Annotated in this window: 57 protein-coding genes and 1 tRNA gene; 29 read left to right on the plus strand and 29 right to left on the minus strand. The window is 61.9% G+C overall.

The window, feature by feature from the left end; all coding sequences use genetic code 11:
- Nucleotides 1–122: 122 nt before the first annotated feature.
- The gene (gene mddA, locus J1G35_RS24795) at nucleotides 123–887 is read right to left on the minus strand and encodes a methanethiol S-methyltransferase (RefSeq protein WP_223016269.1); all 765 of its coding nucleotides are present in this window, start codon (nucleotides 885–887) and stop codon (nucleotides 123–125) included.
- A 300-nt stretch (nucleotides 888–1,187) separates the two neighbouring features.
- Here mddA and J1G35_RS24800 point away from each other — a divergent pair.
- Nucleotides 1,188–1,262, plus strand: a tRNA-Leu gene (locus J1G35_RS24800).
- Between the two features lie 52 nt (nucleotides 1,263–1,314).
- Nucleotides 1,315–3,588 (plus strand): hypothetical protein, encoded by a 2,274-nt coding sequence (locus J1G35_RS24805; protein ID WP_223016270.1) that lies wholly within the window; start codon nucleotides 1,315–1,317, stop codon nucleotides 3,586–3,588.
- A gap of 186 nt (nucleotides 3,589–3,774) precedes the next feature.
- On the opposite strand, the gene J1G35_RS24810 is transcribed toward J1G35_RS24805, so the two are convergent.
- Both J1G35_RS24810 and J1G35_RS24815 read right to left on the minus strand, forming a co-directional pair.
- Nucleotides 3,775–5,019, minus strand: a complete 1,245-nt coding sequence (locus J1G35_RS24810; protein ID WP_223016271.1) for a saccharopine dehydrogenase family protein — start codon at nucleotides 5,017–5,019, stop codon at nucleotides 3,775–3,777.
- A gap of 28 nt (nucleotides 5,020–5,047) precedes the next feature.
- Entirely contained in the window at nucleotides 5,048–6,145 is a 1,098-nt protein-coding gene (locus J1G35_RS24815) for a carboxynorspermidine decarboxylase (protein ID WP_027607243.1), read from the minus strand.
- 266 nt (nucleotides 6,146–6,411) lie between these two features.
- Between J1G35_RS24815 and J1G35_RS24820 the strand changes: the two genes are divergently transcribed.
- From J1G35_RS24820 to J1G35_RS24850, 7 genes are all read left to right on the plus strand, one after another.
- Nucleotides 6,412–7,431: a LacI family DNA-binding transcriptional regulator gene (locus J1G35_RS24820; protein ID WP_223016272.1), complete on the plus strand. Its 1,020-nt coding sequence runs from the start codon at nucleotides 6,412–6,414 to the stop codon at nucleotides 7,429–7,431.
- The gene (locus J1G35_RS24825; protein ID WP_027607241.1) at nucleotides 7,415–8,419 is read left to right on the plus strand and encodes an ABC transporter substrate-binding protein; all 1,005 of its coding nucleotides are present in this window, start codon (nucleotides 7,415–7,417) and stop codon (nucleotides 8,417–8,419) included. The genes J1G35_RS24820 and J1G35_RS24825 overlap by 17 nt, the downstream gene beginning before the upstream one ends.
- A complete protein-coding gene (locus tag J1G35_RS24830) occupies nucleotides 8,420–9,238 on the plus strand; it encodes an ABC transporter permease (protein ID WP_053134326.1) in 819 nt (272 codons plus the stop codon).
- Nucleotides 9,235–10,029: an ABC transporter permease subunit gene (locus J1G35_RS24835; protein ID WP_223016273.1), complete on the plus strand. Its 795-nt coding sequence runs from the start codon at nucleotides 9,235–9,237 to the stop codon at nucleotides 10,027–10,029. The genes J1G35_RS24830 and J1G35_RS24835 overlap by 4 nt, the downstream gene beginning before the upstream one ends.
- A complete protein-coding gene (locus J1G35_RS24840; protein ID WP_223016274.1) occupies nucleotides 10,026–11,057 on the plus strand; it encodes an ABC transporter ATP-binding protein in 1,032 nt (343 codons plus the stop codon). Before J1G35_RS24835 ends, J1G35_RS24840 begins: the two co-directional genes overlap by 4 nt.
- A gap of 10 nt (nucleotides 11,058–11,067) precedes the next feature.
- Nucleotides 11,068–11,901 carry a phosphodiesterase gene (locus tag J1G35_RS24845; protein ID WP_223016275.1) on the plus strand — a complete coding sequence of 278 codons (834 nt, stop codon included), beginning with the start codon at nucleotides 11,068–11,070 and terminating at the stop codon, nucleotides 11,899–11,901.
- Nucleotides 11,902–12,072: 171 nt separating this feature from the next.
- Complete coding sequence (locus J1G35_RS24850; RefSeq protein WP_223016276.1) at nucleotides 12,073–13,392, plus strand: OprD family porin; 1,320 nt, start codon at nucleotides 12,073–12,075, stop codon at nucleotides 13,390–13,392.
- A 132-nt stretch (nucleotides 13,393–13,524) separates the two neighbouring features.
- Here J1G35_RS24850 and J1G35_RS24855 read toward each other — a convergent pair whose 3' ends face one another.
- Nucleotides 13,525–15,168, minus strand: coding sequence for a GGDEF domain-containing protein (locus tag J1G35_RS24855; RefSeq protein WP_223016277.1), 1,644 nt, complete (start codon nucleotides 15,166–15,168; stop codon nucleotides 13,525–13,527).
- Between the two features lie 193 nt (nucleotides 15,169–15,361).
- Here J1G35_RS24855 and metE point away from each other — a divergent pair, with 193 nt between their 5' ends.
- On the plus strand, nucleotides 15,362–17,650 hold the full coding sequence (gene metE, locus J1G35_RS24860; protein ID WP_223016278.1) for a 5-methyltetrahydropteroyltriglutamate--homocysteine S-methyltransferase: 2,289 nt from the start codon (nucleotides 15,362–15,364) through the stop codon (nucleotides 17,648–17,650).
- A 55-nt stretch (nucleotides 17,651–17,705) separates the two neighbouring features.
- Here the strand turns inward: metE and J1G35_RS24865 are convergent, their stop codons facing one another.
- Nucleotides 17,706–18,860 carry a DUF1624 domain-containing protein gene (locus J1G35_RS24865; RefSeq protein ID WP_223016279.1) on the minus strand — a complete coding sequence of 385 codons (1,155 nt, stop codon included), beginning with the start codon at nucleotides 18,858–18,860 and terminating at the stop codon, nucleotides 17,706–17,708.
- A 179-nt stretch (nucleotides 18,861–19,039) separates the two neighbouring features.
- On the opposite strand from J1G35_RS24865, the gene J1G35_RS24870 reads away from it, so the two are divergent.
- The 5 genes from J1G35_RS24870 to J1G35_RS24890 all read left to right on the plus strand — a co-directional run bounded on the left by J1G35_RS24870 (nucleotide 19,040) and on the right by J1G35_RS24890 (nucleotide 23,393).
- Nucleotides 19,040–19,576: a DUF924 family protein gene (locus tag J1G35_RS24870; protein WP_223016280.1), complete on the plus strand. Its 537-nt coding sequence runs from the start codon at nucleotides 19,040–19,042 to the stop codon at nucleotides 19,574–19,576.
- Between the two features lie 95 nt (nucleotides 19,577–19,671).
- Nucleotides 19,672–20,304, plus strand: a complete 633-nt coding sequence (yfcF, locus tag J1G35_RS24875; protein ID WP_223016281.1) for a glutathione transferase — start codon at nucleotides 19,672–19,674, stop codon at nucleotides 20,302–20,304.
- A gap of 111 nt (nucleotides 20,305–20,415) precedes the next feature.
- Nucleotides 20,416–21,147, plus strand: a complete 732-nt coding sequence (locus J1G35_RS24880; protein WP_223016282.1) for a GntR family transcriptional regulator — start codon at nucleotides 20,416–20,418, stop codon at nucleotides 21,145–21,147.
- 97 nt (nucleotides 21,148–21,244) lie between these two features.
- Complete coding sequence (locus tag J1G35_RS24885) at nucleotides 21,245–22,525, plus strand: MFS transporter (RefSeq protein WP_141155320.1); 1,281 nt, start codon at nucleotides 21,245–21,247, stop codon at nucleotides 22,523–22,525.
- Between the two features lie 28 nt (nucleotides 22,526–22,553).
- Nucleotides 22,554–23,393: an amidohydrolase family protein gene (locus J1G35_RS24890; protein WP_223016283.1), complete on the plus strand. Its 840-nt coding sequence runs from the start codon at nucleotides 22,554–22,556 to the stop codon at nucleotides 23,391–23,393.
- On the opposite strand, the gene J1G35_RS24895 is transcribed toward J1G35_RS24890, so the two are convergent.
- Nucleotides 23,370–23,633: a hypothetical protein gene (locus tag J1G35_RS24895; RefSeq protein WP_223016284.1), complete on the minus strand. Its 264-nt coding sequence runs from the start codon at nucleotides 23,631–23,633 to the stop codon at nucleotides 23,370–23,372. The two genes, J1G35_RS24890 and J1G35_RS24895, sit on opposite strands and share 24 nt — an antisense overlap.
- Nucleotides 23,634–23,764: 131 nt before the next feature.
- On the opposite strand from J1G35_RS24895, the gene J1G35_RS24900 reads away from it, so the two are divergent.
- The gene (locus J1G35_RS24900; RefSeq protein WP_053134298.1) at nucleotides 23,765–24,409 is read left to right on the plus strand and encodes a hypothetical protein; all 645 of its coding nucleotides are present in this window, start codon (nucleotides 23,765–23,767) and stop codon (nucleotides 24,407–24,409) included.
- 34 nt (nucleotides 24,410–24,443) lie between these two features.
- Nucleotides 24,444–24,776, plus strand: a complete 333-nt coding sequence (locus tag J1G35_RS24905; RefSeq protein ID WP_053134295.1) for a hypothetical protein — start codon at nucleotides 24,444–24,446, stop codon at nucleotides 24,774–24,776.
- A gap of 49 nt (nucleotides 24,777–24,825) precedes the next feature.
- On the opposite strand, the gene J1G35_RS24910 is transcribed toward J1G35_RS24905, so the two are convergent.
- Both J1G35_RS24910 and J1G35_RS24915 read right to left on the minus strand, forming a co-directional pair.
- Nucleotides 24,826–25,572, minus strand: coding sequence for a creatininase family protein (locus tag J1G35_RS24910; RefSeq protein ID WP_053134292.1), 747 nt, complete (start codon nucleotides 25,570–25,572; stop codon nucleotides 24,826–24,828).
- A 30-nt stretch (nucleotides 25,573–25,602) separates the two neighbouring features.
- Entirely contained in the window at nucleotides 25,603–26,316 is a 714-nt protein-coding gene (locus J1G35_RS24915) for a murein L,D-transpeptidase catalytic domain family protein (protein ID WP_053134289.1), read from the minus strand.
- A 39-nt stretch (nucleotides 26,317–26,355) separates the two neighbouring features.
- Between J1G35_RS24915 and J1G35_RS24920 the strand changes: the two genes are divergently transcribed.
- Entirely contained in the window at nucleotides 26,356–27,957 is a 1,602-nt protein-coding gene (locus J1G35_RS24920; protein WP_053134286.1) for a L,D-transpeptidase family protein, read from the plus strand.
- Nucleotides 27,958–27,980: 23 nt separating this feature from the next.
- Here the strand turns inward: J1G35_RS24920 and J1G35_RS24925 are convergent, their stop codons facing one another.
- The 3 genes from J1G35_RS24925 to J1G35_RS24935 all read right to left on the minus strand — a co-directional run bounded on the left by J1G35_RS24925 (nucleotide 27,981) and on the right by J1G35_RS24935 (nucleotide 30,351).
- A complete protein-coding gene (locus J1G35_RS24925) occupies nucleotides 27,981–28,883 on the minus strand; it encodes a hypothetical protein (protein ID WP_223016285.1) in 903 nt (300 codons plus the stop codon).
- 60 nt (nucleotides 28,884–28,943) lie between these two features.
- Nucleotides 28,944–29,705, minus strand: coding sequence for an HNH endonuclease (locus J1G35_RS31250; protein WP_223016286.1), 762 nt, complete (start codon nucleotides 29,703–29,705; stop codon nucleotides 28,944–28,946).
- Between the two features lie 109 nt (nucleotides 29,706–29,814).
- Nucleotides 29,815–30,351 (minus strand): AAA family ATPase, encoded by a 537-nt coding sequence (locus J1G35_RS24935; RefSeq protein ID WP_223016287.1) that lies wholly within the window; start codon nucleotides 30,349–30,351, stop codon nucleotides 29,815–29,817.
- Between the two features lie 74 nt (nucleotides 30,352–30,425).
- Between J1G35_RS24935 and dapF the strand changes: the two genes are divergently transcribed.
- Nucleotides 30,426–31,229 carry a diaminopimelate epimerase gene (gene dapF / locus J1G35_RS24940; protein ID WP_053134271.1) on the plus strand — a complete coding sequence of 268 codons (804 nt, stop codon included), beginning with the start codon at nucleotides 30,426–30,428 and terminating at the stop codon, nucleotides 31,227–31,229.
- Here the strand turns inward: dapF and J1G35_RS24945 are convergent.
- Both J1G35_RS24945 and J1G35_RS24950 read right to left on the minus strand, forming a co-directional pair.
- Nucleotides 31,217–32,359 carry a PAS domain-containing sensor histidine kinase gene (locus tag J1G35_RS24945; RefSeq protein ID WP_053134268.1) on the minus strand — a complete coding sequence of 381 codons (1,143 nt, stop codon included), beginning with the start codon at nucleotides 32,357–32,359 and terminating at the stop codon, nucleotides 31,217–31,219. The two genes, dapF and J1G35_RS24945, sit on opposite strands and share 13 nt — an antisense overlap.
- Nucleotides 32,349–33,164 carry an alpha/beta hydrolase gene (locus J1G35_RS24950; RefSeq protein WP_223016288.1) on the minus strand — a complete coding sequence of 272 codons (816 nt, stop codon included), beginning with the start codon at nucleotides 33,162–33,164 and terminating at the stop codon, nucleotides 32,349–32,351. Before J1G35_RS24950 ends, J1G35_RS24945 begins: the two co-directional genes overlap by 11 nt.
- A gap of 122 nt (nucleotides 33,165–33,286) precedes the next feature.
- Here J1G35_RS24950 and J1G35_RS24955 point away from each other — a divergent pair, with 122 nt between their 5' ends.
- On the plus strand, nucleotides 33,287–34,495 hold the full coding sequence (locus J1G35_RS24955; RefSeq protein WP_053134262.1) for a YgcG family protein: 1,209 nt from the start codon (nucleotides 33,287–33,289) through the stop codon (nucleotides 34,493–34,495).
- A gap of 178 nt (nucleotides 34,496–34,673) precedes the next feature.
- On the opposite strand, the gene J1G35_RS24960 is transcribed toward J1G35_RS24955, so the two are convergent.
- The 3 genes from J1G35_RS24960 to J1G35_RS24970 all read right to left on the minus strand — a co-directional run bounded on the left by J1G35_RS24960 (nucleotide 34,674) and on the right by J1G35_RS24970 (nucleotide 36,572).
- Nucleotides 34,674–35,099, minus strand: a complete 426-nt coding sequence (locus J1G35_RS24960) for a GNAT family N-acetyltransferase (protein ID WP_223016289.1) — start codon at nucleotides 35,097–35,099, stop codon at nucleotides 34,674–34,676.
- A gap of 18 nt (nucleotides 35,100–35,117) precedes the next feature.
- Nucleotides 35,118–35,609, minus strand: a complete 492-nt coding sequence (locus tag J1G35_RS24965; RefSeq protein WP_223016290.1) for a GNAT family N-acetyltransferase — start codon at nucleotides 35,607–35,609, stop codon at nucleotides 35,118–35,120.
- Between the two features lie 477 nt (nucleotides 35,610–36,086).
- Nucleotides 36,087–36,572 carry an HIT family protein gene (locus J1G35_RS24970; protein WP_223016291.1) on the minus strand — a complete coding sequence of 162 codons (486 nt, stop codon included), beginning with the start codon at nucleotides 36,570–36,572 and terminating at the stop codon, nucleotides 36,087–36,089.
- Between the two features lie 140 nt (nucleotides 36,573–36,712).
- Here J1G35_RS24970 and J1G35_RS24975 point away from each other — a divergent pair, with 140 nt between their 5' ends.
- A complete protein-coding gene (locus J1G35_RS24975; protein WP_223016292.1) occupies nucleotides 36,713–37,042 on the plus strand; it encodes a DHCW motif cupin fold protein in 330 nt (109 codons plus the stop codon).
- A 193-nt stretch (nucleotides 37,043–37,235) separates the two neighbouring features.
- On the opposite strand, the gene J1G35_RS24980 is transcribed toward J1G35_RS24975, so the two are convergent.
- Together J1G35_RS24980 and J1G35_RS24985 are read right to left on the minus strand one after the other, a co-directional pair.
- Nucleotides 37,236–37,703: a copper chaperone PCu(A)C gene (locus J1G35_RS24980; protein ID WP_053134245.1), complete on the minus strand. Its 468-nt coding sequence runs from the start codon at nucleotides 37,701–37,703 to the stop codon at nucleotides 37,236–37,238.
- Nucleotides 37,703–38,308, minus strand: coding sequence for an SCO family protein (locus J1G35_RS24985; protein ID WP_024074981.1), 606 nt, complete (start codon nucleotides 38,306–38,308; stop codon nucleotides 37,703–37,705). The genes J1G35_RS24980 and J1G35_RS24985 overlap by 1 nt, the downstream gene beginning before the upstream one ends.
- Nucleotides 38,309–38,489: 181 nt before the next feature.
- Here J1G35_RS24985 and J1G35_RS24990 point away from each other — a divergent pair, with 181 nt between their 5' ends.
- The 5 genes from J1G35_RS24990 to hemN all read left to right on the plus strand — a co-directional run bounded on the left by J1G35_RS24990 (nucleotide 38,490) and on the right by hemN (nucleotide 42,780).
- Nucleotides 38,490–38,873 carry a DUF2946 domain-containing protein gene (locus tag J1G35_RS24990; protein ID WP_053134239.1) on the plus strand — a complete coding sequence of 128 codons (384 nt, stop codon included), beginning with the start codon at nucleotides 38,490–38,492 and terminating at the stop codon, nucleotides 38,871–38,873.
- A gap of 62 nt (nucleotides 38,874–38,935) precedes the next feature.
- Complete coding sequence (locus J1G35_RS24995; protein WP_223016293.1) at nucleotides 38,936–39,481, plus strand: putative natural product biosynthesis protein; 546 nt, start codon at nucleotides 38,936–38,938, stop codon at nucleotides 39,479–39,481.
- An 86-nt stretch (nucleotides 39,482–39,567) separates the two neighbouring features.
- Nucleotides 39,568–40,011 carry a hypothetical protein gene (locus J1G35_RS25000; RefSeq protein ID WP_223016294.1) on the plus strand — a complete coding sequence of 148 codons (444 nt, stop codon included), beginning with the start codon at nucleotides 39,568–39,570 and terminating at the stop codon, nucleotides 40,009–40,011.
- 77 nt (nucleotides 40,012–40,088) lie between these two features.
- Nucleotides 40,089–41,408 (plus strand): coproporphyrinogen III oxidase, encoded by a 1,320-nt coding sequence (locus J1G35_RS25005; protein WP_223016295.1) that lies wholly within the window; start codon nucleotides 40,089–40,091, stop codon nucleotides 41,406–41,408.
- Nucleotides 41,395–42,780: an oxygen-independent coproporphyrinogen III oxidase gene (gene hemN / locus J1G35_RS25010; protein ID WP_223016296.1), complete on the plus strand. Its 1,386-nt coding sequence runs from the start codon at nucleotides 41,395–41,397 to the stop codon at nucleotides 42,778–42,780. Before J1G35_RS25005 ends, hemN begins: the two co-directional genes overlap by 14 nt.
- A 496-nt stretch (nucleotides 42,781–43,276) precedes the next feature.
- Here hemN and J1G35_RS25015 read toward each other — a convergent pair whose 3' ends face one another.
- Genes J1G35_RS25015 through nirS form a run of 11 tightly spaced genes read right to left on the minus strand, consistent with a single transcriptional unit; the run spans nucleotide 43,277 to nucleotide 52,096 of the window.
- The gene (locus J1G35_RS25015) at nucleotides 43,277–44,731 is read right to left on the minus strand and encodes a cytochrome D1 domain-containing protein (RefSeq protein ID WP_223016297.1); all 1,455 of its coding nucleotides are present in this window, start codon (nucleotides 44,729–44,731) and stop codon (nucleotides 43,277–43,279) included.
- Nucleotides 44,728–45,567 carry a uroporphyrinogen-III C-methyltransferase gene (gene cobA, locus J1G35_RS25020; RefSeq protein ID WP_223016298.1) on the minus strand — a complete coding sequence of 280 codons (840 nt, stop codon included), beginning with the start codon at nucleotides 45,565–45,567 and terminating at the stop codon, nucleotides 44,728–44,730. The genes J1G35_RS25015 and cobA overlap by 4 nt, the downstream gene beginning before the upstream one ends.
- A gap of 44 nt (nucleotides 45,568–45,611) precedes the next feature.
- Nucleotides 45,612–46,793, minus strand: a complete 1,182-nt coding sequence (gene nirJ, locus J1G35_RS25025; RefSeq protein ID WP_223016299.1) for a heme d1 biosynthesis radical SAM protein NirJ — start codon at nucleotides 46,791–46,793, stop codon at nucleotides 45,612–45,614.
- 3 nt (nucleotides 46,794–46,796) lie between these two features.
- Nucleotides 46,797–47,306 carry an Lrp/AsnC family transcriptional regulator gene (locus J1G35_RS25030; RefSeq protein WP_053134215.1) on the minus strand — a complete coding sequence of 170 codons (510 nt, stop codon included), beginning with the start codon at nucleotides 47,304–47,306 and terminating at the stop codon, nucleotides 46,797–46,799.
- The gene (locus tag J1G35_RS25035; RefSeq protein WP_223016300.1) at nucleotides 47,281–47,724 is read right to left on the minus strand and encodes an Lrp/AsnC family transcriptional regulator; all 444 of its coding nucleotides are present in this window, start codon (nucleotides 47,722–47,724) and stop codon (nucleotides 47,281–47,283) included. Before J1G35_RS25035 ends, J1G35_RS25030 begins: the two co-directional genes overlap by 26 nt.
- Nucleotides 47,717–48,232 carry an Lrp/AsnC family transcriptional regulator gene (locus J1G35_RS25040; RefSeq protein ID WP_053134209.1) on the minus strand — a complete coding sequence of 172 codons (516 nt, stop codon included), beginning with the start codon at nucleotides 48,230–48,232 and terminating at the stop codon, nucleotides 47,717–47,719. Before J1G35_RS25040 ends, J1G35_RS25035 begins: the two co-directional genes overlap by 8 nt.
- Nucleotides 48,229–48,687 carry an Lrp/AsnC family transcriptional regulator gene (locus J1G35_RS25045; protein WP_053134206.1) on the minus strand — a complete coding sequence of 153 codons (459 nt, stop codon included), beginning with the start codon at nucleotides 48,685–48,687 and terminating at the stop codon, nucleotides 48,229–48,231. Before J1G35_RS25045 ends, J1G35_RS25040 begins: the two co-directional genes overlap by 4 nt.
- Nucleotide 48,688: 1 nt before the next feature.
- Nucleotides 48,689–49,858, minus strand: coding sequence for a cytochrome D1 domain-containing protein (locus J1G35_RS25050; RefSeq protein WP_223016301.1), 1,170 nt, complete (start codon nucleotides 49,856–49,858; stop codon nucleotides 48,689–48,691).
- Nucleotides 49,855–50,172, minus strand: coding sequence for a cytochrome c (locus tag J1G35_RS25055; RefSeq protein WP_175539109.1), 318 nt, complete (start codon nucleotides 50,170–50,172; stop codon nucleotides 49,855–49,857). The genes J1G35_RS25050 and J1G35_RS25055 overlap by 4 nt, the downstream gene beginning before the upstream one ends.
- A gap of 16 nt (nucleotides 50,173–50,188) precedes the next feature.
- Nucleotides 50,189–50,503 carry a c-type cytochrome gene (locus tag J1G35_RS25060; RefSeq protein ID WP_098479231.1) on the minus strand — a complete coding sequence of 105 codons (315 nt, stop codon included), beginning with the start codon at nucleotides 50,501–50,503 and terminating at the stop codon, nucleotides 50,189–50,191.
- Nucleotides 50,504–50,527: 24 nt separating this feature from the next.
- Nucleotides 50,528–52,096, minus strand: a complete 1,569-nt coding sequence (gene nirS, locus J1G35_RS25065) for a nitrite reductase (protein ID WP_262417414.1) — start codon at nucleotides 52,094–52,096, stop codon at nucleotides 50,528–50,530.
- Between the two features lie 300 nt (nucleotides 52,097–52,396).
- Here nirS and J1G35_RS25070 point away from each other — a divergent pair, with 300 nt between their 5' ends.
- Genes J1G35_RS25070 through J1G35_RS25080 form a run of 3 tightly spaced genes read left to right on the plus strand, consistent with a single transcriptional unit; the run spans nucleotide 52,397 to nucleotide 53,970 of the window.
- The gene (locus tag J1G35_RS25070) at nucleotides 52,397–53,173 is read left to right on the plus strand and encodes a CbbQ/NirQ/NorQ/GpvN family protein (protein ID WP_223016303.1); all 777 of its coding nucleotides are present in this window, start codon (nucleotides 52,397–52,399) and stop codon (nucleotides 53,171–53,173) included.
- Nucleotides 53,157–53,720: a cytochrome c oxidase subunit 3 gene (locus tag J1G35_RS25075; RefSeq protein WP_223016304.1), complete on the plus strand. Its 564-nt coding sequence runs from the start codon at nucleotides 53,157–53,159 to the stop codon at nucleotides 53,718–53,720. The genes J1G35_RS25070 and J1G35_RS25075 overlap by 17 nt, the downstream gene beginning before the upstream one ends.
- Before the next feature lie 43 nt (nucleotides 53,721–53,763).
- Nucleotides 53,764–53,970 (plus strand): cytochrome C oxidase subunit IV family protein, encoded by a 207-nt coding sequence (locus J1G35_RS25080; RefSeq protein WP_347709469.1) that lies wholly within the window; start codon nucleotides 53,764–53,766, stop codon nucleotides 53,968–53,970.
- Nucleotides 53,971–54,318 lie beyond the last annotated feature (348 nt).

The following is a 54,318-nucleotide window of genomic DNA, read 5'->3' on the forward strand; positions in this document are numbered from 1 at the left end:
GGTTTTGGGGGTGCTGCGCACCCCAACGCGGGACAAGCCCGCTCGCCACAGAGGTCCCAGTTTGCTGCGCGACAGCGCTACGTCGAAGAGGTAGTGGGGCCTCCCGCGCCACAAACGGCTATTCAGCGTCCTTTTTTGCGCGTCTTCGACCCCGGCAAAATCATGCCTACCTGCTGTTGGTATCGCCGATACCGCTCACCGAACAACGCCACCAGATCCTTTTCTTCAAAGCTGGCGCCAATGAAGAGGTAAACCGTCATCCCTGTCGCAAACAACAGGTGCCCGGCCGTCATGTACGGCGTTGCCCAAAAGGCGATCAGGAAACCCAGGTACAGCGGGTGACGCACGATCCTGTAAAACAGCGGCGTCCTGAATACTGGCGCCTGTGGTGTGGTTTTGCGCCAACGGTCGATGGCTTGCTTGAGTCCGAACAGCTCGAAGTGATTGATCAGAAAGGTCGACAGTAGCGCAATGCCCCAGCCCATCCAGAACAAGCCGATCAACAGGGCCTTGGCCCAGGTCTCTTCGACCTCCCACACCGTAAGCGTGATGGGTTGCCATAGCCAGAAGATCAACCCGAGCACCAGGCTGCTGAGCATTACATACGTGGAGCGTTCAACTGGCGCAGGCATGAATGCCGCCAGCCACTGCTTGAAGCCTTTGCGCGCCATGGCCGTGTGCTGGACGCCGAACAGCAGGATCAGTGCGCAGTTGATCAGCACGGCGATTGGCCACGCGAGGAGGGGGCCATCGTTGATGTTCTTGGGCACCGCCACGCTGCCGACGAAGCCGATCAAATATAAGCACGTGATGAGGAACACCACGTAGCAGCAGGCGCTGTACACCAGCCCGATGGCAAGGGCGGTGCGGTTATTGTCGAGGTGCATGAGCGTGCCTTTCCCACTGGGTGAATGGGCAGCAAACCCGCAGGTCAGCCATTCCATGGCTAAGCCTAGCGGGTTTTGTGTGCGCGGTACGCTGGGAGAATTGACAGCTCTCAGCGTTGGGGGCAGTAGGATTCAGCTGATAGTGGGCTGATTCGGCAAGTCATACGGCATTCCCCGGAATAACGGGCAGAGATCCCCGGCGGTTCCTACAAAAAAGAAGTACGTTGTCGTCAGCCATTATTTAATGATGACCTCGCACCTTCACATCCTTCAGCAATTGCCAGACAATGCGCCCGCTGTTCCGGAGTAGTTCAGCGGTAGAACACTCGGCTCAGGACCGGGTGGGCGCTGGTTCGAATCCAGCCTCCGGACCCATCACATCACAAGGCAATCTGGACACATGCCCAGAACACACGGGGTGACTGGTATGGGCGCGGGTTATGCGGTTTTCCAACTGTCCAAAGCGCTGATTGCGCACGATAAAAATTGCGGTCCCCTCGCTCGCTTTAAAGCCAGCAGACGTATTTCACAGTGGCAGCAGGTAATTACGCACATGCTGCAAGGCACCGCTGAGTACGGCTCGCGCGCTCCGATTGCCGGGCTTCCCGCCTGGGTTACGCTGGAAGTCATTACGGGGGGCTTTGCTACCGGCAACCTTTTGGCCGGTGGCGAACTGACCGACTATGAGCGTGAACTGGCCGTCTCTATTCCGGGTGTCCGCCCGGGGTTCGAGCGGTTGGACATCAATGCCTGGCACCTGACGGATGATGGCCTTGATGCTTTGCACCAGCGTCTGACCGCTTTTGACTATAGCGTTGAGGTACCGGAAGAGGCCGCGTTACTGACAGTGGCCTGGCTGTCAGGCCAGCAGCGCAACGATGAAGCCAGGGCACTGATAGACCTGATTGTTCCGTTCTTCGATCGATTGCGTTTCTTTCCGTCAATCTCCGTGCAGCTCCCGGTTTCAGCCACACAGGTTCACATAGTTGATGCCGGTGAGGTCAAGGAATTGCTTTCAACCCTGCCGCCTCACGCTCAGATCGTTGCTCAGAAACAGAGTATCGAAGCCCGTCTGCCCCTATATGATTCAGCCGTTGCGCATTTCCTCCTGACTTATCAGGCTGGCTGGCCGTGCCGCAGTTACCCGGTTCAGTGGCATGAGCAGGCAGCCGAATTAGATACGCGTTATAAAAGCCTTGGACTCAACAAACGCACCCCCGATCGTGTGGAGGAATTGTTTCTTCTGCTCGAGCAATGCGCCCGCGATGCTGAATCGCTCACAGGGCGTCAGGTAGGTCGCATCAGGCGAATTGTCGATGACTTCGTGCGCAAGCATGGCGCGCCGAATTCGGCCTCTCACCTTGCGTTCCGTGCGAAGCAACTTCGCCAGGTTGCGGGGCCAGAGCATCACCTGATTGCGCGTGCCGTGGCAAAGCGTCTCTCCAAGTATCCGGCACAAAGTGGTATTTCGGATTTTGTCGATTTGGTCGTTCCGCTCACTGCTGAGGAGGCATTGGAGTGCGCGCAGGGCGGATGTGTCGCGATACCCGTGGCGATCCTGCGGCGAGTTCAACGCTGTCGCAGTGGGACGATCAGCGAATTGATCGAGCATGGGCTCATCACTTCGGGTGACACAGTCGCACGGCTGCTGCCCGCGATGACCGCTCAGCTCAGTAGCTCGGGGTTACGCGACGAAGCACTGAGGATGGTGTACGCCTCGACCTACCAGGCTTTCCGTCGACGGCGTTCGTTATTGCTATTGAACCTTCAGCGTCAGGTCGGCTTCAGTGAGTTGCCATGGGTTAGTGCGATTGAAGGTGACCGGCAGTCAGGCGTTGGTGCAGCGAGTGCCGCCAGGCAATCTCTTGTTGAATCATCGGCATTGACGATTCATGCCTTTCCTTATGCCATCCTTCCTAACAAGCTTCTCCAGGAGTTTGGAGCGCTGGCGGACACTGCAGGACTAGATCTTCCCTTCGTGGAGGAGGTCGCTGCAGATATTTTCATGGGGCAGTTTTCACGTAAGTTCGCTGACAATGCCCGGCGAGCGGGAGGGGTGATCGCAGGCACCCTATACGCACGTTACTACGCGATTGATGCCGATGAACTGGCCCGTCTGGTCACCACAGGGCGACGACATGCGCGAGTTTCAAGCGATGCCTTCGCCGCCTTATGCGCGAAGCGCGCGGAGGCTAGGTTGGGCGCGTGGCACCCTGCAACCAATGGCACCATCCTTGAGCAGCAGCAGATTTTAACCACTCAAAACCTCGCACTGCTTTTCGATGAGCTTGGATTGAAAGTTTTACTGAAGCCTCGACTAGGGAGCATGGTCCAGGCGTGTTTTGAGTGGATCTGCAAACGGCACCAGATGCAGACTGAGCACTATCATGCTCGGTTGATAATGCTGAAAAACACGGCCTATGCCTGGCGTCAGATGGTGTTTTACCTTGCGATGCTTGACGAATATGAATGCCAAGATGCGTTGAGGGCTGTCGAGGCTTATTTCGCCACGCAGCCTGTGGCTTTCCGAGAAAAATTTCTACCGTTGATGAGTGGCTTGCGCAAGGCCGTTGCAGGCGAAGTATTGCCTCAGCAGGGTCCAACAGCCGATGGTGCGAGGGTATTTCTGGGATGGGCCACTACACGTCACTGGCTACTACCTCCGCAGCACGTTGAATCAAGCCGGGCCGTTGAGCCGTAGGTAATCCGTTGTTTGATGCTGACGTGTTTGAACTGCTCGCAGGCTTAGACTCATTTGGCCCGGAACCTGGAGTGACGAACACTGCCCCTCCCACATTGAATTTTCAGTGTCTTGGAAATAGGTATCCGCCCAAACAAAAAATGCGCCCCTGAGGGCGCATTTTTTTGTTCGGTCAGCTATCGCCTATCAGGCAATCGCATCCCAGGCCCGGTCACCGTTCTCGTCCTTGATCCGAGTCGGCAAGCCCATCACGTCCAGCGCCTTGAGGAACGGTTCAGCCGGCAGTTCCTCGACGTTGGCCATGTGTTTCACATCCCACTCGCCACGGGCGACCAGCAGCGCGGCGGCTACCGGTGGAACACCTGCGGTGTAGGAGATGCCCTGGCTGTCGGTTTCAACGTAGGCTTCTTCGTGATCCGCTACGTTGTAGATGAACATCTCGCGCGGCTGGCCGTCCTTGGTGCCTTTGACCAGGTCGCCGATGCAGGTCTTGCCGGTGTAGCCCGGGGCGAGCGAAGACGGGTCGGGCAGCACGGCCTTGACCACTTTCAACGGCACCACTTCCAGGCCTTCGGCGGTGGTGACCGGCTTCTCGGAGAGCAGGCCGAGGTTTTTCAGCACGGTGAACACGTTGATGTAGTGTTCGCCGAAGCTCATCCAGAAACGCACGTTGGGCACGTCGAGGTTTTTCGACAGCGAGTGCACTTCATCGTGGCCGGTGAGGTAGAGGTTCTGCGAACCCACGACCGGCAGGTCGTCGGTGCGTTTGACTTCGAACATGGTGTTGCTGGTCCACTGGCTGTTCTGCCAGCTCCACACCTGCCCGGTGAATTCGCGGAAGTTGATTTCCGGATCGAAATTGGTGGCGAAGTATTTGCCATGGGAGCCGGCATTGACGTCGAGGATGTCGATCGAATCAATGCGGTCGAAATGCTGTTGCTGCGCCAGCGCGGCATACGCGTTGACGACACCCGGGTCGAAGCCCACGCCAAGGATGGCGGTGATGTTCTTCTGTTTGCACTCTTCCAGGTGGTTCCATTCGTAGTTGCCGTACCACGGCGGGGTCTCGCAGACCTTGCCCGGCTCTTCGTGGATGGCGGTGTCGAGGTACGCAACGCCCGTGTCGATGCAGGCACGCAGGACCGACATGTTGAGGAACGCGGAACCCACGTTGATGACGATCTGCGATTCGGTGTCGCGGATCAGGGCCTTGGTCGCTTCCACGTCCAGGGCGTTCAGCGCGAAGGCCTGGATGTCGGCGGGAACCTTGAGGCTACCCTTGGCCTTGACGCTGTCGATGATGGCCTGGCATTTGGAGATGTTGCGCGACGCGATAGCAATACGACCGAGTTCGTCGTTGTGCTGCGCGCACTTGTGGGCCACCACCTTGGCGACACCTCCTGCACCAATGATAAGAACGTTCTTTTTCAATTGCTTTATTTCTCCTATATCCGCCAGCTTACGAAAGGCTGGACAGGTAGTCGTCGTAACCAAATTCACGAACCACTTCGACTGTACCGTCGAGTTGTTTCACTACGATGGACGGCATTTTCAGGCCGTTGAACCAATTTTTCTTGACCATGGTGTAGCCCGCGGTGTCGATGAACGACAGCCGATCGCCGATGGCCAGCGGACGATCAAATTGATACTCGCCGAAGATGTCCCCGGCCAGGCAGGATTTGCCGCAGACCATGTAGGTGTGTTCACCCTCGCTTGGCGCCAGCTTGGCGTTGAGGCGATAGATCAACAGGTCCAGCAGGTGGGCTTCGATGGAGCTGTCCACGACGGCGAGGTTTTTGCCGTTGTAGAGGGTGTCGAGCACGGTGACTTCCAGGGAGGCACTGTTGGTGATCGCCGCTTCGCCGGGTTCCAGGTAGACCTGCACGTCGTACTTCTGCGAGAACGCCTTGAGGCGCTGGCAGAAGGCGTCGATGGCATAGCCTTCACCGGTGAAGTGGATGCCGCCGCCGAGGCTGACCCAGTTGACCTTATGCAGCAGCGCGCCGAAGCGTTCTTCGATGGTGTTCAGCATCTGGTCGAACAGGTTGAAGTCGCCGTTCTCGCAGTTGTTGTGGAACATGAAGCCGGAGATCTGCTCGATCACGCCTTCAATCTTCACCGGGTCCCATTCGCCCAGGCGGCTGAACGGACGCGCCGGGTCGGCCAGCAGGTAGTCGGAGCTGCTCACCTGCGGGTTGACGCGCAGGCCGCGGGTCTTGCCTTCGCTGCGCTCAGCAAAACGCTGCAGCTGGCTGATGGAGTTGAAGATGATCTTGTCGCAGTTATCGAGCATCTCTTCGATTTCATCGTCGGCCCAGGCCACGCTGTAGGCGTGCGCCTCACCTTCGAACTTCTGGCGACCGAGCTTCAACTCGTACAGCGACGACGAGGTGGTGCCGTCCATGTATTCCTGCATCAGGTCGAACACCGACCAGGTGGCAAAGCACTTGAGCGCCAGCAGGGCCTTGGCGCCGGACTGCTCGCGCACGTAAGCAATCTTCTGCATGTTGACCAGAAGCTTCTGTTTATCGATGAGGTAGTACGGCGTTTTGATCATTTTTGAGAGCCTGCGGCGGTGCCTGCCAAAAAAGGACACGCATTGTGCCCGCACTTGGATCGAATCGAAAGGTTAGCCGGCGGATTTCGCACGCCGGTTTTTCAAGCATAGCCCCGGAGTATGACTATCTAAGGATATGCACCGGTCCACATATTGGCCTATGTGACTTTGTTGCACTGCCATCAAACCGTCATCTCCCCACCACCTTCCTGCCACATTCCGCCGTTACTGTCCTCGCCAATGAGATCGATCTCAAGCGAGTAAACATGACTGACCTGAAAGACGTTGCGCGGCTGGCTGGCGTATCCCGCGCTACCGCCGCCCGCACTTTTGCCTCCCCCGACCAGGTGCGCCCGGCGACCCGTGAGCAGGTGTTCGCCGCCGCCCGTGAGTTGGGGTTTCGGCCCAACCTGCTCGGCCGCCAACTGCGCCTGCAAACCACCCAGTTGATCGGCGTGGTAGTGCCCAACCTGCTCAACCCGGTGTTCGCCGAGCAGTTCCAGGCCATGGAGCGTGCCGCGCGGTTGCGTGGCTACAGCCTGGTGCTGGCGACCACCGACTACAGCAGCGAGCGCGAGTGCATCGTAGTGGAAGAACTGCTGCGCCAGCGCGTCGATGGCCTGGTGCTGACGGTCACCGATGCCGAAAGCAACAGCGTGCTCAGCAGCCTGAATACCGAACAAACCCCGTTCGTGCTGGCCTATCACCAACCGAGCAACCCCAACTACAGCGCCGTGTCGGTGGACAACCGCGCGGGCATGGCCTTGGCCACGCGTTACCTGCTGGAGGCCGGTCATCGACGCATCAGCATGGTCGCCGGCCCCGCCTTGCAGTCTGACCGCGCACGCCTGCGCTATGCCGGTTACTGCGACGCGATGAAGGAATACGGCCTCAACAGCCGCGCGGTGATCGAAATGCCCGCGCATACCCAGGCCGAATTCGCCGCCATCGAGCCGTACCTCAACGGCTCCGACGCCCCCAGCGCCCTGGTGTGTTCCAACGATTTCCTGGCTATCAGCCTGATCGCCGAGCTGCGCCGCAATGCCTGGAATGTACCCGGGCAGTTGTCGGTGATGGGCTTTGACGGCATCGCCCTCGGCACCCAGATGCACCCGACCCTGTGCAGCGTGGTGCAGCCCATCGCGCTGCTGGCCAGCACGGTGATTGACCAACTGCTGGCGCAGATCGCCGGTAACGACCCGGTTTCCCATTGCCTGCCTTGCCATATCCGGCCGGGCGAAAGTACCCAACCGTTTGAGGAGTCCCTTGATGCGCGCATTCAGTAAAACCCTGGCCGCCGTGCTGCTGTGCGGTGTGGCCAGCCTGGCCCAGGCCGCCGAAACGGCTATTTGCTACAACTGCCCGCCGGACTGGGCCGACTGGGGCACCCAGCTCAAGGCCATCGCTGCCGACACGGGTGTGCAGGTGCCGCTGGACAACAAGAACTCCGGCCAGTCCCTGGCGCAACTGGTGGCCGAAAAGGCCGCGCCGGTCGCGGACGTGGTGTATTACGGCGTGACCTTCGGCTTGCAGGCGCAAAAGGCCGGCGTGGTCGAGGGCTACAAACCCAAGGGCTGGGAGCAGATCCCTGCCGGGTTGAAAGACCCCGCCGGCCAGTGGTTTGCGATCCACTCCGGCACCCTGGGCATCATGGTCAACGTCGATGCATTGGGTGGCCTGCCGGTGCCGCAAAGCTGGGCCGACCTGCTCAAGCCGCAATACAAAGGCATGGTCGGCTACCTGGACCCGTCCAGCGCCTTCGTCGGTTACGTCTCTGCCGTGGCGATCAACCGCGCAATGGGCGGCGACCTGGACAACTTCGCCCCGGCCATCGACTACTTCCAGAAACTGGCGAAAAACGCCCCCATCGTGCCCAAGCAGACCGCTTATGCGCGGGTGCTGTCCGGCGAGTTGCCGATCCTGGTGGACTACGACTTCAACGCCTACCGCGCCCGCTACAAAGACAACGCCAACGTGGCCTTCGTGATCCCCAAGGAAGGCAGCATCAGCGTGCCCTATGTGATGAGCCTGGTGGCCAACGCGCCGCACCGCGCCAATGGCGAGAAGGTGCTGGACTTCGTGCTGTCGGACCAAGGCCAGGCCCTCTGGGCCAAGGCTTACTTGCGCCCGGTACGCCCGGTGACCATGCCGGCCGACGTCGCCGCGCAGTTCCTGCCCGACAGCGATTACGCCCGCGCCGGTGTGGTGGACTATCAGAAAATGGCCGCTGTGCAGGAAGCCTTCGCCGCCCGTTACCTGAACGAGGTCAAGTAAGTGGCTGCATCGGCAAAACAGGCAGCCTGGGCGCTGGCCCCGGCCTTTGCGGTGCTGTTCGCGTTCTGGCTGTTGCCGCTGGCGCACTTGATGGTGCTCGGCGCCGACAGCCGCGACAGCCACGGCAGCGGCTATTGGCAGGTGCTCAGCAGCGCGCAGTACCTGGGCAGCCTGGCGCAGACCTGCGTGCTGGCCATCGTGGTGACGTTCACCGCGTTGTTGATCGGTGGCATCAGCGGCGTATTCCTTGCGCGCCAGCAGTTTTTCGGGCGCTCGGCGTTGGTGGCGTTGCTCACGTTTCCCCTGGCGTTTCCCGGGGTGGTGGTGGGCTTCCTGGTGATCCTGTTGGCTGGGCGCCAGGGGCTGCTGGCGTCCCTGGGCCTGCAATTGGCCGGTGAGCGCTGGATCTTTGCCTACTCGCTGGCCGGGCTGTTTGTCGGCTACCTGTACTTCTCGATTCCGCGGGTGATCCTCACGGTGATGGCCGCGTGCGAAAGCCTCGACCGCAGCCTGGAAGAAGCCGCGCATTCGCTGGGAGCAGGGCACTGGCGGGTGGTCTGCGACGTGATCGTGCCGGGCCTGGCGCCGGCGTTGGCGTCCTGCGGCGCGATCTGCTTCGCCACCTCCATGGGCGCCTTCGGCACCGCGTTCACCTTGGGCACGCGCCTGAATGTGACCCCAGTGGCGATCTACAATGTATTCACCAACTACGCCAACTTTGCCGTCGCCGCCGCGTTGTCGGTGGTGCTCGGCGCGGTGACCTGGGCGGTGTTATTGCTCACGCGACGCCTGGTGAAAAATGCGGGGACTGTCTTGTGAAACGCTCATCGCTGTTTGTGATGCAACTGCTGTTCACCTTACTGGTGTGCGCGTTCATGTTGGTGCCGGTGCTGATGTCATTGCTGGCCGGGTTGACGCGCAATTTCTTCGTCGGCGTGTCCAGCGGCCTGACCTTCGACTGGTTGATCCAGGTCTGGCAGGCCTATTCGCCCAACGTATGGCTGTCGTTGCAATTGGCGCTGGCGTGCGCGGTGTGTGTCTGCGTGATCGGCGTGCCGGCGGCCTATGCGCTGGTGCGCATGAACAACCGCTTCAGCCGTGCCTTCGAAGAACTGATGGTGCTGCCGGTGGCGATGCCGGGGCTGGCCAGTGCGCTGGCGTTGCTGCTCACCTATGGCCAGTTCGGCACGTTTCGCAGCAGCTGGTTGTTCATCCTGGTCGGCCATGTGTTGTTCACCTTGCCGTTCCTGGTACGTCCGGTGATGGCGGTGATGCAACGCCAGCAACTGCCGGTGCTGGAAGAGGCGGCGGCCAGTCTGGGCGCCGGGCCGATCAAGCGCTTTTTCAGCGTGGTGGTGCCCAACTGCCGGGCGGGGATTCTGGCCGGCGTGCTGATGGTGGTGACCTTGTCGTTGGGCGAATTCAACCTGACCTGGATGCTCCACACACCGATGACCAAGACATTGCCCGTGGGCCTGGCCGACAGCTACGCCTCGGCGCGCCTGGAAATCGCCAGCGCCTACACCCTTATCTTTTTGCTGATGATCGTGCCGCTGCTGATTGCGTTGCAGGCCATCAGCGCTCGTTTGTCCCGTGGAGAGCGTCGATGACCGCTATCACTATCCGCCTGCAAGGCTGTCGCAAGGCGTTCGCCGACGGCACCGTGGCTGTGCATGACCTGAACCTGACCGTCGAAGGCGGTGAAACCCTGGCGATCCTCGGCCCGTCCGGCTGCGGCAAGACCACCACCTTGCGCCTGATTGCCGGCCTGGAACGCCCGGATGTGGGCCAGGTTTTTTTCGGCACCGACGACGTCACCCGCCTGCCCATCGAGCGCCGCGACGTGGGCATGGTGTTCCAGAACTACGCGCTGTTTCCCAACCTCGATGTGGCCGGCAATATCGTCTACGGCTTGAAGATTCGCGGCATGGCGCCGCTTGCGCGGAACAAGCGCTGCGAGGAACTGCTGGAGCTGGTCGGCTTGCAACAGCATGGCAAGCGCAGCATCCACGAATTGTCCGGTGGCCAGCGTCAACGCGTGGCCTTGGCCCGTGCCTTGGCGCCGCGCCCTAAAGTGCTGTTGCTGGACGAACCGCTGGCCGCCCTGGATGCGCAATTGCGTGAGCGCTTGCGCAGCGAGCTGAATGAGCTGCTGCGCGGCCTCGGTATCACCTCGGTATTTGTCACCCACGATCAGGGCGAAGCCATGGCCCTGGGCGATCGTATCCTGGTGATGGAGCACGGCCGCGTCGCGCAACTGGCCAGCCCACGGGAGATCTACCAGAAACCGGCCAATGCGTTCGTCGCCGGTTTTGTCGGCAACCTGAATGCCTTTGCCGTCAACTCGCGAACAGCCCATGGCCTGAAAGTCTGCGGCGGCGAGTTGCCGTGGCAGGCCGCCGACGTGCCCAACACGGTGTACTGCCGCCCCGAACACCTGCGGGTGATGGAGAGCGAAGGGCACTTGCACGGCCATCTATTGGCGCAGTTTTTCCAGGGTGCCCAAAGCCGCCTGCTGGTGGACGTGGGCGGCCCGCAACCGTTGCTGGTGGACAGCAGCGACAACCACCTGTACGCCGTCGGCGCGCCGATTGCCCTGGCGATTGCGCCGCACATGTTGTTCACCCTGAATGCGTGAGAGTTTGCTTGTGAATCGTCCGTTTCTTGTTGCGCAAATCAGCGACCTGCACCTTAAAGCCGGCCAGCGCCTGACGTATGGGGTGGTCGATACCTTGGGCGCGCTGCGCCGTGCCGTCGACCATTTGAACGCCAGCCAGCCTCGGCCCGATATCGTGGTGATCAGCGGTGACCTGGTGGACTTCGGCCGCGCCGATGAATACGCCGTGCTGCACCCCGAACTCGCGCGCCTGCACATGCCGTGCTACCTGGTGCCCGGCAACCACGACACACGCGGTCCGTTGCTCGAGGCATTCCGTGATCACGCCTATTTGCCGTTGTCGGCAGAGGGACCGTTGGACTGGGTGGTGGACGAGCATCCGCTGCGCTTGATCGGTCTGGACTCGACTATTCCGGGTGGGCACGGCGGCCAGCTACTGGACAGCCAATTGCACTGGTTGGACGCGCAACTGGCACGACGCCCGGACGCGCCGACGTTGCTGATCCTGCACCATCCGCCGTTTATCAGCGGCATCGGCCATATGGACCGCGAACCCTTTATCAACGCTGCGGCGCTGGAAGCGGTTGTGTCTCGCCATCCGCAAGTGGAACGCCTGCTGTGCGGGCACCTGCACCGGCCGATGCAGCGACGCTTTGGCGGCAGCTTGAGTTGTGTGTGCCCCGGCACCTCCCATCAGATTGTGCTGGACCTGCAAGACGCCGCGCCCGCGCATTTCAACCTGGAACCGGCGGGGTATTTGTTGCATCGCTGGGATGCGCAACACGGCTTGATCAGCCACAACGGCGTGTTCGGGGATTACCCGGGGCCGTATCCGTTTTATGACGCTCATGGATTGATTGACTGAGTTTTACGGAGGTTTCACTTCACTCAACCAGCTAACTAAGCAACTGAGTAACTTAGCAACTAGGCAACTGAATAACCGTTAACGCCGCGGCCAACGTCACGTTTGGCCGACGGCATCCTGCTGCCCATTTTTTGCGCCCGGAACTTGGATTCCGCGCCGGAGTTCGTCCTGATGAAAGCCACGTTGAATGTATTAAGTGTATTGACCGGCGGCCTGGGCATTGCCCTGAGCCCCTTGGCGTCTGCTGACTTTTTGAGCGACAGCAAAGCCAACTTGAGCATGCGTAACTTTTACTTCAATAACGACAACCGCGACGGCACGGCGGCACCGTCGAAGACCGAAGAGTGGGGCCAGGCCTTTATACTCAACTACCAGTCGGGCTTTACCGACGGCACCGTCGGCTTTGGCCTGGACGCCATCGGAATGCTCGGCGTGACCCTCGACAGCAGCGCCGCGCGCCATGTCGGCAGCTCGATGATCCCCACCGAAGACGGCAAGGCCACGGACAACTGGGCCCGTGGCGGCGCCACCGCCAAGGCGCGGTTTGCCAAGACCGAAGCGCGCTACGGCTACCTGCGCCCGAACCTGCCGATCCTGGTGAGCAACGACGGCCGCCTGTTGCCGCAGTCGTTCGAAGGCGGGCAGGTCACCAGCAAGGACATCGACAACCTGACCCTGGTCGGCGGCCAGCTTGAGCACACCACCGGTCGTGGCTCCAGCGACCGCAGCGGTCTGGCAGCGGCGGGCGGTACCCAGGAGAGCAATAAATTCACCTACGCCGGTGCGGACTACCAACTGACCAAGGACCTGATGGTCCAGTACTACTACGCCAACCTCGAAGACTATTACCAACAACACTTCGCCGGGTTGATCCACGTATTGCCGTTGGGCGAATACGGCTCATTGAAAACCGACCTGCGCTACTTCAAGACCAGCTCCGACGGTAAAAACAGCAGCGCCGCCGGCCGTGCCGAAGGCTACAAGCTGGGCGGCTATACCAAGAACGGTAACGGTGAAATCGACAACAAGACCTGGAGCGCCGCGTTCATCTACTCCCTGGGCCCGCACGCGATCACCGCCGGCTACCAGCAAGTCTCGGACGACAGCAACTTCGCCCAACTCAACCAGGGCGGCCTGGTGAACAAAGGCGAGGGCGGTGCCAGCCTGTACCTCTACACCGACCGCACCGTGCAGACCTTCATCCAGGCCGGCGAGCGCACCGCCTTCGCCCAGTACGCCTACGACTTCGCGTCGCTGGGTGTACCCGGCCTCAAGGCCTCGGTGATGTACCTCAAGGGCGAGCACATCCTTACCACCAGCGGCAACGACGCCAGCGAGTGGGAGCGCGACATCTCGTTGGATTACGTGGTGCAGAGCGGCACATTCAAGAACGTCGGGTTCGGTTGGCGTAACGGCGTGTCACGCAGTGAAGTGGCGCGGGACCAGGACCAGAATCGGGTGTTTGTGAGTTATTCGATTCCGTTGATGTAGTACCGCTGAGCCCCTCACCTTTGTAGGAGCGAGCTTGCTCGCGAAAAACGTCAACGATAACGCGCCTGTTCAGAATGCCAGCGGTGTCCTTGGGTTCTTCGCGAGCAAGCTCGCTCCTACAGGGGGGCTCGCTCACGCCACCCGGTTCCTGCCCGCGCCCTTGGCCTCATACAAGCGCATGTCTGCGCGCTTGAGCAATGCCAGGGAGTCGCGGTCAGAAGGCTCTGCCACGCCCACGCCGATACTCACCGTGACCTGGCCCACGGTCGGGAACTTCGCGGCCGCCACGGCCGCGCGGATTTTTTCGGCGACCACGTCGGGGCTGTCCGGCTCTTCGACTTCCGGCAGCAGCACGGCGAATTCTTCCCCGCCATAACGCGCGACGAAGTCGGTGGCGCGCGTGGTGTTTTCTATCAGTGCCGCGAGTTGGCACAGCACATCATCGCCAACGGCGTGGCCGTAGGTGTCGTTGACGCGCTTGAAGTAGTCGGCATCGATCAGCAGCAGGGCGAAGGTGCGGCCGGTACGCTGGAACAACAGGCTGTTTTCGGCGAGTTTTTCGTCGAAGCGGCGCCGGTTGAACACGCCGGTGAGGGCGTCGTGGGTGGCCAGCTTGAGCAGGTCGGCGTTGGCCTGGGTGAGGTCGGCGGTGCGTTGCGCCACGGTAGCTTCCAGGGAGGCGTTGGTTTCTTGCAGTTCGCGTTCCTTGGCGAGCAGCGAGTGCGTCATGCCGGTGAGCGATTGCCCCAGTTGGGCGATCTCCAGCACCGGGTGTTCCTGGGGAAAGACTGCGCCGGGCTGATGGTCCTGCACCTGTTTGGCGGACCTGGCCAGGCGCTCGATGGGACGGCTGAGTGATGAGGCAAGGTAATACGCGGCCACGACAAAGCTGATCGCGGCCAGCAGCCCGAGCACCAGCAATTTGTACAGCAGGCTGCGCGCCGGTTGCAGGGCCACGTCCAGCGGCTGGCGCACCATGATGTACCAGCTCACCCGCGCGTTGGACGGGCTGGGCACGGCGACCGAGGCGGTGACGTAGCCGTTGCCTGTGAACCAACCGGTTGGCGTCACCAGTTTGTCCTTAGGCATTTGCTCACCGGCGAGGACTTCGGGGTAGAGCACCTTGCCATCGAAGTCGACAATCAGCGCTTCAACGTTGGGTATGGCGTCTTTTTGCGTTACGGCGGAATCGACGATCTGTGTCACCCAGCGCCAGTGGGCATGAGCGCCCAGCACGCCGATCGTCTCGCCACGGGCATTGTGAATCGGTGCGGCAAAGTCGATAAAGCGCAGCGGCTCGCCATTCGCCGCGCCTGGCAGCAGTTTGGCCAGCAACACCGCCTCGTGGGGATCGCCGGTGTACTCGCCGCGCAGGCCGGCCTGGAACCAGGGGCGTTGCTGCACCGATTGGTTGACCAGCAGCCCGTTGACCGCCTGGCGCACACGCCCCTCGGCGTCGGCAACCCCCATCCACGCGTACTCGGCGCGCGATTGCGTGCGCAGTTCCATCAAGGCCAGGATATCCGGCGCATCCAGGTCACCACGGCGAAACAGCGGGGCCTTGCTGAGCAAGGACACTTCCAGCTGCCGTTCGCGCAATTGCACAGCCAACAGTGCCGCCGTCGAGCGCGCAGTGCTCAACAGCGTGTTGCCACTGGCCTGTTTCATCTGCTCAGTGGCGATGTGCCCCACGTAAAAACCCACGCCCATCAAGATGAGCAGCGATAACCCGGCAAACCACAGGGTCAGGTGACTACGCAGGCTGGCTTTGATCATGAGTGCTCATTTGAAGGGTTATTTCGGGCCATGGTATGCGTAATAGATAGGCCGCGACCAGCGGTGGGTTGACCTGATCAGGGCTATCAACATGAGAAAATTTTGTGATCGTCTGGAATAAAATGAGTTTGTCTCACTATGCTCGGGTGTCGACAATGGCTGCCATTGAATACCTACTCTGGAGTTGTAAGTCATGGCAGTCGCTCATTCCCTCGGATTTCCGCGCATTGGACGCGATCGTGAACTGAAAAAAGCGCAGGAAGCGTTCTGGAAGGGCGAACTTGACGAAGCCGGCCTGCGGGCCGTCGGCCGTGAATTGCGCAAGACCCACTGGGATCTGCAGAAACAGGCCGGTATCGAGTTGCTGCCTGCCGGCGATTTTGCCTGGTACGACCAGGTGCTGACCCACTCGCTGATGTTCGGCGTGATTCCCGAGCGTTTCCGCCCGGCCGACGGCAACGCCACCCTGCACACGTTGTTCGCCATGGCCCGGGGCGTCAGCGACAGCTGCTGCGGCGGTGCCCATGCCCAGGAAATGACCAAGTGGTTCGATACCAACTACCACTACCTGGTGCCTGAATTCAGTGCCGACCAGCAGTTCCACCTCGGTTGGGACCAACTGTTCGACGAAGTTAAGGAAGCCCGCGACTTGGGTCACACCGTCAAGCCGGTGGTGATCGGCCCGCTGACGTACCTGTGGCTGGGCAAGGCCAAGGGCGGTGAATTCGACAAGCTCGACCTGCTTGAGCGCCTGCTGCCGTTGTACGGCCAGATCTTCCAGCGTCTGGCCGACCTCGGCGTGGAATGGGTGCAGATCGACGAGCCGATCCTGGTCCTCGACCTGCCGCAGGAATGGAAGAACGCGTTCGAGCGTGCCTACAACCTGATCCAGCGTGACCCGCTGAAAAAGCTGGTGGCGACCTACTTCGGTGGCCTGGAAGAGAACCTCGGCCTGGCCGCGAACCTGCCGGTGGATGGCCTGCACATCGACCTGGTGCGTGCGCCGGAGCAGTATCCGACCATCCTCGACCGCCTGCCCGCTTATAAAGTGCTGTCCCTGGGCGTGGTCAACGGCCGTAACGTCTGGCGTTGCGACCTGGAAAACGCCCTGGCCACTTTGCAGCACGCCCATGAAAAACTCGGTGATCGCCTGTGGGTGGCGCCATCCTGCTCGCTGCTGCACAGCCCGGTGGACCTGGGCCGTGAAGACCAGTTGGATGCCGAGCTGAAAAGCTGGCTGGCGTTCGCTGTGCAGAAGTGCGCCGAAGTGGCGGTGCTGGCGAAAGCCGTCAACCAGCCTGAAGCGCCCAACGTCCTCGCCGCCCTGGCCGAAAGCCGCGCCGTGCAGGCTGCCCGCGCTGCCTCGCCGCGTATCCACAAGCCTGCGGTACAGGCGCGTGTGGCGGCGATTACCCGCCAGGACAGCCAGCGCCAGTCGCCGTTTACCCAGCGCATCGAGAAACAACGTGCCGGCCTGAACCTGCCATTGTTCCCGACCACCACCATCGGTTCGTTCCCGCAGACCGCGTCGATCCGCCTCGCGCGCCAGTCGTACAAGGCTGGAAAGTTGAGCGAAGCCGAATACGTCGAAGCCATGCACAGCGAGATTCGTCACGCCGTCGAGGTGCAGGAAAACCTCGGCCTGGACGTGCTGGTGCACGGTGAAGCCGAGCGTAACGACATGGTCGAGTACTTCGCCGAGCAGTTGGACGGCTACGTGTTCACCCGTTTTGGCTGGGTGCAGAGCTACGGTTCGCGTTGCGTGAAGCCGGCGGTGATCTTCGGCGACCTGAGCCGCCCGAAGGCGATGACGGTGGAGTGGATCCGCTATGCCCAAGGCCTGACCCGCAAGGTGATGAAGGGCATGCTGACCGGCCCTGTGACCATGCTGATGTGGTCGTTCCCGCGCGAAGACGTGAGCCGCGAAGTGCAGGCCCGCCAACTGGCCTTGGCGATTCGCGACGAAGTGGTTGACCTGGAAGCCGCCGGCATCCAGATCGTACAAATCGACGAAGCCGCGTTCCGCGAAGGCTTGCCGTTGCGCCAGGCGCACTGGCAGGGGTACCTGGACTGGGCCACCGAAGTGTTCCGCCTGTGCGCCTCGGGCGTGCGGGATGAAACCCAGATCCATACGCACATGTGCTACAGCGAGTTCAACGATGTGATCGAGTCCATCGCGGCCATGGATGCCGACGTGATCACCATCGAGACGTCACGCTCGGACATGGAGCTGCTGGATGCGTTCGAAGCTTTCGCGTACCCCAATGACATTGGCCCAGGCGTCTACGACATCCATTCACCACGCGTGCCGGATGCCTCGGAAATGGCCAACCTGCTGCGCAAGGCCGCCCGGCGGATTCCTGCCGAGCGCTTGTGGGTAAACCCGGATTGCGGGTTGAAGACGCGGGGGTGGCCGGAGACGGAAGCGGCGTTGATCCATATGGTCACCGCAGCTCGCCAGCTACGGGCTGAGTTGGCTTAACATCGTACTAAGGGTGGGAGGGGGCAAGCCCCTCCCACATTTAGTCCATGTCAGGTCAGAGGTATTTAAGCCAGGCCAGGTCGCGCCGCCGCGCTTTGAGCGCGGCGAACCAGCGCACCGGCGGGTAGAGCGCCAGGGGTAATACCAGCGCCATCAGCCACACCGCGCCCATGCTGTCGAAGCCAAAGTAGTTGCCATGGTTCACGCCAAACAGTGCCACACAGGCGACATACAGCACTTTCAGCACATACAGGTGCAGCAGATAAAAGAACATCGGCACCGAACCAAACACCGCCAACACGCCGATCCAGCGTCGATGCCCCGCGCGTTCAAACGCCAGCAACAGCAACAACCCAATTCCCAGCGTCAATGCCAGGAACAACAGCGAAGGCGGGTACTTGGTGACGTTGAAAAAACTCATCAGCGTCTGCATGCCGCTGTCATACGTCTGCCAGGGCTTCTCGCCATAGCCATTGAGCGCACGCAACAGCACAAACCCCGCCAATGCACTCACACCGCCGAGCAGCAAGAACCGCTGGCGCACGGCAGGCAGCGTGGCATTGGCAAACCACGGGCCCAGGCCGTAACCGAGGGCAATCACGCCGATCCACGGCAGCACCGGGTAAGTCGTGCGCAGGCGCAGGGTGTCGGACACGTCAATCCAACTGCGTTCATGCAGGATCGTCCACGGAATATGCAGCGCCGAGCCTGGATCGAAATGCAGCCCATCCAGCAGGTTGTGCCCGCCGATGATCACCAGCGCCAGCACAATCAACAGCGGGCGCGGCAACCACACCAGGGCGGCGAGGGCGAGCATGCTGATGCCAATCGCCCAGATCACCTGCAGATAGATCACGCTGGGCGGTATCTGGAAGGTCCAGGCGAAGTTGACCAGGGTGAGCTCCAGCACCACCAGGAACAACCCGCGCTTGAACAGGAACGCCGACACATCGCGGCGGCCCTGGTATTTCTGGCCGTATAAAAAGGCGGACAAGCCAGTGAGCAGCACAAACACCGGCGCACACAGGTGGGCGAGGGTGCGGCTGATAAACAGTGCGGGTTCGGTGCTGTCGATGCTCATGGGATCGCTGACTTGCCGATGCAACAGGAAGGTCTCTCGCACGTGGTCGAGCAGCATGAACAGGATCACCAGCCCACGCAGGGCGTCGATGGAGAGCAGGCGTTGGCGCAGGGGAACGGCATCGGTCATGGGCGGAATCACAGGGCAGGGTGGAAAATTGGCGTTATCTTATAACAATAAGCAGCCGCTTGCCGCGACGCTCTAAAGCCCGACGCAAATCAATGTGGGAGGGGGCTTGCTTCCACATTGATTCGCCCAGATCGTGGATTCTGATACCGTCAGTGAAATCGTTTTCGTAGGCCCTCAGCATGAGCACCCCCCAAGCCGTCATCGACTTCTGGCAGCACGCCGGTCCCAAACGCTGGTTCGCCAAGGACGATGCCTTCGACGCAAACTTTCGCGAGACCTTCCACGCTACCCACCTGCAAGCCGCCCGGCGTGAGTTGGAAAGCTGGCTGGATTCAGCCGAAGGCGCCTTGGCCTTGCTGATCCTGCTCGACCAATACCCACGCAACGCCTTTCGCGGCACCGCGCACATGTTCGCCACCGACCCGCTCGCGCGCCTGTATGCCCAGCGCATGGTGGACGCCGGGCTCGACCAGCAGGTTGAGCCGGCATTGCGGGCGTTCTGTTATTTGCCGTTCGAGCACTCGGAAGACCCAAAGGACCAGCAACGCTCCCTGACCCTCAACCAGCAGCTGGATGCCAACACTTACCGCTGGGCCAAGGAACACGCGCAGATCATCGAGCGATTCGGGCGTTTCCCCCATCGTAATGCGGTGCTGGCCAGGGTCACCACGGCTGAAGAACGCGCGTTTCTGGACCAGGGCGGGTTTGCCGGTTAACCCGGTATTCCGCCCAGGAATGCCCCCATAAAAACCGCGCATTGTCTTTCTTGGCGCGCATCTCGTAGCGTAGGGCTTCACCCAAGGAGCCCGTTATGAACCAGCCCCCGTTGCGCCTCTACGTTGATTCGCTCTACACCAGCCCGTACGCGATGTCGGTGTTCGTTACCCTGCGGGAAAAAGGCCTGGCCTTCGACCAGATCACCCTGGACCTCGACGCCGCGCAGAACCAGACGGCCGACTTCGCCCACCTCTCCCTGACCCAGCGCGTGCCGACCCTGGTAGAAGGCGATTTTGCCTTGTCGGAATCCTCCGCGATTACCGAGTACCTGGACCAGGCCTACCCCGAGATCAGCGTGTATCCGGCCGATCCAAAACAGCGGGCGAGGGCGCGACAGGTACAGGCGTGGCTGCGCAGTGACTTGCTGCCGATCCGTCAGGAACGCTCGACGATGGTGGTGTTCTACGGGCAGAAGATGCCCCCACTGACCGCCGTGGCTGAAGCGGCTGCTGCCAAGTTGATCAATGCGTCGCAGGCGCTGCTGGCGGGTAATCCGCCGTACCTGTTCGGTGAGTGGTGCATTGCTGACGTGGACTTGGCGGTGATGCTCAATCGTCTGATTCTTAACGGTGACAGCGTGCCCGCCGAGCTGGTGGCCTACGCGCAACGCCAGTGGAGCCGGCCGTCGGTCCAGGCGTGGGTCAACCTGCAACGTCCTGCGCTGTAACCCGACCACTCATCATCCCTGTGCGGTGGCGCCCTTGACAGGCGTCACCCGCTGGGCAAATACTCTCGCCATATTCATATATATGACTAAATAACAAAGTGAATGTGGCCTATGAATACGCTCTCCAGTGATGCCCGCCTGCCGCTTTATCAACGCCTGCGCGACCATCTGGTCGAACAGATCGCCAATAATCGCTGGCGCCCCGGCGAAGCCATTCCCACCGAAGCGGTGCTGTCCGCCGAATACGAGCTGTCTACCGGCACCGTGCGCAAGGCGGTGGATGCGTTGGTGAGCGAGGGCATTCTTGAACGCCAGCAGGGCCGTGGCACCTTTGTGCGCCGCCCGCAATTCCAATCCTCGCTGTTTCGATTCTTTCGTTTTCAAGGCCCCTCGGGCGAGCGCCAGGTGCCGGAAAGCCGCATCCTGACGGTCGAGTCCGTGGCCGCTCCGTCGGCGGTCAGCGAGGCATTGGGCCTGGCGCCCGAGGCCGAGGTGATTCGTATCATGCGTACCCGTCTGCTGGACGTGCAGCCGTTGCTGGCCGAAGAGATCTGGCTACCGCGCACACGCTTCCAGGCGTTGCTCGACCTCGATTGGTCCCAGCAGGGCCCGTTGCTCTACCCGGTGTATGAGAGTGTCTGCGGGCAAGTGGTGGCCTCGGCCGAGGAAACCCTCACCGCCGAATCCGTCAACGCGGTGTACGCGCGCTTGCTGCAGGTTCCGGTCAACAGCCCGGTGGTGGTGATCGAGCGTCTGGCGCGTGATTACGCCGGCCAGCCGCTGGAGTGGCGACGCTCCCGTGGGCACGCCGAGCACTTCCGCTACCGCGTGGATATTCGCTGACGGCGCACCCGCACCTTTAACTGTTTGCCCACACTGGCCCTGCAACGGCGCGGTTCGCGCGCGGCTGCCCGGCGTTTGACCTATAAGGATAAAAATCATGTTCAGCTGGTATCGCCAAGTCACTCCTCGGGAGCGCAAGACATTCTGGGCCTGCTTCGGCGGGTGGTCCCTCGACGCACTGGAAGTGCAGATGTTCGGCCTGGCGATTCCGGCCTTGATTGCCGCGTTCGCCTTGAGCAAGGGCGATGCGGGGCTGATCAGCGCCGTTACGCTGATCACCTCGGCCATCGGCGGTTGGGTCGGCGGCACGTTGTCCGACCGCTACGGCCGGGTGCGCACCTTGCAGTGGATGATCCTGTGGTTTTCGTTTTTCACCTTTCTGTCGGCGTTTGTCACCGGTTTCCACCAGTTGTTGATCGTCAAGGCGCTGCAAGGCTTCGGCATCGGTGGTGAATGGGCGGCGGGCGCAGTGTTGATGGCCGAGACCATCAATCCCAAGTATCGCGGCAAAGTCATGGGCACCGTGCAGAGCGCGTGGGCCGTGGGTTGGGGTGCGGCGGTCGGCATCTTTGCGCTGATCTATTCGTTTGTGCCGCAGGACATGGCGTGGCGCGTGATGTTTGTGGTGGGCTTGCTGCCGTCGTTCCTGATCATCTGGGTACGCCGCAACGTTGAAGAGCCCGACAGTTTTCAGCGTCTGCAAAAGGAACAGGCGATCCCGCAGAGTTTCTTCAAGTCCCTGGCGGGGATCTTCCGCCCCGAGTTGATCCGCGTCACGCTGTTCGGCGGCCTGCTAGGCCTGGGTGCGCACGGTGGTTACCACGCGGTGATGACCTGGCTGCCGACCTTCCTCAAGACCGAGCGCAACCTGTCGGTGCTCAACTCCGGCGGGTACCTGGCGGTGATCATCTTTGCCTTCTGGTGTGGCTGTGTGGTCAGTGGGCTGCTGATCGATCGCATCGGCCGGCGCAAGAATATCGTGTTGTTCGCCCTGTGCTGCGTGATCACCGTGCAGGCCTACGTGTTCCTGCCGCTGAGCAACACCCAGATGCTGTTCCTCGGCTTTCCGCTGGGCTTCTTTGCAGCCGGTATCCCGGCCAGCCTGGGCGCGCTGTTCAACGAGCTGTACCCGGCAGACGTGCGCGGCGCCGGTGTGGGTTTTTGCTATAACTTCGGGCGCGTGCTGTCGGCGGTGTTCCCGTTCCTGGTGGGGCATATGAGTGATTCGATGTCCCTGGGCTCGGCCATCGGCATTGATGCGGGGATCGCCTATGGCGTCGCCGTGATCGCTGCGCTGTGCCTACCGGAAACCCGTGGCCGGGTGTTGGAAGCTGCACCGGTCAACAGCGTTACTACCGGCCAGCGCGCCCAGGCCTGATACCCCTTACGGATGAAAGACGACCTCCATGCTTGATCACCGCTCCACGCCCATCACGGGCATCGACGCCCACGCCCACGTGTTCAGCCAGGCGCTGACCCTGGCCGGCGAGCGCCGCTACACCCCCGGGTACGACGCCACGCTGGCCGACTACCTCGCGCACTTGCACGCCAATGGCCTGAGCCACGGCGTGCTGGTGCAGCCCAGTTTCCTCGGCACCGACAACCGCTACCTGCTGGCGGCCTTGCAACAGGCGCCTGCCCAGTTGCGCGGAGTGGTGGTCGTGGCGCCGGACATCGGCCGCGACGCCTTGCAGGCCATGGCCCGCCAGGGCGTGGTAGGCGTGCGCTTGAACCTGGTCGGCAGGGCGCTGCCGGATTTTGCCGCGCACGGCTGGAAGGTGTTCTTTGCGCAGATCGCCGAGCTGGGCTGGCATGTGGAACTGCACCGCGAGGTGGGTGACTTGCCACACCTGGTGCGGCAATTGATCCCATTCGGAATCAAGCTGGTGATCGACCACTTCGGACGGCCTGATGCACGGCTGGGCGTCGATCAGCCTGCCTTTGTCGAGCTGCTCGAGTTGGGCCTCAGCGGCCATCTATGGCTGAAAGTCTCGGGCATCTATCGCCTGGCCGGCACCCCGGTGCAGAACCTGGCGTTTGCCCGCCAGGCCATGCCCTTGCTGCAACAGAGCTTCGGTCTGCGCCGGCTGGTGTGGGGCAGTGACTGGCCGCATACCCAGCACGAAACGTCCATCCATTACGCCAGTGTGGTGGAGCAACGTCAGGCCCTGGGCTGTTCGCAGCAGGTTGAGCAGGCGTTGCTGATCGACACCCCAAGCCGGTTATTCGGCTTCCACCGTCCGTAGCCACGCCTGTTCCACGCGCCGGTCCAGGTCTTCCCAATCGGCCATGCCCAGCACCCGGGTGGTGTTCAAGCCACGCAGGTAACCGCGCAATTGCTGGGCACTGGCGTGCACCTGGTCGGCCTCTGACGCCTCATCCAGCAGCACCTGTTCATAGTCGACCAGGTAGTCGGCGACCCGCTCACGAAACTCCGGCAAGACGGCTTCGCGGATGCGATCGAAGGTTTTTTGGTGGGGCTTCATGGCGGGATCCTTATAGATTTTATGTGAGCACTATCGCTTCAGATAATAGTCACCATCACGCAACGCAAGTTCTGTTTTTGCAGGGAAAGCGCAAAATTGCCCCATCGAGACGCTGTTCAAGGAAATGCGCGATGAGGACGATTATTCAGCTTGGTTTAATGATTCTGATGCTCGCCACGGTGGTGGTGAACAATGCAGCCATCGCCGATGAACTGCGTGCAGGCCATTTGCTACCTATCGTCGGTAGCGTAAACTCCCTGCAGCATGCGCAATCGGTGGGCGTGTTGTTAAGCGATAACACCCGCGACAACCTCAGCTACCTTGAACGCTACCACGACATGGCCATGAACGGCGCCAAGAATGCCCTTGACGGGCGTATCCGCGAGGCGTTCGTCAACAGTTCCGACCCGGAACTGGCGATTGATTGGTTGATGAGCTCGCTGCAGGGAACCTTTCTGTCGGTGACGGTCTACGACAACCTGGATGCCCTGGTGCAGGCTCACCCGGATGTGGTGGTGATGCTCGATACCCATAACCAACTGCTGACCCAGCGTAACGATCAGGTCGAGGCGCGTTTTATTGCGCGGTTCTATGACGCCGATCTGCAATACATCGCCAAGGCCGAAGGCTCCGTGCGCAAGCAGCTGCCATCGGTGTGGGTGCACGACAAGGCCGCACCGGAGATTGCCGCGCGGATTGAGCAGCAGCGGGATGTGCAGCTCGACGCCCTGAAGCAGTTCGATGCCTCGCTCAAGGCGCTGGTGCGTGCGGGTTGATGTGAACCTTTATTTTTATACTCAGGATTTTTTCATGCGCTCTTTTTTCGTACCGGCCGCGGCCCTGATGCTGGCCGGTTGTGTTTCCGCCCCCAACGACCCAACCTTGATCCTGCAAACCAGCAAGAGCCCGGAAGTCTATGTGCAATGCGTGCTCCCCAAGCTGGAAAAACACGGGATCACCTCCACCGTGACACAGAACTCGCGCCACGCCAGGCTGGTGTTGACCAGCAAGATTGCCGCCGATGATGTGCTGGAGGTCTACAAGGCCGGGGACGGTGGCAAGGTGTTCTTGTATGAGCGCAAACCGCTGGCGTCGACCATCACTCCGTCGCGGCTTGAACAGGTTGCGCAGGACTGCAGATAACCAATGTGGGAGGGGCTTGCCCCCTCCCACATTTATGTCTGCATAAAGCCTAAGGTCTGGCTTCGTTGCTGAAGCTGTTAACGGTTTTGACCAGCCCTTGAGCTGCCAATGCCACCAACTCCCCACCTTTCTCCACCGTCGCCAGCGCCGGGTCAGAGCCCATGCGGCCGTCGGGGAAGCGTGCGCGGAAGTCCAGGGCCTCACGGATCGGCCCGGTGTTGGCGATTTGCGGGGAGTAGTCGGCCGACTTGATCGCGTGCGGGTACGCCCACTGCGTCACCGCAATCTCCGAAGGCGTCGCATGGCTGCCATGGCCCACCGGGAATTGGCGGTGCGCCAGGTCAGTGACGCCTTCCAAGTCCCACCAGTTCACCAGCTTCAGCGCAAACCCGGCAGGGCGGCGGCCAAAGCTCGCCTCGGCGTACAGCTCGGAAAACGCCGCTTCAATCGTGGCGATATTGCCGCCGTGGCCGTTCAGAAACAGGATCTTGTCGAAACCATGCCCGGCCAGCGAGCGCACCCAGTCGCCAATCGCAGCGATAAAGGTGGAAGGGCGCAGGGAAATGGTGCCGGGAAAGCCCAGGTGATGCTGGGCCATGCCGATATTGAAGGTCGGACCGATGAGAATGTCGGCGTGCTTTTGCGCCTCATGGGCGATGATTTCCGGGCACATCCAGTCGGTGCCCAGCAGGCCGGTGGGGCCGTGTTGTTCGTTGGAGCCGATGGGGATCACCACCGTGCGGCTGCGTTCCAGGAACTGCCCGATCTCGATCCAGGTCGATTGATGTAGAAGCATGCGAAGCTCTCTTTTATCTGTGGGGACAGGCTAACCGCCACGGATTGTACGACTACTCGCCACCTGTTGGGGTTTGCAATTGAGGTACGTCGAGGACTTCAACCAGCGCTGGTCGGGGTACCACGAAAACATGAACTGCCCATCCTTGAGCTTGTCCACCACCTGGCGCGCCACCTGCGGACGCACGGCCGGGCAACCCTGGCTGCGGCCGATGCGGCCTTCGCGCTTGCTCCACAGCGGGCTGACGTAGTCGGCGGCGTGAATCACGATGGCGCGGTCGCGGGCCTGATCGTTGAACCCCGGCTCCAGGCCGTCCATGCGCAGCGAGTAGCCATGGGTGCCGAGGTAGCTTTCCTGGGTGCGGAACAGGCCCAGGCTGGATTGATGGCTGCCTTCCAGGTTTGAGAATTGGGTGGCGAAGTTTTCCCCGGATTTGGCGCCGTGGGCCACCAGGTCGCGCAGCACCAGGGTTTTCTTGCGTAAATCGAAGATCCACAGCCGACGGGCGGTTGAAGGCTGGGAATAATCAATCACGGCCAGGCGCTCGGAGCGTTCCTCGCCATTGTTGACAGCGCATTGCACCGCGTTCAGGGCGCTTTTGAGTACCGTGGGATTGAGTTCTGGAGCCGAGCGCGCCAGGCTGCTATACAAGGAAGGAGGGTTGCCATTGGCGGCGAGCGTAATAGTGCTCAGTAAAGCCAGGCCCACGGTGACCAAACCGAGGCGGCACATAAAAGTCAGCATCTACAGTACATCCCCCCACTGTGGATTGGAGCAAAGCTATTGTTCAAAAAACACGCATGTTACTTGAGCATTTGCCTGCTCGTTGCACCATTGGTCGCCGTAGCCGACGTGCTGCCGGTGGAACCGTTGCCGGTCACCACGCCGGCGCCGGTCGAACTGGCCCCGGTGCAACAGGCGCTGGCGCAACTGTCCAGTGTCTGTCCCGGCCTTGCGGCGCAGATAGACGCCGCCGCGCAATTGCGTCTGCAAGCGTTCTACCAGCAGCAGGGTAATGGGCCGCTGTGGTCCGCCGATGGGCGTCGTGAGGCACTGCACACCCAATTGCAGCTGCTTGCCGACGACGGCCTGGACCCCACCCACTATAGTCTGCCTGCGACGGATGCCACAGCCAATGTGCTGTGCAGCGACATCGACATCAGCCAGCACTACCTGCAAGCCCTGCAGGATCTGCATTACGGGCGTCTGCAGCAATCGCGCTTCGAACCGTTGTGGCATTCACAGCCGCCGACCCGTGATCCCAACACCGAAGTGCTCGCATTCGCTGCCCTCGGCCTGCGCGACATGGCCCAAGCCTTCGACCAGGCGCGACCCAGCGCCGATCTTTATCGCAGCCTGCGCAACGCCTATGCCAGCGTCCGCCTGCAACCCTTGCCGCATTGGGATCCGGTCGGCAGCGGCCCGTTATTGCGTCCCGGCATGGACGACCCGCGCGTCCCGGAACTGGCCCGTCGGCTCCACAGCGGTGGCTACCTGTCTGCAGAACCCAAGGGCGCTGGCAAACAATACGGTCCGGAACTGGTCACGGCGGTGAAGGCCTTCCAGCTCAGCCACTCCTTGCAGTCGGACGGTGTGATCGGCGCCGGCACCGTGGCCGAACTCAATATCAGCCCGGCCATGCGCCGCGAACAACTGCGCATCAACCTCGAGCGTTTCCGTTGGCTGGCCCAGGACTTGGAGCCCGAAGGCGTGCTGGTCAATGTGGCCGCCGCGCAACTGAGCGTGTACCAGAGCGGCATCCCGGTGTGGCAAACGCGCCTGCAAGTGGGCCGCGCCGAACGCCAGACGCCGCTACTCAAGTCACGCATCACCCGGCTGACCCTCAACCCCACTTGGACCATCCCGCCCACCATCATGCGTGAGGACAAACTCCCGGCTATCCGCCTCAACCCCGAATACCTGCGCCAGCAAAACCTGCAGGTGCTCGACGCCGAAGGCCACCCGCTGGCGCCGGAAAATATCGATTGGGCGCGCCCCGGCAACATCCTGCTGCGCCAGGAAGCCGGCCCGCGCAACCCGCTGGGCAAGATCGTGATGCGCTTTCCCAACCCCTACTCGGTGTACCTGCACGACACCCCCAGCCAACCGCTGTTCACCAAAGGCCCACGGGCCTTCAGTTCGGGTTGCGTGAGGGTTGAACAACCGTTGCTGCTGCGCGACCTGCTGGTCAGCCCGGCCGAACGCGCGCGCACCGATGAACTGCTCGCCACCGGCGTGACCCATGAATTCAGGCTGGCCACCCCGGTACCGGTGCTGTTGGGCTACTGGACGGTGCAGGTCGATGGCCAGGGTGACCTGGTGTATGCGCCGGATATTTATGGGCGCGATCTGGTGTTGATGAAGGCGATGGGGAGTGTGCTGTGAGCGTCACTGTATGGGAGTACCGATCACTCGTCTGTGTTGTTAATGAAACACCTGCGTGATGCGTCTACGAGTTTTCCAAAGCTAGTATTTTCAAGGGAGATGTCTTCCCTGGGGGTGGAAAACGCAAACGAAATCCCACCAAAAAATATGACTTGGGTGAACAGTTGATCATCGTCCAGGGACGTCATGAATAAGTGTTGGTGCCTACTCATTGGCGGGTCAAATTTGTAGTGGTCTGCCGGCAGGTTTCTTAAGAGTAGCCCAGTCTCCTCTAATGCTTTGTTGGTGTTGGCTTCAATGGCGGCTCTGAAGATACGACCGCTTTTTGAGTTTATCGCGTGATCACCAAAAGCTTTAACTGTTAGCAGGTAGGCGGTTTTTATTGCCTCTCGGCGTAAGAGTAAAAGGTCGCTGGTAAAGGACATATTTTGGTTAAGAGTGTGCTGTTCGATGATCATGCCTTCCGGCGGCAGCTCCCGATTTTTTGCCGCCAAGCCTTGTATTAACCGATCGGCTTCTAAAAAAGCACCGTCTGCAAAGCCTCTGACGCCAAGTGTTTTTTTCGTGACTTTGTCCTTTATTACGGGGTTTCGGTGTTTCAGCGTGACAGTGTTTTTATTGACGTTGGCTGTGAATTTTTCTCCTGATTGAGTGGTGCCTTCAAGAGTGCTTTCAACCACACCCGACCGCGTTTTTATCTCGGTTATCATGCATAGGAATTTTACCAGCGGGTCGTTGGTTACGGGCGCGTCGACTAGTGTATTCAAACGATCATTCTCGGAAAGTGAAGCCTCTACCGAGAATGATTCCGGGGCGCCCAATGCAACGGGAAACACATGTTCTTTATTCGTCGGGTGGATGGACGTTAAAGGCTTGGCAAGATAGGGGCAGAGTGTATTGGTAAGGCCATTTTCAATTATGTTCATACGGCTCCATTTTAGGGGGGTTGAGCACTATGGATTTACCTGTCGTGCCGGTCTTGCCGGCTAGCGGCGCAAGACGTTTACAAATTCTATTTCGCTTTTTAATTCATCGATGCTGATATTTCCGCTTCGATGCAGCATGGCATGACAGTTGGGACATACCGGACGTAGATCGTTTACGGGGTTCAATTCGTATTCGCCGCCGATTTCACTCAGGGGCGTTAGGTGGTGCACGTGGGTGAAGCTTTTGCCACGCGCGCCATAAACGTATTCAAAGTCAAAGTTGCACACCGAGCACTTTACGCCGTGCGCCTTGATACAAGCATCACGTGCTGCTGAGCTGCGCTCATACGCGTTGACTGTGATGCTCTTTCTTGCGCCCTCGACCACCGTATCCGGAATTTCTTCAGGCAGTGGGAAGGTATCCTCTAAGGTTATGCCACGCCGTTCAAGTTCGGCCCCCCAGTTTATTTCGCATGCGCGTCTTATCTGCTCTCGTTGCCAGATGTAATCGAGGTCCTCACGGCCGTGAAACGTAAAGTAGGTCGGAGACGGCATACCTCGACGTTCCAGCTCGGGGGAGTTGAGTTTGTTAATGATGACTCCCGTTATCGCCGGTAGCTGGTTGTCAAATAGCCATTTTGCCAATCCCCCCATCGCATGAAAGTTCAAGCTGTCCCCGAGCGTTCGTCCGTCATGCGGTAGACCCAGTTCAGCGTGAACCTGCGAGTAGGGAAGGTGCGTTCGTGGATCGTTTGCGTTGATTTTTCCTGCTCTGAAATGCGAGATCAGATAATTCAGCAGCTTGATTTCATTCTCTGTCACGGGCGTTCTCGGTAGGGGATGTTATCTAAGTGAATTGCCTCGACGGCAATTAACGATACGGCAAACGCTTTTTGGGTAGTAGCTATGTGCCATTGTTTTTGTCGAGGGATCAGCAAGCTGGGGCACGGGACACCAGAAAAGAGTACTTTGACGCGAGAAAGTCGGTGATCGCCAACACCGCATCAGTTGCAGACATTAGTGACGTATCGATACTGAATGGCCTACTGCTCCACACTTCATAGTCGTGATTCAGCACCGACTTCCAAGAGGGTGGGATCATTCCTGAAATATCCCCCTCACGGGTTTCGATCCGACGCTGGTGTTCCCGCGTATCAGAGCAAAACACCTGGATATTGGCCAACGCCACGCCTGCCATTGCGGCGGTTTCTTGCCACGCTGCCCGGCTTTCCTCGACCGGGTTCACGCAATCGGCCACCACCCTACGGCCCAACTGCAAGTTACTCAGCGCCAGCGCATTCGCCACGCCGTAACCGCTGGCACCGACATCACCCGCCAATACGCCAGCGTCGCGAATCGCCTGCTCGATCACATCGATGCGCAGGTAAACCGCACCGGTCTGGCGCGCCAACTCGCGGGCAATCGTGGTTTTGCCGGTGCCGGGCAGGCCGCTGAAGACGATAAGCATGCTTGACTCTCGATAAGGTAGGGGCGGTTCAGGGTATCCTCCAGTTCCCCCACCGGTCGACCCCAGGACAGCCCATGACCTTGCCGTTCACAAAAATGCACGCCCACGGCGACGATTTCATCATCATCGACCGCCGTGGCCTGGACGACCCTGTCACCCCCGAGGTCGCGCGCCAACTGGGCAATCGCCACACCGGCATCGGTTTCAATCAATTGGCCGTGGTGCTCGACTGCGAAGACGCCGCCGCGCGCGTCAAATTCTGGAACCCCAACGGCACGCCGCTCGCAACCTGCGGCAGCGCCACGCGCGGGGTGGCCGACCGCTTGATGCATGAAACCCGCAGCGATTCGGTTGTGCTGCGCACCGACCGGGGCCTGCTGACCTGCGTGCGGGTAGCGGATCGCCAAGTGTCGGTCAACATGGGCGAGCCGTCGCTGGACTGGGCGGCGGTGCCGCTGGCCGAGGCCATGGATACGTGTACGTTACCGCTGGCGGGCAATCCGGCGGCGTGCAGCATGGGCAACCCCCATTGCACGTTTTTCGTGGAGGACATTGCCGCCATCGATGTGGCCGCTGTCGGTCCGGCCCTGGAAATTCACCCGTTATTCCCGGCCAAGACCAATGTGCATTTTGTGCAGGTGCTCGACCGTGGGCATATCCGCCTGCGCATCTGGGAACGTGGCGGCGGCGTGCCGTTGGGGTCCGGTTCGTGTTGCTGCGGCGCGGTGGTCAATGGCATCCGGCGCGGTTTGCTGGATGCCACGGTGCAGGTGCAGTGCGACGGCGGTACGGTCACGGTGTGTTGGGACGGGCAGGGCGGTGTGGTCTTGACCGGCAGTGTGGAGCCGGTGATGCAGGGCAGCGCCTACCTGCCCTGAAATGTCACCGTAAAGCAGGTGCCGTTGGTGGCGCAGGAACTCACCGCTACATCGCCGCCATGCACCTTGGCCAACTCCCGCACGATATACAGGCCCAGGCCCACACTGCGCACGTCGCTGCCCTGGTCGGTGCCACGGGTCATGGGCTCGAACAGCCCGTCCAGCAGCGCTTCGGGGATCGCCGTGCCGTGGTTGTGCACCGACACTGCGCAAGCGCCATCCCCCAGGCGCGAGGTAATGGTGATTGGCCGTTGCAGGTCGCCATACGCCACGCTGTTGGCGACCAGGTTGCCGATGATTTGCTGCACACGGTCGGCATCAAGGTTCGCGTCGCCATGGCCTTCGGCGTGATGCTCCAAGGTTGCAGCGGGGAATGCGACACGCAGCTCATCCACCGCGCGATGAATCACCCCGTGCAGGTCCAGTGGTGCCGCCTTGATGGTGATGCCATGGCCGACCCGCGCCTGGGTGAAGTCCAACAGATCGGCGATCATGCGTTGCGCGCGCTCTGACGACTGGCCGATATGCCCGAGCAGTTGGCGCTCCTTGGCCGTGCGCTCGCCACGGCTGAGAAAGTCCGACGCCATGCGGATCGCCGTGAGCGGATTTTTCAGGTCATGACTGACAATCGCGACCATCTGCTCGGCAAATAGGGCGCGCCGCTGAGCGATGGCATAGGCCTCGTTCAGATCGGCCTGGGCTTGTTGCAGCGCAACTTCGGTGGCGGTTTTTTCCTGCAACAGCGCTTCGGCCAGGTTGCGCGCGTTGAGCAGCTCGCGTTCGTACTTGTCGCGGTCGGTGGTGCCGAACAGCGCCAGGTCATACACCACGGCATCGGCGTGCTCACGTTTGTTGCCGTTGAGCAGGACGGTCAGCTTTTGCCCGTCGCGGTGCAGCATGTCCAGTTTCACTTCGGTGACGCTGCCGTGCATGCGCAGCATCGGCGCCAGGTGGGTCTGGTGGAAAATTCGCCCGCCGATGGTCAACAAGTCCTGGAAGCGCCGGCCACACAGCTCGGCGACACTGAACCCCAACCACTCGCTGAAGCGCGCGTTGGCCTGCAGGATCGTGCCGTCTTCGCTGGCGACGGCCAGGGCGCAGGCGGCGTTGTCGAACAATTCAGCCGGCACAGGCAATCGCCCATGGCGCGAGGAAATCCTGCATGGCTGCCGCACAAGCCTGCGGTGCGCTCATGTGCGGGCAATGGCCGACGTTGTCCACCAGGCAATAGGTGCTGTTGGGCAGCACGCTGTGCAGGTATTCACCCACGACTACGGGGGCGATCAGGTCGTCACTTGATTGCAGGATCAGCACCGGGGTCGTCAGGCCGATCACGTCCTGGCGGTTGTCCGACAGAAAGGTTACCCGCGCGAACTGCTTGGCGATGTCCGGCTCGGTGCGGCAGAAACTGTCGCTGAGGGTTTCGCTCAATGCCGGTTGCTCGGGCGCGCCCATGATCACCGGGGCCATGGCGCTGGACCAGCCGAGGTAGTTGCTGTCGAGGGTGTCGAGCAGGTCGTCGATGTCGGCGCGTTTGAAGCCGCCCACGTAGCCGTCGGCGTCGATATAGCGCGGCGACGGGCCGATCATCACATGGGCTGCAACACGGCCAGGGACCAGGCGGTCGGCGAGGGTGCCGATCATCGCACTGACCGAGTGCCCGACCAGAATCACCGGGCCCTCGGCAAAGGCATCGATGATCTCGTTCAAGTCGCGGGCATAGCCGTCCAGCGCACTGTACTTGGCCTTGTCGAAGGCGCCGAGGTCGGAAAGACCGGCGCCCACCAGGTCATACAGCACCACGCGAAAGCGTTTCAGAAACTGCGGCGCCAGGTCGTTCCACATCGCCTGGTTGCAGCCAAAGCCATGGGAAAACACCAGGGTCGCGGTGCCGTCGCCCAGGACGTTAACGTTGTTGCGGTGACGTAGGTCCATGGGCTTCTCGGTTATGGCGTTTTGCTATGAATGCGCGCAGTTTAGCATCGCGCGTGATCACGCGTTATAGCTTGGATAAGGTAAAGTCGACACCTTCAGGAAGAAACTTCAGGTAACAAAACATGATGCGGTGGTTGCGGCAATCCGTCTTGAGTCTGCTGGTGTTGATGTCTACCGGCCTGTTTATCGTGGCCCAGGCGGACACCTCGCCCATCGGCGTGGCCCTTGACCAGCGGGTCATCGATCTCACCAACACCCTCGATGCCGACACCACCACCCGTCTGAAAGACCAACTCGCCGCCCTTGAGCAACGCAAAGGCGCCCAGGTGGCAGTGTTGCTGGTGCCCACCACCCGTGGCGCCAGCATCGAGGACTACGCCAACCAACTGTTCCGCGCCTGGAAACTGGGGCGCAAGGACGTCAACGACGGCATCCTGCTGGTGGTGGCCAAGGACGACCGCAAGGTGCGCATCGAGGTGGGCTATGGCCTGGAGGGCACGGTGACCGACCTGCTGGCCCATCGGATTATCGAAGAGCACATCACCCCGGCGTTTCGCCAGGGCGACTATGCCGGTGGTGTGGCCCAGGGTGTGAATGATCTGGTGGTGCTGGTGGACGGTGGTGACTTGCCCCAAGTCGCCAAGCCAGACCTTAACCCCCAGATCATCGCGCTGTTGCTGGCATTTATCGCGGGCGCCATCGGCGGCGTACTGCTTGCCGCCGGCAAGCTGCACTGGCGCCGTGCCTTGATCGCCGCAGTGGCGGTTACTGTGCTGCTGGCGGTTTTTGGTGGCGGCCGCGACGGGTTGATGTTCCTGCTGGTGATACCGCTGGTCATGCTGATCGGCGGCGCGATATTCGGTGCATTGTGGCTGGCGCGCGCGGTGTTTTATTGCGTTATTGGGCTGCTGGTTTACATCCTGGGGTTGGTCGTGGTGAATCATCGGTACGCCGACGTCGACTTTATCTATTGGCTGGCGTATCCCCTGGGCGCGTTGCTGGTGCTGGGGTTGTACCTGGTCCTGTTCGCGGTCATGAGGATGGCGTGGCAGCAAAGTCGCGTGGGATTTATCGCGCGGTTGCTGGCGGCGGTGGCGGTGTATGTGGCGGCGGGAATGTTGATGGAGCTTGGGCGCAACAGCTGGTTGTTTGCATTCCCTATCGCGTCGTTTGCGGCGCTGTTTATCTTCATCAAGACCAGCGGCGGGTCGGGGTCGAGTTCGGACTCAGGTTCAAGCTCGAGCTCAGATTCAAGCTCAAGCTCAGACTCCAGCAGCTCTTCCGGCGGCGGTGGTTCCAGCGGTGGCGGCGGGGCTTCGGGGAGCTGGTGACGGCGGGCTTTTTGGAGAGGGGGCAAGCCCTAATGCCCGTCAGTTAAGCTTACATCGCCTCCTGTAGGAGCGAGCTTGCTCGCGAAAAACGTCAACGATAACGCGTGCTTGCTGAATGAACGCGGCGCCTGTGAGTTTTTCGCGAGCAAGCTCGCTCCTACAAAAAGCCTTGTCTCGTTTACAGCCGCTTAGACAGAAACACGCGGCTGCTGTCCTGCGGCGCACAGGGTATTTCCCCGAACCGCACCCAGCCGTACTTCTCGTAAAAACCCGGGGCCTGGAAACTGAGGGTGTACAGCACGGCATTCAGGCAACCCCGGCGTCGGGCTTCATCCTCAAAGGCTTGCAGCAACCGGCTGCCCAGGCCTGTGCCGCGCAGGTTCTCGGGCAGGTGGAACAGATCGAGAAAGGCCATGCCCAGTGTGGTTTTGCCGGTGATGCCACCGACGATCTGCCGGGTGTCGGGGTCTTTGATCAATACCGTCAGTGGCAGGCGGTCGTTGTAGCCGGCGATACCTTCGTTGAACGCCGCGAGGCCGTTGCCGAGAATGCGCTCGGCGTCAGGGTTGGGTTGGTCGCTGATTTCTATAAGCGCTGCGGTCATCGCAAAACCCTCCGTTGGTTAAAGCGTCATCAGCATTTCATGCCACGCCATGCCGCCATGATCCGAGGGTGAAGGGCGCACATAGGTGTAGCCCATGCGGGTGTACAACGGCACATGCTGTTCCTTGCACATCAGGTGAATCGTGCGCTTGCCCATCGCGCGCATGCGCTGCACGAACTCGGTCATCAGCACCTTGGAATACCCCTTGCCCTGATGCACCGGGTCGACCACCACCGACATGATCACCACATTCGGCGCATCGGCCGAATGCCCCACCAGTTCCTTGAACGCCTCGTCCGACATCACCACTTCATGGGCGCAGCCGCCGTTGATAAAACCCACCACCTCGCCATCGGCTTCCAGGATCAAAAAGCCTTGCGGGTATAGCGCAATGCGCGTGGCGATCTTTTCCAGGGTCGCGGCTTCGTCGCCCTCGTAGGCGGTGATTTCAATCGCGTAGCAACGGGCAGCGTCGGCGGGGAGGGCGTTGCGTAAGGTGAGGGCGGGCATGGGCGTTTCCTGGGACGTTGAGCGAAAGGCCACATCATAACGGCCTCGCTGGGACTCTGCGCTGAACACAGAACAAAATGTGGGAGGGGGCTTGCACCCAATGCCGGTCAGTTAAGGGACAGAACGGGCAACCAGTCACCTGTGGCGAGCGGGCTTGCCCCGCGTTGGGCTGCGCAGCAGCCCCAAAACCAGGTGCAGTGGAGTGCCTGATACACCCCCTTCCTCTTCATCAGAGGCGCTTCGCCCCCCAACGCGGTCGGTGCGACGATTCGACAAGCCCGCTCGCCACAGATTTACCACTCGCCGTCGGGGTTGCAGTTGGCGTGTATTCCGATGAAAAAACCGCTGCCGCGCTGACGCACCGACTGTAGGAGCCGGCTTGCCGGCGAAAAGCCCGAGGGCAATGCGCTTATTCAGAATGGCCGCGTCATCGTTGACGATTTTCGCTGGCAAGCCAGCTCCTACAGGGGGGCTTGTTCAGTGGAGAAAGTGGCTTCGCAAGGTTTCGATCACCTGGCCAACCGACGGCCCGTGGACCGGTGGATGCATCAGGCTTTCACCAAACTCCCGCCACACAAACAGCGTCAGTTCCGCGCCATCGGTGAGCGTTTTTGCCAGGTCCTGCGAACCCAAACCCTGCAACCGCCGATAACGCTCATCCCGCCAGAATGCTTCCTCCACCCAGTCATACACCGGGATGAAATGAAAGTGCAGCGGGAACCCCGGCATATGCCCATAGCGGCTGATATACAACCACTTGGGCTTGAGTTGCGCGTCCATGACCCGCTGGGTTTTCGCCAGCAGTCCACCCAGTTCGGCCAACGCTGCCTCCGGCATATCGGCGAGGGAGTCAATCGGCGCCTTGGCACCCAGCATCAGGTAACCCGGCAGCTTCGAAGCCAGGTGATGGTTGAGCAGCCAGTGCTCGGTCTCAAGCAGGATGTAGGCGGGGTCGATCTGCATCAGCACGCGTCCTTGGGAGCAAGGTGGGCAGGATAACAAGCACGCTCGCCTGTATCCCACAAAACCACGCGATCTGTGTCTATCGCGCGCGTTGTCAGGTCGATAGCCTCACGCCACGTTAACTGACGACCGAGCACACCATGGAACTCACTGCTGTCCCGTTTGGCATCACCGACTGGTCCACCGTCGAACCCGAGCTTCACCCCGGCGTCAGCGGCAGTGCCTCATGGCGCACCTGCCACTTCGGCACCACCCGCGTGCGTAGGGTCGATTACAGCCCCGGCTACCTGGCCGATCATTGGTGCAAGCGCGGGCATGTGCTGCTGTGTCTGGAAGGCGAGTTGCAGACGGAGTTGGAAGACGGCCGCCGGTTCACGCTGACGGCGGGGATGAGTTACCAGGTGGGCAATGACATGGAGGCGCATCGTTCCTCGACGAGCGTCGGGGCGACGCTATTTATCGTGGATTGAGGAGTGATCTTTGTGGCGAGCGGGCTTGTCCCGCGTTGGGCTGCGAAGCAGCCCTGAAACCTGCCGACGAGGTCTGTTTGAAGGAACTTCATGATCTTATTGGGGCTGCTTCGCAGCCCAACGCGGGACAAGCCCGCTCGCCACAAAAACAGAAACAGCCACAGAAACAGGCACAACCCCCCAATCCGCTGCATCAATGCATCTTGCTATGGTCCATGCCATCCAGCCCACGCGCCTTGGCCTGAACCTCAACGGTCTGCTTCTCGCCCTTGGCGTTCTCCACGGTCAACGTCAGCGGCACCTGGTCGCCTTCCTTGATCTGACCGGTCAGGCCCATCAGCATCACGTGATAACCGTCCGGGTCGAGCTTGACCGCCTTGCCCGCCGGCAGGGCCACCGAGTCCACCGGGCCCATGCGCATCACGTCGTCCTTCATGCTCATCTCATGGATCTGCACGTCCTTGGCGACCGGCGAGGCCACGCTGAGCAGCTTGCTGTCGCTGTCGGCGGTCACGGTCATGAACGCGCCGCTGGACGGTTGGCCCGGCACCGAGGCGCGCACCCAGGCGTCGGTCACTTGCACCTGGGCGCTGGCGTGGGCGGCGAAACCCAGCAGGGCGAGGCTGAGGGTGAAGCGCTTGAGGTGTTGAACGGCAGTCATTAGCAGACCTCCATGACGGTGAGCAGGTCTTCTGCGCACTCTTTAGCGGTAAGGGATGCCTGCAACCCCAGGCGCAGGTTGCCACGGGTGTCGAAGACAAAACTGGTGGCCGTGTGGGACAGGGTGTAGGTGTCGCCGGCGGGGATCTTTTCATAAAAGATCCCGAACTCCTTGGCGGCCACGGCGATTTCTTCCGGGGTGCCGTACAGCGCTTCAAAGCTGGGGTCGAAGGCCTTGACGTACTTGTCGAGAATCTCCGGCGTGTCGCGTTCCGGGTCCAGAGTGATAAAGATCACCTGCATGATCTCGCCGTCACGGCCCATCAGCTTCTTGGCCTGGGCGGCGCGGGCGAGGGTGGTCGGGCACACGGCCGGGCACTGGGTGAAACCGAAGAACACCACCGGCATCAGGCCACGGTAGGAACTGAGGGTGACAGTGTCGCCCTCGGTGTTCTTGAGCTTGAAGGTGCGGCCCATGATCTTGTCGCTCAAGTCCTTGCCGTACTTGAAGTTCAATTTCGGGCTGTTGTCACAACCGGCCAGCAGGCCCAGACCCAACAGGCCCATGCCGGTCAGGACCTTGCGGCGGGTGAATAACGTACTCATCAACTGTGCATCCTGTGAAACGCCCGCATTGCGCGAAATCAACTCGGCAGGCTTTGAAAAGGAGTAAAGAAGGAGGGCGCCAAGTCTACCAACCCTGGCCAGTCCGCGTAATCTGCGACGTTCTGCCACAGGGGCACGCCGCGCTTCATCCTTTTGCGGCTCTGATGGTAGAGTCGCCGCCATGAAATTGAGCCACCCCGACCGTTCCCTGATCGTCTGGACCCTGTACTTCTGCGTGCTGATGAACCTGTTCGTGTGCGGTTTGGGCCATGGCCAGATGATGGGCCAGCAGCTCAACGGGATCGGTGGCGCGTTCTGCGCGGTGGATGGCAAACAGGCGCCACTTTCCGACAAAGGGCTGGGCGCGCCGTCTTCCAGCAACATCTCGAACTACTTTGCCTGCCCGGTGTGCAACGCCTTGACCGTTGCGCTGGTGTTCCTGATCGGCCTGGCCTGGCTGTTAGGCCTGGGGCAAACCCCGCGCCCGGCCCATGAACGGCGCAACAAGGCACCGCCGCGTTATTCCTGGCCCTCGGCCAACCCCCGCGCATCCCCCGCATTCTGACGTGTGCCTTGGGCCCCCTGTGACCAGGGGGCGTTCTATCGTCACGACTGTGAGTGCGCTTTATGAACCATCACTTGCCTGCAGGCGCCAGCCGCCTGGTCAGCCAGGCGGCCCGTCGCCCGCGCGCGGAACCGGCACGCCCGGACTACCCCAGCAATGCCCGCTGCTTTGTGCACCTGGATGCGCGCCTGTTGCCGTATTGGCACACCCTGTTCGATGTCTGCCCGATGCTGCTCAAGCTCGACCCGCCCGAAGGCCTGAACCTGTTTCGCAGCTTTATGACCTGGGCCTATCGCAACCGCCCGGCCCAGGACTGGACGTATCACTTGAGCGTCTGTCGTTGGCTGCTGGGCTCGGCGTATCGCGCGCAGATTGGCGACGAGCCCATCGAGGCCTTCATGGCCGCCGCCGCAGCGCGCTGGATCAGTACCGATCAGAGCCCTGCGCTGGGCATCGTCCTGGCGTGGCGCGGGTCGAAGGTGTTCGATTGGAAGGACGCTCGGTTCGCGGCTGCCGAACAACAGGTGCTGCCCGCTCCAGCGTGGGAGTTTGCCTGGAGCCCGCTGACGCACCTGGGCGAATTCAACCGCTGGTTGCCGCTGCCGTGAACCGCGCTTGATCGGCATCAAGGCCACGGCCTGCGCAAGTCCGCACACTGAGGGTCCTCACTGGCCGGTCCCTCTGCGAGGCCTCCATGCTCTACCTCCTGTTGCTATTGGCCCACCTGTTCGCCGCGCTGATCTTTATCGGCACGGTGTTTTTCGAGGTGCTGATCCTGGGGCACCTGCACCAGCACTTGCCGATTCGGGTGATGGTGCTGGTGGAGCAGGGCGTCGGCCGGCGCGCCCGGGTAGTGATGCCGTGGGTGTTGCTGGTGCTGTTCGGCGCCGGGCTCGGCATGGTCTGGCTGCGTTACCTGCCGGCGTTGGCGGCACCGTTGGCGTCCTCGTTCGGCACGTTGCTGGGCCTCAAGTTGATCCTGGCCGCCAGCGTGTTGCTGCACTTTCTGGTGACCATGGCGCGGATGAGCTGGGGCAAGGTCAGCGCGCGCTATAGCCGCTTCATTCACCTGAGCCTGTTCGCGCACATGGTCGCCATTGTGTTGCTGGCCAAGGGCATGTTTTACCTCAGCTGGTAACGACCTTGATGCATATCAAGGTGCGCCGACCAGTCGCACCGGACAATGCACCACCGCCGCCCGCTCCGGAGTCCGCCATGCGCACCCATCTTCATCCCACCCGCTTTCGTCAGGGCCAGGGCGTGCTGGACCTGGCCTGCGATGCGGACACGCGCCGCTTCCATGGCGGTGTCGGTTCCCTCGACCTGTTGCGTGCCCTGCGCGACAGTCGGCAGCGCCAGCGGCCCCTGGCGTTGAACCTGCAGTGGCCGGCGGTTGATGGCGGCGCCGACTACCTGCGCAGCCTCACCGAGGAAATCCAGTTGATCGGCTGCCAGCTCGGTCCGCGCCAGCCGGTCGAACACTTTCACCTGCGCGGCACCACGCCGACCATCGAGCAGGTGTGTACGTTGCTGGAACACCTGCACAGCCGCTTCAACTTCCTCGACCACGACCGCGGCGACTACCGTATCGACCTCGACCCCTGGCACACCGACTGGGCCACCATGGGCCTGCTGCGCGACCAGGGCTTCAACCATGCCAGCATCGGCGTGCCCGACGTCAGTCGCGAGGGACCGCTGTGCCAGGCGCGCTACCAGGACCCGGCGCCTATCGAATCGCTGGTGGATGCGGCGCGCACCTTTGGCTTTCGCTCGGTGAACATCGACCTCGGCTACGGCCATGCCTGGCAGACGCCGGCCAGTTTCGAGCTGAAACTGGCCAGCCTGATCGCCCTGGAGCCCGACCGCCTGCAACTGTTCGATTACGCCCAGCCACCGGTGCGCTACCAGGGCCGGCAACCCCAGGCGTTTTGCAGCGCGGCGGATAAGATCGTCATGCGCCGCAGCGGCTTTGAACACCTCACCGCCGCCGGGTATCACTACATCGGCCTGGGCCAGTTCGCCCGCGCCGACGATGACCTCAAACAGGCCCAGGAGCGCGGTCGCCTCAGCCGTAACTGCGAAGGCTTTACCCTGCACGGTTACTGCGACCACATCGGCTTCGGCCTGGGCGCCATCAGCCAGATCGACACATTGTGCGCGCAGAACACGGCGGTTCTGCCGCACTACCGTGAGCAGCTGGCCAGTGGTCAACCGGCCACGTGCCGAGGCTGGTTTCGCGAGGCGGCCGACCCGGTGCGCCTGCATGTCGCCGAACGCCTGGCCTGTGACCTGGAACTGAATATCCAGGCCGTGGAGCGCCGTTACGGCCTGGTGTTCAGGCGTTATTTCGCCAACCTTTGGCCGCTGCTGGAGGCGTTGCACCGCGACGGTCTGCTCGAGTTGTCGCCTACGTTTATCTGGCTGCTGCCTGCGGGCCTGCCCCAGGTGGATGGCATCTGCGCATTGTTCGAACGGGCGGTGCTCGCCACCCCCGTCAGCGCCAACGACGAGGTGATCGACCATGACGGCGTTTGAATTCGACCGTGCCCTGGTGCACAAATACGACCGCCCGGGGCCGCGCTACACCTCGTACCCGACCGCGCCGCAGTTCAACAGCGCGTTTGCCCTGGACGACTATCACCAGGCCGTGCGCGCCAGTCACCAGCTCACCGCGCCCAAGGCGTTGTCGGTGTATATCCACATTCCGTTCTGCCAGAGCCTTTGCTACTACTGCGGCTGCCATAAGATCATCACCCGCAAGACCCACCGCGCCGTCGAGTATGTGGCGTACCTCAAGCGCGAGATCCAGATGCAGGGCGCGCTGTTCGAGCGCTCGCGACGCCTGACCCAATTGCACCTTGGCGGCGGCACACCGACGTATCTGGACGACGCGCAACTGGCCGAACTGATGGCCTGCCTGGCGGACAACTTCAGCCTGGATGACAGCAACGCCCATGAGTTCTCCATCGAGGTCGACCCGCGCACCATCAGCGTCGAACGCATCAACACCCTGCGCCGGCTGGGCTTCAATCGCCTGAGCTTCGGCGTGCAGGACTTCGACCCCGACGTCCAGGCCGCCGTCAATCGCCAGCAAAGCGAAACGCAGATCCTGCAACTGGTGGCAGCGGCCCGCGAGGCACGCTTCAAGTCGGTGAGTGTTGACCTGATCTACGGCCTGCCCCTGCAAACCGTGGCCAGCTTCGACGTGACCTTGAGCAAGCTGATCGCCCTGCGGCCCGACCGCGTGGCCGCCTACAGCTACGCACACTTGCCGAGCCAGATCCGCGCCCAGCGCATGATCCGTCCCGAAGACATGCCACCGCCGGCACGCAAGCTGGAACTGCTGGAACTGACCATCCGCCGCCTCACCGAGGCCGGGTATGTCTACATCGGCATGGACCATTTCGCCCTGCCCGAAGATGAGCTGGCACTGGCGCGCGTCAATGGCAGCCTGCAACGTAACTTCCAGGGCTACTCCACCCATGCCGATTGCGACCTGATTGGCCTGGGCGTATCGGCCATCGGCAAGGTCGGCGACAGCTACAGCCAGAGCGTCAAGGAGCTGTCCCAGTACTACGCGCGCATCGATGCGGGCATGTTGCCGGTGCAACGCGGTTACCGGCTCAACCCCGATGACGTACTGCGCCGCGAGGTGATCAACGGCCTGATGTGCGACGGCCGCGTCGATGTCGTCCAGGTCGAAGCGGCCCACGGTATTCGTTTCAACGACTATTTTGCCGAAGCGTTGACGCAGTTGGACGAGCAAGTGGCGGACGGGCTGTTGCTGGTCCGGGACGACGCACTGCAACTGCTGCCCAAGGGCCAACTGATGGTGCGCAGCGTGGCCATGGCCTTCGACGCCTACCTGGGCGGCGCCCACAAAGGCCAATTCTCCCGCACCGTCTGACCGAGCACGCACCCCGATAGCAGTGTGTCAGCCAACACCTCTATCAACTGTGCCGCCGCCATCGAAGCCTCGCTGAAGCTCGACATCTCCCACAGGGGATCAGCGGTGCCCACGAGATCTACAGCCGGGCAACTTCCCACCTGCCAACCGAGCTCAAATGTGGGAGGGGGCTTGCTCCCGATGGCGGTGGGTCAGCCAACACCTCTACTAAGCATGCCGCCGCCATCGAAGCCTCGCTAAAGCTCGACATCTCTCACAGGGGATCAGCGGTGCCCACGAGATCTAGAGCCGGGCAACTTCCCACCTGCCAACCGAGCTCAAATGTGGGAGGGGCGGTGCGACGATTCGACTTGCTCCCGATAGCGGTGGGTCAGCCAGCCCCTCTATCAACTGTGCCGCCGTCATCGAAGCCTCGCTGAAGCTCGACATCTCCCACAGGGGATCAGCGGTGCCCATGCGCTCTACGACCTGGCTGCTTCCAGCCTGTCACCCGTGTTCAATGCGACGTCCCTTCCGCAAACTCCACCTTATTGCCCACGTTGTACTTGCCCGACGGTTTATTCATAGGGATACGCTTCACCTCCTCAAGCGTCCGGCTGTCATACACAATCAACGCCCCCTCCGTGGCCCAGATGCTCAGCACCACATACCGCCCATCCCGGGTGAATTCCACGTGGGCCGCCGTCTTGCCCGGCATCGGCCGCAGGGTGTGGGCGATCTCCAATGTCTGCTTGTCGATCAGATGAATCGCATCATTGTCTGGCCCAAAAAACACGTCGCTCCACACATAGCGCGAGTTCACATGGCTGCGCATGAAAAAGCCCGGTCCAAGGGTGGGGATCTGTTTGATCAGGCTCCAGGTCTTGAGGTCGATCACCGAGATTTGCCCCTTGCTGATATTCGGCGTGGCAAATACCCATTGCCCGTTGCGTTGCCAATACGTCCCCGAACCCAGGTGCGGCATGCCGGACAGCGGGATGTCGGTGACCACGCGGCCGCTGTCCAGGTCGATCACCTGGCCGCCGCCGGCCTTGCGTGAGGTGGCGATCAGTTGCCGGTAATCGGGCGAGAACGAGAAGTCGTCGAGCACGTCCTGGGCCTGGATACGCCGGGGTTCGAAGCTGGGGCGGGCAGCGGCATAGGACAATTCCCAGACCTCGTTCACATCCTTGAGCGCGACGATAAAGCTGTTGCGCGGTGGCGCGGTGTACACCGCACTGACCCGTGAGCCAGTGTCCAGGGTCTTGACCAGCGACAGGTCCCGCGCATCCAGCAGCACCAGGTTGCCCGGCAGGTAATTGCCCGCCAGCACCCAGCGCCCATCCTTGCTCACCGCCAGGTTGCGGGTGTTGAGGCCCACGCGGATCTCGGCGATCAACTTGAGGTTGTGCAGGTCGTATTGGCTGATCCATCCGTCCCGCGAGGCGAAGTACACAAAGCGTCCGTCCGGGGAGAATTTCGGCCCGCCGTGTACCGCGAAGTGGGTGGGGAAACGGTCCAGAACGGCAAAGGTGTCGCCGTCGAGAATATCCATGTGATGGTCGCCGGACTCCACCACCACAAACAGGTTGAGCGGGTCGGCGTGATGCTGTGGCGTGCTCGGCAATTGGCGCAGGTCCGCCAGCACGCTGTGGCTGGTGCGGATGTCATGCTCGTTCCAGGTCGCCGGTGAGTCAGGCGGCTGTTGCAGAAACTGCGCCAGCCCATCCATCTGCGCGGCGCTCAGTTGCGGCGCGAACGCGGCCATCTGGCTGGCGGGCCGGCCGTGTTCGATGACCTTGCGCACTTCTTCCGGTTTGATCCGCCCCAGGCTTTCCGGGAGCAGCGCCGGGCCGGTGGCACCGATGCGATTAAGCCCATGGCAGCTTTCGCAATACTGGCGGTAATCCTGCGCTGGCGTGCCGTGCGCGGCCGTCGCCCAGAGCAGCGGCACCAGCAGCAGGCGTTTCATATCGCCACCGCTTCACGGGCCGGTGCCAGGCTGGCCGGGAAGTGCAGGGCGGCGCCGGCAAACAGGCTGACGACGTGGCCAATCACTGTGAGGGTGGGCACGCCCGGTGCACAGTCGGCGGCCAGGGTGGGCAACTGGCGCAGGGTGCCACGGGCGACGTGCTGGTCGGCGCGCGCGCCATTGCTGATCAGGGCGGCCGGTGTATCCCCCGGCAAACCGGCCGCCACCAGATGTTCGGCGATCAGCGCCAGGTTCGACAGGCCCATGTAGAACACCAGCGTCTGGCTCGGCTCGGCCAGGCTGGCCCATGGCAGTTTCAAGGCGCCGTCGCGCTGCAGGTGGCCGGTGACGAAGCGGCACGAATTGACCAGGTCGCGGTGGGTCAGCGGGATACCGGCATAGGCGCTGCAGCCGGAGGCGGCGGTGATGCCCGGCACCACCTGGCACGGGATACCGCGCGCGAGCAGGTACTCCAACTCCTCGGCGCCGCGCCCGAAGATAAACGGGTCGCCGCCCTTGAGGCGCACCACCCGTTGGCCCTCGTCGGCCAGCTCGGCGAGCAGTTCGTTGAGTTGATCCTGGGGCAGGCTGTGACAACCGCAGGCCTTGCCCACGTAATGGCGGGCGCAGGTCAGTGGGATCAGCGCGAGCAATTCGGCGCTGATCAGTCGGTCGAACACCACCGCGTCGGCCTGCATCAACAGGCTCCAGGCGCGCAGGGTCAGCAGGCGCGGATCACCGGGGCCGGCGCCCACCAACGCGACTTCGCCGGGGTGCAAGGGACTGTGCAAACTGGCCGGCAGGCCAGTGGAGTAGTGGGCAGTTGAAGTGTGCATGAGACGTCCTTGGTTCTTCATCAGGTAGGCGGCCCCCGGTTGTGTCACCGGGTGGTCGAGCAAGGGATCAGGGTGGGCGGCTGGCAGGCAATCTCGGCGTCGCTGAAGTAGCAACCGGGGTCAGGGCCCCAGAGGTCGCCATCGGCCCAGGCGCGGGTGCGCGTATTGCCATTGCAGATCGGCAGCCAGCGGCACTCGGCACACCGCCCGCCGAGGCTGCGCGGGTGTTCGCGCAGGCGCAGCAGCAACGGGTCGGGCTGCTCCAGCCAGAGCTGGCGGAAGGTGCTGTTGCGTACATTGCCCACCGACTGCTGCCACCAATAGGTGTCCGGGTGCACCTCGCCGGTGTTGTCGATATTGGCGATGCCGCTGCCCGAGGCATTGCCGCCCCAGGCATGCAGCAGGTGCTCAAGCTGCGGGTAATGTTCGGGCAGGTGCTGGTGCACCCATTGCAGCAACAGCACGGCGTCGGCGTCGTTGTTGCCGCTGACGAAATCACTGTCCACGCCGTGTTGAATATCGCTCCAGGCCTGCTGGAAAATCAGCGCCATGGCCTCGCGGCTCATCTGCCGGTGCGCATCCAGTTGGCGGCTGCGTTTGCCACGCCCGCTGTAGTTGAGGTGTGACAGGTAGAACTTCTGCACGTCATAGGTGCGCATCAGCGCCAGCAACTGCGGCAGCTGCCCATGGTTGTCCTGGGTCAGGGTGGTGCGCAGGCCTACGCGAATCCCGGCCTCGCGGCACAGGCGAATGGCGTGCATGGAGCGCTGGAAACTGCCGTGCAGTTGGCGAAAGGCATCGTGGGTCGCTTCCAGGCCGTCGATGCTGATGCCCACGTAGTCGAAGCGGGCGTCGGCGATCTGCTGGATGTTGTGCTCATCGATCAGCGTGCCGTTAGTCGACAGTGCGACGAAAAAGCCTTTATCGCGGGCATAGGCGCTGAGCTCGAAGAGGTCTTCGCGCAGCAGCGGCTCGCCCCCGGACAGGATCAACACGCGAACCCCGGCGTCGTGCAAATCGTCGATCACCCGCAGCGCTGCCGGGGTGTCGAGTTCATCGCGAAACACGCTGTCGGCGCTGGTGGCGTAGCAGTGCTTGCAGGTGAGATTGCAGCGCCGCAGCAGGTTCCAGATCACCACCGGCGGCCGCTCACTGCCAGGGGGCGAGGTGCGCGGCGGCGGGCATTGACCGGCGAGGGTGCGCAGGTACTGACTGATTCGCAGCATGGGCTAATCCTTTGAGTGCGCCGGCGTCAGGCGCAGGCCGGTCTTTTTCAGGATGCGGCTGCTCACCAGCATCTCGTCGGCGTGGCAGGCATCCCCCAGCAGGAAACGCAGGTGCTCACGGTAGCTGTCGATTTCTTCGCGGCTGCGGCCATGCACCATGGCGAACAGGTTGTAGGGCCAGTCCGGGCGCCGGGGGCGACGGTAGCAATGGCTGACAAACGGCTGGGCGCCGATCAGTTCTCCCAGGCGCGGCATGTGCACATCGGCCACGTCCCACACGGTCATGCCGTTATGCCGATAGCCCAGGCGGTAGTGGTTGGGCACGGCGGCGATACGCCGGATCGCGCCTTCGGCTTGCAGGCGCTTGAGCAGGTCGAGGGTCGATTCGACGCTGATGCCCAACTGCTCGGCGAGCCAGGCCCAAGGGTCCTCCACCAGCGGCAGGCCGCTTTGGGTGAGGGCGACCAGGTGCAGGGCCAGGGTGTTGTCAGACCGGGAAATACAGACCGACATGGTAGGTGTGCTCCTTCGGCAGATTGAGCACCGCCAACCCGGTCAGGGCCTCGATGCGCGATAGGGTGGCGGCCAACTCCTGCTCGGTGGCGCAGGCCAGCACGAACCACATGTTCCAGCGGTGTTCGCGGCGGTAGTTGTGGGCCACCTGGGGCAGGGCGTTGAGCTGTTCGGTGACGGCGTCAAACTGCGCTTCGGGTACAGCCAGCGCGGCCAGGGTGAAGGCGCCGCCGAGACGCTCGATGTCGAACATCGGGCCAAAGCGCGTGAGCACGCCGTCTTCGAGCAGGGCATACAAGCGGTCGAGCAGTTCACTCGGATGGCTGTGCAGTTCCTCGGCCACCTGCTGCCAGGGCTGGCGCACCAGCGGCAGGCCGTGTTGCAGGCGGTTGAGCAATTGCCGATCCCGTTCATCCATGGGCCCATACCTGCGATGGCGGCGGCGCAAAACGCCCACCGCATTGTTTGAAGGCGCGGGTGCTGAACAGCAGTTGGTGGGGCAGGTCGCTGAGCAGGTGCTGCTCCAGCAACGCCTGGATCTGCGCCTCGACCACCGCGCGCTCGCGGCCGTGGACCATGCAGAACAGGTTGTAGCGCCACTGCGGCAGACGCCGCGGGCGCTGGTAACACAGGTTCACGCCGGGCGCGCGGCCCAGGCGCGCACCGACTTCATCGACCAGCGCATCCGGCACATCCAGCACCAGCATGGCGTTGGCCACAAAGCCCAATGCGCGGTGGTTGAGCACCAGGCCGACGCGACGGAACAGGCCCTGGCCATGCCATTGCTGCATCTGTTGCAGCACCTGATCGTGGTGGGCGCCGATCTGCTCGGCGAGCTCGTCGTAGGGCCGCGCGACGATGGGCAAACCGCGCTCCAGGCACTGGCGCAGATCGAGCATCTGCTCGTGGTTCAGTGGCGCGATCACGGCTGCTCTCCGAGGGAAAATCCAAGGTCGATGCGATAGGCGGTGAGCATCGGCAGGTCCAGGGGAGTGAGGCCGGTGTCTTTCTCCAGCTCGTCGAGGATTTGCTGCAGGTGCTGGCGATGGGGCCCGGTGAGCACGAACCACAGGTTGTAATGATGCTCGCGGGCATAGTTGTGATTGACCTCCGGGTACTGGCTGACGCGCGCGGCTACTTGTTCCAGGCGCTCGATCGGCACTGCCAGGGCCGCCAGGGTGCTGGCGCCGGCGCGGGTGTGTTCGAACACAGGGCCGATGCGCGACAACGCGCCGGCCAGTTCCAGGCGTTGCAGGCAGGCCATCACCTCGGCCGCGCTGCAGCCCAGTACCTGGGCCATTTCGCGGTAGGGCTCGGCGCACAGCGGCATGCCGTGCTGGAAGCGTTCGATCAATTGCTGGCTGAGCGAATCAAGGTCCATTTCAATACCCCATTTTTTGCGCGCGCAGGCTGAAGAAAATCCCGCTGGGACTCTTGGCCGGTAAGGTTTTCAGCAGGGTCAGGCGGTACGGGTCCCACACTTGCAACTGTTCGCCATCGCGCACCGACAGCCACAGTTGCTCGCCGCGCCCGCTGAATTCCATGTGCAACACGCCGGGGCCGGGACGCAGGTCGGCGACCACCTGGTGGGTTTCGGTGTCGAGCACCTGCACCCGGTCGTTGTCCGGGTAGGCGAAGTTGACCCACAGCTGGCGCCCGTCGGGGCGTGCAGTGACAAAGATCGGCTGCCCGGCCACCGGGATCGACGCCGTCTGCCGCCAGGTGCGCGCGTCCATCACCAGCACCTGGTGACGTCCCACCGCCGGCACGAACGCCTGGTCATCGGCGACGGCCCAGCCCTCCAGGTGCGGCATCTTGTACACCGGCAGCTTGGCCTGGCCGCGTCCATAGTCCTTGAGCACGCGCACCACGCCGCGCTCCGGGTGCCACAGGTCGAGCTGGGCCATGCCGTCTTCACCGAACAGCCCAGCCATGTAATAGCGGCCGTCGGCGGTGATCAGCGCGTCATAGGGCTGCTCGCCGACGTCCTTGAAGCGGGTGATGCGCGGCGGGTTGCCGTGGCTGAAGTCGGCGCTCCAGATCTCGCCGGTGTCGAACAGGCTGAACACGAAGCGCTGGCCGGGCGCATCCACCAGGCCGACCACCCGCGAGCGTTTGCCATCGGCCATTGCGGTCGCGGGGATGTCGGCGATGAGGGTCAGGTCTTCTGCATCGAACACCTTGACCCCGCCCGGCACGTAATTGGACACGGCGATCAAGCGCCCATCCTGGCTGATGGCGCCGCCGATGCTGTTGCCGCCTTGGACGATGCGCCGCTCGATGCGTTGGCGCAGCAGGTCGATCTTGGTCAGCCCGCCATCGCGGGCAAACACATAGGCATAACGCTGGTCGCGGGAAAACACCGCCGAGGCGTGGGACAGGTCGCCCAGCCCCTCGATACGGGCCAGTTCGGTCATGCCGGTGCTCTCGATAATCTGCACGCTGCCACTGGCGCGTTCGATCACCAGGCCCAGGTCGCCGCTGCCGCGCAACGCAGGTTGGGCGCAGGCACCCAGCAACAGGCACAGGGATAACAGGGTGGGACGCATCATGGTGGGGGGCTTCCTTGCAAAAGGCGGTCGACCAGCCAGGCAATATCGCCGGCACTGAGCAGCGGGCCCCAACCAGGCATGGCGCGGGCAGGGCGGCCGTAGGTCACAGTGGCGATCAAGCTGTCGCGGCTGTGGTCGGCGAGGGCTTGCGGTGTGAGCGCCGGGCCCAGGCCGCCGGTGAGGTGCAGGCCATGACAGGCCCCGCAATCCTGGGTCAACAGGTGTTCAAGGCGGGCAGCGTCCGGGGTGGCCGCTGCCCGCGCGGGAATCAGCAGGAGCAGCGCCATGGCCGTACCGATCATCGATGCTTGCATGGCGTGCTCCTTGTGTTTATTTCAAGGTCAGGACCCAATCGGCCAACACCTTGGCTTCATCATCGGTGACCTGGTTCGGCGGCATCGGGACCGGTCCCCAGTTGCCCTGGGTACCGTTCTTGATATGGCTGGCCAGGGTCGTGGCTGCGTCTTTCACACCGGCATTCTTGGCGGCGACGTCCTTCAAGGCCGGCCCCACCAGTTTGCCGTCGATCATGTGGCAGCCCACACAGGGTTTGCTGTTGAACAACCCCGGGCCGTCTTGTGCCAGCACCGGTTGCAGGCTGAGCGCAGCGGCGGATGCCAGCAGTGCGAGGAGCATATTTTTCATTCGGTGACCTCGTGTTGATGGGGCTCAATAAATGTCGTGTTGGGTGTTGTAGACGTTGAATTTTCCAGTCGGCGTGATCAGGCGCTTGTCGCGGATCACTTGCTTGAGCTTCAAGGTCTTGTCATCGATCACCACCAGCGCCGACTCTTCGGTCTGGCCGTTCCACACCGAGAACCACACCTCGTCACCGGCCTTGTTGTATTCCGGTTGCACCACCCGCAGCGCGCCTTGCTTGATGCCCGAATACTCGGCAATCGGCAGCACGGTGTAGCCCTTGTCCAGCTGGTTGATGTCGAACACCGCCACCGACTGGCTGAGCTTGGCGTCGGGGTTGAGGGTGGTGTCGACATACAGGTGATGGGAGTTGGGGTGGGTCTTGATAAACAGCGAACCACCGCCCTGGCCCTTGAGGGATTCCACCTGTTTCCAGGCGTATTGCGGGTGCTTGACCGGATCGGTGCCGATCACCGAAATACCGCCGTCGCCCAAGTGGCTGGTGGCCCATACCGGTCCATATTTTGGGTGATTGAAGTTGGCGCCACGGCCAGGGTGCGGGGTCTTGCCGACCTCTACCAACGCGGTGAGCTTGCGCTCCTTGGAGTCGATCACCGCGACCTTGTTGGAGTTGTTCGCGGCAGTCATGAAGTAGCGGTGGGTGCTGTCCCAGCCACCGTCATGCAGGAACGGCGCGGCGTCGATGGTGGTGATGGTGAGGTTCTTGATGTCCTGGTAATTGACCAGCATCACCTTGCCGGTTTCCTTGATATTGACGATGAACTCCGGCCACTCGTGGGAGGCGATGATTGCCGCCACGCGGGGTTCCGGGTGGTATTCCTGCTTATCGACGGTCATGCCCCGAGTGGACACGATCTGCTTGGGCTCCAGGGTTTCGCCATCCATGATGGTGAACTGCGGCGGCCAGTAGGAACCGGCAATCGCGTACTTGTCTTCATAGCCCTTGAACTTCGAAGTCTCCACCGAGCGGGCCTCGATGCCCACCTTGATCTCGGCGACTTTGGTCGGCTCCAGGGGCCACAGGTCGATCATGTCGATCTTGGCATCGCGGCCGATCACCAGCAGGTAGCGGCCGGAAGCGGAGATACGCGAGATATGCACGGCGTAACCGGTGTCGATCAGCTTGATGATCTGCTTGGTGTCGCCGTCCACCAGGGCGATCTTGCCGTCGTCGCGCAGGGTGACCGAAAACAGGTTTTGCAGGTTGAGGGTGTTCAGTTGTTTTTTTGGCCGGTCTTCGGGCTTGACCAGCACTTTCCAGGTCTTGAGGGTTTCGGCCATGCCCCATTCCGGCGGGGTGGGCGCGGTGTGCTGGATGAACGTGGCCATGCTGGTGATCTGCGCCTTGGTCAGCGCATTGGACGTGCCCCAGTTGGGCATGCCGGCCGGAGAGCCGTAGGTGATCAGCGCTTCCAGATAAGCCTGGCCACGGGCCTGGGTGATGTCCGGTGTCAGCGGCTTGCCGGTGGCGCCTTTGCGCAACACACCGTGGCAGCCGGCGCAGCGTTCGAAGTAAATCTGTTTGGAGGCGTCGAACTCAGCCTGGCTGATGTCTGGCGCGCCGGGGCTTTTCACCATCCCGGTCGGCGTGTCGCCGTGGGCGTTGATGGGCAATGCGAGGGCCAGGGCGCAGCTCAGGCTGGCAAGACTCAGGACCCAGGGTTTTCTGTTGCGAGTCAGCATTCCATATCTCCTCAGGCAAGACCTTTGCGATGCCCGGCGAAGGCGGGGTAGAGCGCAGGTTCTTAGTGCCAGGCAAGACTATGTTGCAGTGGCGCGATGCTCGCTTGACGGCGATCAAGTTTGCCGTTGTACGTGCTTGCCAGGTTGTCGCAGGGGCCCTTAGCGTGGGGGCCGAACCCGTTGCGAGTACGCGTGATGACCGAGCCCTTCTACCAACCACAGGACAACGAACAGCAGCTGTTCGAACACGCCTGGCGCCACCACCTGCCGATGCTGATCAAAGGCCCCACGGGCTGTGGCAAGACGCGCTTCGTGCAGCACATGGCGCATCGCCTGAACCTGCCGCTGTACACCGTGGCCTGCCACGACGACCTCAGCGCCGCCGACCTGCTCGGCCGCCACCTGATCGGCACCGACGGCACCTGGTGGCAAGACGGCCCACTGACCCGCGCCGTGCGCGAAGGCGGGATCTGCTACCTCGACGAAGTCGTCGAAGCGCGCCAGGACACCGCGGTGGTGCTGCACCCGATTGCCGATGAACGCCGCGAACTGTTCCTGGAGCGCACCGGCGAAGTGCTCAAGGCGCCGTCGTCGTTCATGCTGGTGGTGTCGTACAACCCCGGCTACCAGAACCTGCTCAAGGGCATGAAACCCAGCACCCGCCAGCGCTTCGTGGCGATGCGTTTTGGTTACCCGCCGGTGGCCGACGAGGAACGCATCGTCGCCCGCGAGGCCGGTGTGGATGTGGCGCTGTCCGCCCAGGTCGTGCGCCTCGGCCAGGCGTTGCGTCGGCTTGATCAGCATGACCTGGAGGAGGTGGCTTCGACGCGGCTGCTGATCTTCACCGCACGCTTGATCGGCGCCGGCATGAGCCCGCGCGAAGCCTGCCTGGCGTGCCTGGCCGAACCGCTGAGCGACGACCCGCAGACCGTCGCCGCGCTGATGGACGTGGTGGATGTGCACTTTGCCTGAATCGCGCCGGCTGCCAGGCGACCTGGCGATGTGGTTCTTCATCCTCGCCGAGCTGTCGGTGTTTGCGATTCTGATCCTGGCATTTGCCGTGACCCAGGTGCTCAAGCCCGAGCTGTTTGCCGAAGGGCGCGCACAACTGCATACCTCGACCGGGTTGGCGATGACCTTGAGCCTGCTGACCGCAGGCTTGTTGGCCGCGTTGGCTGTGCAGCAGGTGCGTTTGGGGTATTCGCGCCGGGGCGCTTTCTTATTGTGGGGGGCGTTGTTGGTGGCGCTGGTGTATGTAGGGATCAAGCTCACCGAGTATGCCCACCTGGGCGCTGCCGGACTGGGCCTGGAGCACAGCACGTTTTTTACCTTGTACTGGATACTCACGGGGTTTCATTTCCTGCATGTGCTGCTGGGGATGGTGATTCTCGGGTGGCTGGCGCTGGCCTGCTGGTGCGGCGGGCTGTCAGTCGACGGGCTGGAGTCGGGGGTGCTGTATTGGCACATGGTGGATCTGGTGTGGGTGGTGCTGTTTCCGTTGGTCTATGTGATTCGCTGAGGTGGGTATGACGGATTCCCGGATGCTGATCCTGTGTTGGCTGATGTTGGTGGTGCTGAGCGTTGGCACTGTACTGACGGGGGCCTCCGGGTTGTGGTGGGGGGTGTTGTTGCTGGCGGTGGTCAAGGGGTGGGTGATTGTGGATGGGTTTATGGCGTTGCGGCGTGGGCCAGTGTTGTGGAGATTTTTGATGCTGGGGTGGGGGGTGGTTGTGGTCGCTTTACTGAGTACATATCCGTTATTTGCGTAGCGGCTGCTTACGAGGCTCGGTATGCCCTCACTCCAGATCAAAAGCCAAGCCGCGGCGGCCTTAGAGCCGACCGGTGTTGGGTCTGGTGTACTCGGTTAAAAATGTGGGAGGGGGCTTGCCCCCGATGAGGGAGTGTCAGTCACTTATTTTTTAACTGACCCGGCGCTATCGGGGGCAAGTCGAATCGTCGCACCGCCCCTCCCACATTTGGATCTCCACATATCAGCTAGACCTCGGTCTGCTTTTGCTCTGCTTTTGCTCTGGCTTTTGATCTTGATCCTAGGCGCCCCGTCAAACACGCTGGCCGAACGCAGGCTTGAATCCGTGGGTAACCCGGCAGGACGCCGG

The organism is Pseudomonas sp. SH10-3B (assembly GCF_019891415.1).
GTDB lineage: Bacteria > Pseudomonadota > Gammaproteobacteria > Pseudomonadales > Pseudomonadaceae > Aquipseudomonas.

Coding starts and splice junctions, on each gene's coding strand:
- yfcF (WP_223016281.1), top strand. CDS start 19,672: ATGAACCAGCCCCCGTTGCGCCTCTACGTTGATTCGCTCTACACCAGC.
- J1G35_RS25050 (WP_223016301.1), bottom strand. CDS start 49,858: ATGATGCGTCCCACCCTGTTATCCCTGTGCCTGTTGCTGGGTGCCTGC.
- nirJ (WP_223016299.1), bottom strand. CDS start 46,793: ATGCTGCGAATCAGTCAGTACCTGCGCACCCTCGCCGGTCAATGCCCG.
- J1G35_RS24820 (WP_223016272.1), top strand. CDS start 6,412: ATGACTGACCTGAAAGACGTTGCGCGGCTGGCTGGCGTATCCCGCGCT.
- metE (WP_223016278.1), top strand. CDS start 15,362: ATGGCAGTCGCTCATTCCCTCGGATTTCCGCGCATTGGACGCGATCGT.
- J1G35_RS24935 (WP_223016287.1), bottom strand. CDS start 30,351: ATGCTTATCGTCTTCAGCGGCCTGCCCGGCACCGGCAAAACCACGATT.
- J1G35_RS25030 (WP_053134215.1), bottom strand. CDS start 47,306: ATGTCGGTCTGTATTTCCCGGTCTGACAACACCCTGGCCCTGCACCTG.
- J1G35_RS24865 (WP_223016279.1), bottom strand. CDS start 18,860: ATGACCGATGCCGTTCCCCTGCGCCAACGCCTGCTCTCCATCGACGCC.
- hemN (WP_223016296.1), top strand. CDS start 41,395: ATGACGGCGTTTGAATTCGACCGTGCCCTGGTGCACAAATACGACCGC.
- cobA (WP_223016298.1), bottom strand. CDS start 45,567: ATGCACACTTCAACTGCCCACTACTCCACTGGCCTGCCGGCCAGTTTG.
- J1G35_RS24880 (WP_223016282.1), top strand. CDS start 20,416: ATGAATACGCTCTCCAGTGATGCCCGCCTGCCGCTTTATCAACGCCTG.
- J1G35_RS24850 (WP_223016276.1), top strand. CDS start 12,073: ATGAAAGCCACGTTGAATGTATTAAGTGTATTGACCGGCGGCCTGGGC.
- J1G35_RS24965 (WP_223016290.1), bottom strand. CDS start 35,609: ATGCCCGCCCTCACCTTACGCAACGCCCTCCCCGCCGACGCTGCCCGT.
- J1G35_RS25055 (WP_175539109.1), bottom strand. CDS start 50,172: ATGCAAGCATCGATGATCGGTACGGCCATGGCGCTGCTCCTGCTGATT.
- J1G35_RS24910 (WP_053134292.1), bottom strand. CDS start 25,572: ATGCTTCTACATCAATCGACCTGGATCGAGATCGGGCAGTTCCTGGAA.
- J1G35_RS25045 (WP_053134206.1), bottom strand. CDS start 48,687: ATGGACCTTGATTCGCTCAGCCAGCAATTGATCGAACGCTTCCAGCAC.
- J1G35_RS25015 (WP_223016297.1), bottom strand. CDS start 44,731: ATGAAACGCCTGCTGCTGGTGCCGCTGCTCTGGGCGACGGCCGCGCAC.
- J1G35_RS24855 (WP_223016277.1), bottom strand. CDS start 15,168: ATGATCAAAGCCAGCCTGCGTAGTCACCTGACCCTGTGGTTTGCCGGG.
- J1G35_RS25060 (WP_098479231.1), bottom strand. CDS start 50,503: ATGAAAAATATGCTCCTCGCACTGCTGGCATCCGCCGCTGCGCTCAGC.
- J1G35_RS25080 (WP_347709469.1), top strand. CDS start 53,764: ATGTTGGTGGTGCTGAGCGTTGGCACTGTACTGACGGGGGCCTCCGGG.
- J1G35_RS24990 (WP_053134239.1), top strand. CDS start 38,490: ATGAAATTGAGCCACCCCGACCGTTCCCTGATCGTCTGGACCCTGTAC.
- J1G35_RS25035 (WP_223016300.1), bottom strand. CDS start 47,724: ATGGATGAACGGGATCGGCAATTGCTCAACCGCCTGCAACACGGCCTG.
- J1G35_RS24975 (WP_223016292.1), top strand. CDS start 36,713: ATGGAACTCACTGCTGTCCCGTTTGGCATCACCGACTGGTCCACCGTC.
- J1G35_RS24915 (WP_053134289.1), bottom strand. CDS start 26,316: ATGCTGACTTTTATGTGCCGCCTCGGTTTGGTCACCGTGGGCCTGGCT.
- J1G35_RS24955 (WP_053134262.1), top strand. CDS start 33,287: ATGATGCGGTGGTTGCGGCAATCCGTCTTGAGTCTGCTGGTGTTGATG.
- J1G35_RS24815 (WP_027607243.1), bottom strand. CDS start 6,145: ATGATCAAAACGCCGTACTACCTCATCGATAAACAGAAGCTTCTGGTC.
- J1G35_RS25075 (WP_223016304.1), top strand. CDS start 53,157: ATGTGCACTTTGCCTGAATCGCGCCGGCTGCCAGGCGACCTGGCGATG.
- nirS (WP_262417414.1), bottom strand. CDS start 52,096: ATGGTGAAAAGCCCCGGCGCGCCAGACATCAGCCAGGCTGAGTTCGAC.
- J1G35_RS24805 (WP_223016270.1), top strand. CDS start 1,315: ATGGGCGCGGGTTATGCGGTTTTCCAACTGTCCAAAGCGCTGATTGCG.
- mddA (WP_223016269.1), bottom strand. CDS start 887: ATGCACCTCGACAATAACCGCACCGCCCTTGCCATCGGGCTGGTGTAC.
- J1G35_RS25005 (WP_223016295.1), top strand. CDS start 40,089: ATGCGCACCCATCTTCATCCCACCCGCTTTCGTCAGGGCCAGGGCGTG.
- J1G35_RS24840 (WP_223016274.1), top strand. CDS start 10,026: ATGACCGCTATCACTATCCGCCTGCAAGGCTGTCGCAAGGCGTTCGCC.
- J1G35_RS24960 (WP_223016289.1), bottom strand. CDS start 35,099: ATGACCGCAGCGCTTATAGAAATCAGCGACCAACCCAACCCTGACGCC.
- J1G35_RS24970 (WP_223016291.1), bottom strand. CDS start 36,572: ATGCAGATCGACCCCGCCTACATCCTGCTTGAGACCGAGCACTGGCTG.
- J1G35_RS24995 (WP_223016293.1), top strand. CDS start 38,936: ATGAACCATCACTTGCCTGCAGGCGCCAGCCGCCTGGTCAGCCAGGCG.
- J1G35_RS24885 (WP_141155320.1), top strand. CDS start 21,245: ATGTTCAGCTGGTATCGCCAAGTCACTCCTCGGGAGCGCAAGACATTC.
- J1G35_RS24950 (WP_223016288.1), bottom strand. CDS start 33,164: ATGGACCTACGTCACCGCAACAACGTTAACGTCCTGGGCGACGGCACC.
- J1G35_RS24895 (WP_223016284.1), bottom strand. CDS start 23,633: ATGAAGCCCCACCAAAAAACCTTCGATCGCATCCGCGAAGCCGTCTTG.
- J1G35_RS24900 (WP_053134298.1), top strand. CDS start 23,765: ATGAGGACGATTATTCAGCTTGGTTTAATGATTCTGATGCTCGCCACG.
- J1G35_RS25000 (WP_223016294.1), top strand. CDS start 39,568: ATGCTCTACCTCCTGTTGCTATTGGCCCACCTGTTCGCCGCGCTGATC.
- J1G35_RS25070 (WP_223016303.1), top strand. CDS start 52,397: ATGACCGAGCCCTTCTACCAACCACAGGACAACGAACAGCAGCTGTTC.
- J1G35_RS24890 (WP_223016283.1), top strand. CDS start 22,554: ATGCTTGATCACCGCTCCACGCCCATCACGGGCATCGACGCCCACGCC.
- J1G35_RS24905 (WP_053134295.1), top strand. CDS start 24,444: ATGCGCTCTTTTTTCGTACCGGCCGCGGCCCTGATGCTGGCCGGTTGT.
- dapF (WP_053134271.1), top strand. CDS start 30,426: ATGACCTTGCCGTTCACAAAAATGCACGCCCACGGCGACGATTTCATC.
- J1G35_RS24925 (WP_223016285.1), bottom strand. CDS start 28,883: ATGAACATAATTGAAAATGGCCTTACCAATACACTCTGCCCCTATCTT.
- J1G35_RS24985 (WP_024074981.1), bottom strand. CDS start 38,308: ATGAGTACGTTATTCACCCGCCGCAAGGTCCTGACCGGCATGGGCCTG.
- J1G35_RS24870 (WP_223016280.1), top strand. CDS start 19,040: ATGAGCACCCCCCAAGCCGTCATCGACTTCTGGCAGCACGCCGGTCCC.
- J1G35_RS24980 (WP_053134245.1), bottom strand. CDS start 37,703: ATGACTGCCGTTCAACACCTCAAGCGCTTCACCCTCAGCCTCGCCCTG.
- J1G35_RS24825 (WP_027607241.1), top strand. CDS start 7,415: ATGCGCGCATTCAGTAAAACCCTGGCCGCCGTGCTGCTGTGCGGTGTG.